The sequence below is a fragment of the Sphingobium xanthum genome (genome assembly GCF_019737615.1).
Classification (GTDB): domain Bacteria; phylum Pseudomonadota; class Alphaproteobacteria; order Sphingomonadales; family Sphingomonadaceae; genus Sphingobium; species Sphingobium xanthum.
This window is the reverse complement of record NZ_JAHKKS010000004.1, coordinates 224,994-280,744: the sequence shown is the minus strand read 5'-3', so window position 1 is coordinate 280,744 and position 55,751 is coordinate 224,994. Positions and strand designations below refer to the sequence as shown.

The 55,751-nt window shown below is 64.1% G+C and carries 53 protein-coding genes and 3 tRNA genes (1 of these 56 only partly in view); 27 read left to right on the top strand and 29 right to left on the bottom strand.

The window, feature by feature from the left end; translation table 11 throughout:
• Nucleotides 1-119 precede the first annotated feature (119 nt).
• Nucleotides 120-5,450 carry a choice-of-anchor D domain-containing protein gene (locus KM135_RS09795; protein ID WP_221713809.1) on the top strand — a complete coding sequence of 1,777 codons (5,331 nt, stop codon included), beginning with the start codon at nt 120-122 and terminating at the stop codon, nt 5,448-5,450.
• 144 nt (nt 5,451-5,594) lie between these two features.
• On the opposite strand, the gene KM135_RS09790 is transcribed toward KM135_RS09795, so the two are convergent.
• Nucleotides 5,595-5,999, bottom strand: coding sequence for a nuclear transport factor 2 family protein (locus KM135_RS09790; RefSeq protein WP_221713808.1), 405 nt, complete (start codon nt 5,997-5,999; stop codon nt 5,595-5,597).
• Nucleotides 6,000-6,126: 127 nt separating this feature from the next.
• Here KM135_RS09790 and KM135_RS09785 point away from each other — a divergent pair, with 127 nt between their 5' ends.
• Complete coding sequence (locus KM135_RS09785) at nt 6,127-7,026, top strand: LysR family transcriptional regulator (RefSeq protein ID WP_221713807.1); 900 nt, start codon at nt 6,127-6,129, stop codon at nt 7,024-7,026.
• A gap of 45 nt (nt 7,027-7,071) precedes the next feature.
• Here KM135_RS09785 and KM135_RS09780 read toward each other — a convergent pair.
• A tRNA-Ser gene (locus tag KM135_RS09780) sits at nt 7,072-7,161 on the bottom strand.
• A gap of 145 nt (nt 7,162-7,306) precedes the next feature.
• On the opposite strand from KM135_RS09780, the gene hspQ reads away from it, so the two are divergent.
• Nucleotides 7,307-7,705 carry a heat shock protein HspQ gene (gene hspQ, locus KM135_RS09775; protein ID WP_221713806.1) on the top strand — a complete coding sequence of 133 codons (399 nt, stop codon included), beginning with the start codon at nt 7,307-7,309 and terminating at the stop codon, nt 7,703-7,705.
• A gap of 21 nt (nt 7,706-7,726) precedes the next feature.
• Here the strand turns inward: hspQ and KM135_RS09770 are convergent, their stop codons facing one another.
• Nucleotides 7,727-8,569, bottom strand: coding sequence for an ABC transporter permease (locus KM135_RS09770; RefSeq protein WP_246605875.1), 843 nt, complete (start codon nt 8,567-8,569; stop codon nt 7,727-7,729).
• A 168-nt stretch (nt 8,570-8,737) separates the two neighbouring features.
• On the opposite strand from KM135_RS09770, the gene KM135_RS09765 reads away from it, so the two are divergent.
• From KM135_RS09765 to KM135_RS09755, 3 genes are all read left to right on the top strand, one after another.
• Nucleotides 8,738-9,439 (top strand): GcrA family cell cycle regulator, encoded by a 702-nt coding sequence (locus tag KM135_RS09765; protein ID WP_221713805.1) that lies wholly within the window; start codon nt 8,738-8,740, stop codon nt 9,437-9,439.
• A 122-nt stretch (nt 9,440-9,561) separates the two neighbouring features.
• Nucleotides 9,562-11,541: a DNA topoisomerase IV subunit B gene (gene parE / locus KM135_RS09760; protein WP_221713804.1), complete on the top strand. Its 1,980-nt coding sequence runs from the start codon at nt 9,562-9,564 to the stop codon at nt 11,539-11,541.
• Between the two features lie 134 nt (nt 11,542-11,675).
• On the top strand, nt 11,676-12,266 hold the full coding sequence (locus KM135_RS09755) for a PEPxxWA-CTERM sorting domain-containing protein (protein WP_221713803.1): 591 nt from the start codon (nt 11,676-11,678) through the stop codon (nt 12,264-12,266).
• A gap of 57 nt (nt 12,267-12,323) precedes the next feature.
• Here the strand turns inward: KM135_RS09755 and KM135_RS09750 are convergent, their stop codons facing one another.
• Nucleotides 12,324-13,772 carry a sigma-54-dependent transcriptional regulator gene (locus KM135_RS09750; protein WP_221713802.1) on the bottom strand — a complete coding sequence of 483 codons (1,449 nt, stop codon included), beginning with the start codon at nt 13,770-13,772 and terminating at the stop codon, nt 12,324-12,326.
• Nucleotides 13,773-13,921: 149 nt separating this feature from the next.
• Here KM135_RS09750 and KM135_RS09745 point away from each other — a divergent pair, with 149 nt between their 5' ends.
• The 6 genes from KM135_RS09745 to KM135_RS09720 all read left to right on the top strand — a co-directional run bounded on the left by KM135_RS09745 (nt 13,922) and on the right by KM135_RS09720 (nt 18,152).
• Nucleotides 13,922-14,044, top strand: coding sequence for an aa3-type cytochrome c oxidase subunit IV (locus KM135_RS09745; protein WP_221713801.1), 123 nt, complete (start codon nt 13,922-13,924; stop codon nt 14,042-14,044).
• Between the two features lie 28 nt (nt 14,045-14,072).
• Entirely contained in the window at nt 14,073-15,200 is a 1,128-nt protein-coding gene (locus KM135_RS09740; protein ID WP_221713800.1) for a Re/Si-specific NAD(P)(+) transhydrogenase subunit alpha, read from the top strand.
• Nucleotides 15,197-15,655, top strand: coding sequence for a hypothetical protein (locus KM135_RS09735; RefSeq protein WP_221713799.1), 459 nt, complete (start codon nt 15,197-15,199; stop codon nt 15,653-15,655). The genes KM135_RS09740 and KM135_RS09735 overlap by 4 nt, the downstream gene beginning before the upstream one ends.
• Before the next feature lie 13 nt (nt 15,656-15,668).
• Complete coding sequence (locus KM135_RS09730) at nt 15,669-15,953, top strand: NAD(P) transhydrogenase subunit alpha part 2 (RefSeq protein WP_221713798.1); 285 nt, start codon at nt 15,669-15,671, stop codon at nt 15,951-15,953.
• Complete coding sequence (locus KM135_RS09725; RefSeq protein ID WP_221713844.1) at nt 15,953-17,371, top strand: NAD(P)(+) transhydrogenase (Re/Si-specific) subunit beta; 1,419 nt, start codon at nt 15,953-15,955, stop codon at nt 17,369-17,371. The genes KM135_RS09730 and KM135_RS09725 overlap by 1 nt, the downstream gene beginning before the upstream one ends.
• 88 nt (nt 17,372-17,459) lie before the next feature.
• Nucleotides 17,460-18,152, top strand: a complete 693-nt coding sequence (locus KM135_RS09720; RefSeq protein ID WP_221713797.1) for an aspartate/glutamate racemase family protein — start codon at nt 17,460-17,462, stop codon at nt 18,150-18,152.
• A 263-nt stretch (nt 18,153-18,415) separates the two neighbouring features.
• Here the strand turns inward: KM135_RS09720 and KM135_RS09715 are convergent, their stop codons facing one another.
• Nucleotides 18,416-19,165 (bottom strand): queuosine precursor transporter, encoded by a 750-nt coding sequence (locus KM135_RS09715; protein ID WP_221713796.1) that lies wholly within the window; start codon nt 19,163-19,165, stop codon nt 18,416-18,418.
• Between the two features lie 93 nt (nt 19,166-19,258).
• Here KM135_RS09715 and KM135_RS09710 point away from each other — a divergent pair.
• Nucleotides 19,259-19,335 (top strand) — tRNA-Arg (locus tag KM135_RS09710).
• A 10-nt stretch (nt 19,336-19,345) separates the two neighbouring features.
• Here KM135_RS09710 and KM135_RS09705 read toward each other — a convergent pair.
• Both KM135_RS09705 and KM135_RS09700 read right to left on the bottom strand, forming a co-directional pair.
• Nucleotides 19,346-20,401, bottom strand: a complete 1,056-nt coding sequence (locus tag KM135_RS09705) for a TauD/TfdA family dioxygenase (protein ID WP_221713795.1) — start codon at nt 20,399-20,401, stop codon at nt 19,346-19,348.
• A gap of 24 nt (nt 20,402-20,425) precedes the next feature.
• The gene (locus tag KM135_RS09700; protein ID WP_221713794.1) at nt 20,426-21,907 is read right to left on the bottom strand and encodes an FAD-dependent oxidoreductase; all 1,482 of its coding nucleotides are present in this window, start codon (nt 21,905-21,907) and stop codon (nt 20,426-20,428) included.
• Nucleotides 21,908-22,071: 164 nt separating this feature from the next.
• On the opposite strand from KM135_RS09700, the gene KM135_RS09695 reads away from it, so the two are divergent.
• The 3 genes from KM135_RS09695 (at nt 22,072) to KM135_RS09685 (ending at nt 24,925) form a co-directional block, all read left to right on the top strand.
• Nucleotides 22,072-23,445 (top strand): MFS transporter, encoded by a 1,374-nt coding sequence (locus KM135_RS09695; RefSeq protein WP_221713793.1) that lies wholly within the window; start codon nt 22,072-22,074, stop codon nt 23,443-23,445.
• An 84-nt stretch (nt 23,446-23,529) separates the two neighbouring features.
• Nucleotides 23,530-23,606: transfer RNA gene (locus KM135_RS09690), tRNA-Met, on the top strand.
• Nucleotides 23,607-23,692: 86 nt separating this feature from the next.
• A complete protein-coding gene (locus KM135_RS09685) occupies nt 23,693-24,925 on the top strand; it encodes an NAD(P)/FAD-dependent oxidoreductase (protein ID WP_221713792.1) in 1,233 nt (410 codons plus the stop codon).
• 262 nt (nt 24,926-25,187) lie between these two features.
• On the opposite strand, the gene KM135_RS09680 is transcribed toward KM135_RS09685, so the two are convergent.
• The gene (locus KM135_RS09680) at nt 25,188-25,697 is read right to left on the bottom strand and encodes a 2'-5' RNA ligase family protein (protein ID WP_221713791.1); all 510 of its coding nucleotides are present in this window, start codon (nt 25,695-25,697) and stop codon (nt 25,188-25,190) included.
• Between the two features lie 38 nt (nt 25,698-25,735).
• On the opposite strand from KM135_RS09680, the gene KM135_RS09675 reads away from it, so the two are divergent.
• The gene (locus KM135_RS09675; RefSeq protein WP_425517023.1) at nt 25,736-26,233 is read left to right on the top strand and encodes a sugar transporter; all 498 of its coding nucleotides are present in this window, start codon (nt 25,736-25,738) and stop codon (nt 26,231-26,233) included.
• A gap of 32 nt (nt 26,234-26,265) precedes the next feature.
• On the opposite strand, the gene mltG is transcribed toward KM135_RS09675, so the two are convergent.
• The 8 genes from mltG to KM135_RS09635 form a co-directional block, all read right to left on the bottom strand.
• The gene (gene mltG, locus KM135_RS09670; protein ID WP_221713790.1) at nt 26,266-27,237 is read right to left on the bottom strand and encodes an endolytic transglycosylase MltG; all 972 of its coding nucleotides are present in this window, start codon (nt 27,235-27,237) and stop codon (nt 26,266-26,268) included.
• Nucleotides 27,238-27,248: 11 nt separating this feature from the next.
• Entirely contained in the window at nt 27,249-28,508 is a 1,260-nt protein-coding gene (gene fabF, locus KM135_RS09665; protein WP_221713789.1) for a beta-ketoacyl-ACP synthase II, read from the bottom strand.
• A 160-nt stretch (nt 28,509-28,668) separates the two neighbouring features.
• Entirely contained in the window at nt 28,669-28,902 is a 234-nt protein-coding gene (locus KM135_RS09660; protein ID WP_014076445.1) for an acyl carrier protein, read from the bottom strand.
• 96 nt (nt 28,903-28,998) lie between these two features.
• Nucleotides 28,999-29,559 (bottom strand): hypothetical protein, encoded by a 561-nt coding sequence (locus tag KM135_RS09655; protein WP_221713788.1) that lies wholly within the window; start codon nt 29,557-29,559, stop codon nt 28,999-29,001.
• A gap of 34 nt (nt 29,560-29,593) precedes the next feature.
• Complete coding sequence (fabG, locus tag KM135_RS09650) at nt 29,594-30,334, bottom strand: 3-oxoacyl-[acyl-carrier-protein] reductase (RefSeq protein WP_221713787.1); 741 nt, start codon at nt 30,332-30,334, stop codon at nt 29,594-29,596.
• A gap of 2 nt (nt 30,335-30,336) precedes the next feature.
• Nucleotides 30,337-30,765, bottom strand: a complete 429-nt coding sequence (locus KM135_RS09645; protein WP_221713786.1) for a GxxExxY protein — start codon at nt 30,763-30,765, stop codon at nt 30,337-30,339.
• 35 nt (nt 30,766-30,800) lie between these two features.
• The gene (fabD, locus tag KM135_RS09640) at nt 30,801-31,736 is read right to left on the bottom strand and encodes an ACP S-malonyltransferase (protein ID WP_221713785.1); all 936 of its coding nucleotides are present in this window, start codon (nt 31,734-31,736) and stop codon (nt 30,801-30,803) included.
• 66 nt (nt 31,737-31,802) lie between these two features.
• Complete coding sequence (locus KM135_RS09635; protein WP_221713784.1) at nt 31,803-32,633, bottom strand: LD-carboxypeptidase; 831 nt, start codon at nt 32,631-32,633, stop codon at nt 31,803-31,805.
• A gap of 62 nt (nt 32,634-32,695) precedes the next feature.
• Between KM135_RS09635 and KM135_RS09630 the strand changes: the two genes are divergently transcribed.
• The 6 genes from KM135_RS09630 to rplI all read left to right on the top strand — a co-directional run bounded on the left by KM135_RS09630 (nt 32,696) and on the right by rplI (nt 36,737).
• Complete coding sequence (locus tag KM135_RS09630) at nt 32,696-34,081, top strand: Mur ligase family protein (RefSeq protein ID WP_221713783.1); 1,386 nt, start codon at nt 32,696-32,698, stop codon at nt 34,079-34,081.
• Nucleotides 34,082-34,248: 167 nt separating this feature from the next.
• Complete coding sequence (locus tag KM135_RS09625) at nt 34,249-34,617, top strand: EF-hand domain-containing protein (RefSeq protein WP_221713782.1); 369 nt, start codon at nt 34,249-34,251, stop codon at nt 34,615-34,617.
• Between the two features lie 140 nt (nt 34,618-34,757).
• Nucleotides 34,758-35,264: a cytochrome c gene (locus KM135_RS09620; RefSeq protein ID WP_221713781.1), complete on the top strand. Its 507-nt coding sequence runs from the start codon at nt 34,758-34,760 to the stop codon at nt 35,262-35,264.
• Nucleotides 35,265-35,447: 183 nt separating this feature from the next.
• Complete coding sequence (rpsF, locus tag KM135_RS09615) at nt 35,448-35,882, top strand: 30S ribosomal protein S6 (protein ID WP_221713780.1); 435 nt, start codon at nt 35,448-35,450, stop codon at nt 35,880-35,882.
• A 14-nt stretch (nt 35,883-35,896) separates the two neighbouring features.
• A complete protein-coding gene (gene rpsR / locus KM135_RS09610; RefSeq protein ID WP_221713779.1) occupies nt 35,897-36,121 on the top strand; it encodes a 30S ribosomal protein S18 in 225 nt (74 codons plus the stop codon).
• 13 nt (nt 36,122-36,134) lie between these two features.
• A complete protein-coding gene (rplI, locus tag KM135_RS09605) occupies nt 36,135-36,737 on the top strand; it encodes a 50S ribosomal protein L9 (RefSeq protein ID WP_221713778.1) in 603 nt (200 codons plus the stop codon).
• A gap of 106 nt (nt 36,738-36,843) precedes the next feature.
• Here the strand turns inward: rplI and KM135_RS09600 are convergent, their stop codons facing one another.
• Both KM135_RS09600 and folE read right to left on the bottom strand, forming a co-directional pair.
• Entirely contained in the window at nt 36,844-37,614 is a 771-nt protein-coding gene (locus KM135_RS09600; protein ID WP_221713777.1) for an SDR family oxidoreductase, read from the bottom strand.
• On the bottom strand, nt 37,611-38,207 hold the full coding sequence (folE, locus tag KM135_RS09595) for a GTP cyclohydrolase I FolE (protein WP_221713776.1): 597 nt from the start codon (nt 38,205-38,207) through the stop codon (nt 37,611-37,613). The genes KM135_RS09600 and folE overlap by 4 nt, the downstream gene beginning before the upstream one ends.
• Before the next feature lie 370 nt (nt 38,208-38,577).
• On the opposite strand from folE, the gene KM135_RS09590 reads away from it, so the two are divergent.
• Both KM135_RS09590 and KM135_RS09585 read left to right on the top strand, forming a co-directional pair.
• On the top strand, nt 38,578-39,786 hold the full coding sequence (locus tag KM135_RS09590; RefSeq protein WP_221713775.1) for an acetyl-CoA C-acetyltransferase: 1,209 nt from the start codon (nt 38,578-38,580) through the stop codon (nt 39,784-39,786).
• Between the two features lie 14 nt (nt 39,787-39,800).
• Nucleotides 39,801-41,984, top strand: coding sequence for a 3-hydroxyacyl-CoA dehydrogenase NAD-binding domain-containing protein (locus tag KM135_RS09585; protein ID WP_221713774.1), 2,184 nt, complete (start codon nt 39,801-39,803; stop codon nt 41,982-41,984).
• Between the two features lie 48 nt (nt 41,985-42,032).
• On the opposite strand, the gene KM135_RS09580 is transcribed toward KM135_RS09585, so the two are convergent.
• Nucleotides 42,033-42,434 (bottom strand): hypothetical protein, encoded by a 402-nt coding sequence (locus KM135_RS09580; protein WP_221713773.1) that lies wholly within the window; start codon nt 42,432-42,434, stop codon nt 42,033-42,035.
• Between the two features lie 96 nt (nt 42,435-42,530).
• Between KM135_RS09580 and KM135_RS09575 the strand changes: the two genes are divergently transcribed.
• The gene (locus KM135_RS09575; protein ID WP_221713772.1) at nt 42,531-43,127 is read left to right on the top strand and encodes a glutathione S-transferase family protein; all 597 of its coding nucleotides are present in this window, start codon (nt 42,531-42,533) and stop codon (nt 43,125-43,127) included.
• Nucleotides 43,128-43,162: 35 nt separating this feature from the next.
• Here the strand turns inward: KM135_RS09575 and KM135_RS09570 are convergent, their stop codons facing one another.
• From KM135_RS09570 to KM135_RS09555, 4 genes are all read right to left on the bottom strand, one after another.
• Nucleotides 43,163-44,566, bottom strand: a complete 1,404-nt coding sequence (locus KM135_RS09570) for a sensor histidine kinase (protein ID WP_221713771.1) — start codon at nt 44,564-44,566, stop codon at nt 43,163-43,165.
• Nucleotides 44,563-45,636: a hypothetical protein gene (locus KM135_RS09565; RefSeq protein ID WP_221713770.1), complete on the bottom strand. Its 1,074-nt coding sequence runs from the start codon at nt 45,634-45,636 to the stop codon at nt 44,563-44,565. The genes KM135_RS09570 and KM135_RS09565 overlap by 4 nt, the downstream gene beginning before the upstream one ends.
• Nucleotides 45,637-45,669: 33 nt before the next feature.
• Nucleotides 45,670-46,884, bottom strand: coding sequence for a hypothetical protein (locus KM135_RS09560; RefSeq protein ID WP_221713769.1), 1,215 nt, complete (start codon nt 46,882-46,884; stop codon nt 45,670-45,672).
• 93 nt (nt 46,885-46,977) lie between these two features.
• A complete protein-coding gene (locus KM135_RS09555) occupies nt 46,978-47,289 on the bottom strand; it encodes an Hpt domain-containing protein (RefSeq protein ID WP_221713768.1) in 312 nt (103 codons plus the stop codon).
• 317 nt (nt 47,290-47,606) lie between these two features.
• Here KM135_RS09555 and KM135_RS09550 point away from each other — a divergent pair, with 317 nt between their 5' ends.
• Nucleotides 47,607-49,763 (top strand): hypothetical protein, encoded by a 2,157-nt coding sequence (locus KM135_RS09550; protein ID WP_221713767.1) that lies wholly within the window; start codon nt 47,607-47,609, stop codon nt 49,761-49,763.
• Nucleotides 49,764-49,773: 10 nt separating this feature from the next.
• On the opposite strand, the gene KM135_RS09545 is transcribed toward KM135_RS09550, so the two are convergent.
• The 6 genes in view from KM135_RS09545 to KM135_RS09520 are tightly spaced (at most 32 nt apart) and all read right to left on the bottom strand, a layout consistent with a single transcriptional unit that may run on beyond the window.
• Nucleotides 49,774-50,055: a DUF1467 family protein gene (locus KM135_RS09545; RefSeq protein WP_221713766.1), complete on the bottom strand. Its 282-nt coding sequence runs from the start codon at nt 50,053-50,055 to the stop codon at nt 49,774-49,776.
• A 15-nt stretch (nt 50,056-50,070) separates the two neighbouring features.
• Nucleotides 50,071-51,717 carry a ribonuclease J gene (locus tag KM135_RS09540; protein ID WP_221713765.1) on the bottom strand — a complete coding sequence of 549 codons (1,647 nt, stop codon included), beginning with the start codon at nt 51,715-51,717 and terminating at the stop codon, nt 50,071-50,073.
• A 16-nt stretch (nt 51,718-51,733) separates the two neighbouring features.
• Nucleotides 51,734-52,522 carry a type III pantothenate kinase gene (locus KM135_RS09535; protein ID WP_221713764.1) on the bottom strand — a complete coding sequence of 263 codons (789 nt, stop codon included), beginning with the start codon at nt 52,520-52,522 and terminating at the stop codon, nt 51,734-51,736.
• Nucleotides 52,523-52,554: 32 nt separating this feature from the next.
• Entirely contained in the window at nt 52,555-53,262 is a 708-nt protein-coding gene (locus KM135_RS09530) for a biotin--[acetyl-CoA-carboxylase] ligase (RefSeq protein WP_221713842.1), read from the bottom strand.
• An 8-nt stretch (nt 53,263-53,270) separates the two neighbouring features.
• Nucleotides 53,271-54,710, bottom strand: a complete 1,440-nt coding sequence (gene nuoN, locus KM135_RS09525) for an NADH-quinone oxidoreductase subunit NuoN (protein ID WP_221713763.1) — start codon at nt 54,708-54,710, stop codon at nt 53,271-53,273.
• Nucleotides 54,710-55,751 carry the 3' portion of an NADH-quinone oxidoreductase subunit M gene (locus KM135_RS09520; RefSeq protein ID WP_221713762.1) on the bottom strand. 524 nt of this gene lie beyond the right edge of the window, so the window shows 1,042 of its 1,566 coding nt (coding positions 525-1,566); its start codon lies beyond the right edge, outside the window — the gene reads right to left on this strand; its stop codon occupies nt 54,710-54,712. The genes nuoN and KM135_RS09520 overlap by 1 nt, the downstream gene beginning before the upstream one ends.

The window sequence follows — 55,751 nt, the reverse complement described above, 5'->3', positions numbered from 1 at the left end:
TCTTGGCCCGCCGTGGCCCGGTCCGCTCTCCCTTTGCGCTTTCACTCACAGAAGCCGTCTTCCGCCTACTCGGGCAGGGCCGGTTCGAAGAGGAAAGCGACCGAAGTGGGAGTGGTCCAATGCGTGCGTTCGACAAGAAGTTCAATCTGACCCTTGGTATCTCGGCGATCGCCATCGCCTGCGGCACGATGTCCGCGCCCGCCGTCTCGGCCGATTGCGCCTGGAACGCAGGCGCCGGGGTCTGGAACAGTGCCGGTAACTGGACCTGCGGCTTCGTGCCCGGTGGCGGCGACAATGTCTCCATCATCAATGTCGGCGGCATCGTCAGCATGTCCGGGATCAACGCCTTTGCCGGCACACTGACCCTCGGCGCGACCAACGCGCTCAATGTCTCGGCCTCAAACCTGTTCATCCAGAACCAGTCGATCACCAACAATGGCATCATCACGCTCGCCAATGCGGGCGACCTGCGCAGCAACAACGGCGTCGTCACGGTCGGCGGCACCGGCACCTTCGTTCTGGACGACACGCTGGGCGCTGCCCGCATCTTCAGCGGCGGCTTCATCTTCGGCAGCGGCCAGACCGTTCGCGGCTCGGGCAATGTCGGCCTCAATCAGACGGTCATTTCCAACGCCGGCCTGTTCTCGGCCAATGTGAACGGTCGCACGCTGTCGCTCGATGCGTCGGGCGGAAATGGCGGCGTGGGCGCCGGCAACGGCTTCGGTACGAACGGCAATGCCGGCTTCTACAATAGCGACATCCTCGAAGCGACCGGCGGCGGCACGCTGTCATTCGAAGGTGGCCTCTATGAGAATGGTCCCGGCGGCCTCATTCGCGCGCTCAACGGCTCGGTCGTCCGCCTGGGCAATGACAGCCGCATTGTCGGCGGCACGCTGAGCTCGACCGGAACCGGGGTAGTCAGCGCCAATGGCGTGAATGCCTATCTGACGAACACGACGCTCTCGGCGGCCAGCACGATCGACGTGGTCAGCGCCAATCTGCGACTGAACGGCAGCTTCGTGAACAACGGAACGCTGAACGCCAGCGTCAATAGCGACATCATCGCGGAAGGACCGCTCTCGATCAGCGGCACCGGGTCGATCCAGCTCGACAACAGCAGTGGCAATGCGCGGCTATACGCCAGCAGCATTACCTTCGCGAGCAACCACGCGATCAACGGCTCGGGCAATGTCGGCATCAACCAGACCATTCTCACCAACAACGGTACGCTGAGCTTCGGGGGAGGCGGTGGCATCTCTCTGGATGTCTCGGGCGGCAATGGCGGCGTGGGCGCGGGCAATGGCGTCGGCACCAATGGCAATTCCGGCATGCTGAACAGCGGCATCATGAGCGTCATCGGTGGCAGCACGCTGTATTTCGAGGGCGGCCTCTACGAAGGCGGCATCTTCCGCGCACTGGGCGGGTCCACCATCGCGCTGCGCAACGACGCGCGCATGTTCAGCACGACCCTGACCAGCGACGGCACGAGCATCATCAACGCGCATGGTGCCAACCAGTATCTCCAGAATGTGATCCTGTCGGGCGGCAGCCGCCTCGACATCGACGCCAGCAATCTGCGGCTCAATACTTTGTTCACCAACAACGGCACGGTAACGGCCGGTCACAATGCCGACATCATCAACGAAGGCGGCTTGCTGACGATTGCCGGATCCGGCACCATCGTCATGGACAACAGCGCCGGCAATGCCCGCATGTACGGCGGCACGATCACCTTCGGCGCCGGCCAGACCCTGCAGGGCTCGGGCCAGCTTGGCCTCAATCAGACGATCCTGGTCATCAACAACGTCTTCTCCGCCAATGCAGGCACGACCCTGTCGATCGACGCCTCGGGCGGCAATGGCGGCGTGGGTGTCGGCAATGGCGTCGGCGTGAACCAGAATTCCGGCCTGCTCAACAACAGCATCATCGAATCGACGGGCGGCAGTGTCCTCTCTTTCGAGGGCGGGCGGTACGAGAACAACGCTGGAGGCATCTTCCGCGCGCTCACCGGCTCGTCGATCAATCTCAACAATGATGTCCGTATCGTCGGCGGAGCGCTGACCACGGTCGGCACCGGCGTCATCAAGGCCCATGGAGCCAACCAGTATCTGCAGGAGGTGACCCTTTCTTCCGGCAGCCATCTCGACATCGACAGCGACAATCTGCGCCTCAACACCAGCTTCGTGAACAACGGCCTCATGACCATCGGCCATAACGCCGACGTGATCAACGAAGGCGGCCTGCTCACGCTAAGCGGCAACGGCGTGTTCCAGCTCGACAATTCGACCGGCTATGCCCGCATCTATGGCGGCCACATCATGTTCGGCAGCAATCTGTCGCTCACCGGCTCGGGACAGCTCGGCCTCAACCAGACGATCCTCACCAACAACGGCATCTTCTCGATCAGCAATGGCGGCAATCTCTCCATCGATGCCGCCGGTGGCAATGGCGGCGTGGGAGTCGGCAACGGCGTGGGCACGAACGCGAACTCGGGCATGCTCAACAACGGCGTCGTCGAGGCCGGCAATGCCAGCAGCGTCTCCTTCGAGGGCGGTCTCTACGAGGGCGGCATCTTCCGTGCGTTGGGCGGCTCTTCGATCAACCTCAACAATGACGCCCGGCTGCTCAACGTCACACTGGTGACGGACGCCGGCAGCCTCATCAAGGCATTCAATGCCAACCAATATCTTCAGAACGTCACGCTGAGCGCAGGGAGCAATCTCGCTGTCGACAGCGACAATCTGCGGCTCAACACGCTCTTCACCAACAACGGCACGACGACTATCGGCCACAATGCCGACCTGATCACCGAGGGCGCCGCCGTGACCATCGCCGGCAGCGGCAGCATCGTGCTCGACAACAGTACGGGCCATGCCCGCATCTACAGCGGCAAGGTGACCGTCGGCTCCGGGCAGGCGATCCGCGGTTCCGGTCAGTTCGGCCTCAACCAGACGCTGATCGTCAATGAAGGCCTGATCAGTGGCGATGTTGTCGGCGGCGGCATCAGCATCGATGTTTCCGGCGGCAATGGCGGCGTCGGAGCCGGCAACGGCGTTGGCCCCAGCACCAATGCCGGCCTTTACAACACCGGTACTATCCGCGCTTTCGGTGGCAGCACGCTCGCGCTCGAAGGCGGCCGTTATGACAATGACGCAGCCGGCACGTTGGCCGCGATCGGCGCTGGCAGCACGTTCGTCATGAACGGCGACTCCAACCTCACCAATCTGCTCGGCGGCAATGTGCTGAGCCTCGGCACCTACATCTCCTCGACGACGGGCGCGGCAAGCACGCTCAACCTGCGCGGCACCGGCGCCGCCAGCATAGCGACCATCGGCACCGGCGTTGCCGGCACCGACACGATCGTGAGGCTCTCAGGCATCGCCTCGGTGCTAAACGTCACGAACTTCGGCAGCGGCGTGAACACAGCGCTTGACAGTTCGCTCACCGGCATCGCCCAGTCCGGCCGCCTGGAACTGCGCGACGGACGCTCAATGAGCATCGTCGCGGGCGGCGGCGCCTTCTCTAACGCAGGCGTGCTCCAGCTCAGCGGCGGCATCTTCGGTGCATCGAGCTTCACCAATAGCGGCCTCACCACCGGCTTCGGCACCATCTCGCTGGCGATCGCCAACAGCGGCATCGTCGAGGCGGTCGGCGGCACGCTGGCCACCCGTGCGATCACCGGCACGACCGGCACGATCCGCTCGCTCTCCGGCGCGACGCTCGACCTGTCGGCCGCGGCTGGCAACTCGACGGCGGGCTTCCTGACGAACGGCGGATCACTCGACATCGGCACGCGCAACGTCACGGTGACAAGCGACTATCAGAATGCCTCCTTCGGCTCGGGCAATGCGTTCGACGCCCATGGCGGCGTGGCGGGCTCCGGCCTGCTGTTCGCGTCCAGTGCAACGATGGACCTTTCCGGCCCGGCGCTTTCGGGCGGCGTGCTGAATGTGGGCGACGTGCGTACCGGCGGCTCCAGCTCGACGATCCTCACCATCACCAACAACGGCCTCGAGACCATCCTGCGCGGCGCCGTCCAGAACGACAATGCACCGAGCATCCAGCTCTCCAGCCAGAATTGGGTACTGAACCCCAATGGTGGATCGACGGACATCACGATCAGCTACACGGGCGACCACGCCGGCACGCTGAACGGTCAGACGATCGACGTGGTCAACAATTTCGACAATGTCGCTGATCAGACGCTCCAGATCGAGGGCAATATCTATCAGGTCGCGCAGGCCGGCAGCCTGCCCGCGACCATCGCGCTTCAGGCCCGCCGCGTCGGGGGAGCGAGCGCGAGCAGCCTGTTCGACATCAGCAATGTCGCCCCGGTCACGCCGGGCTTCAACGAGGCGCTGCTCGCCGAAGCCAGTGTCGGCGGCCCGTTCCGCATGAACGGCCTCTCCGCGCTCAGCACGACGGTCGAGGCGGGCAACAGCACGCCGGTGACCCTCTCGCTGGGCACGGGCGCGGCCGGTGCCTTCGCCAATGTAATCAGCATCGCCAATACCTCGCTGGCGGTTGCGGGCAGCACACTCGACGACCTCGCGCTGGCTGGCCAGACGATCAACGTCACCGGTAATGTCTATGCGGCGGCGGTGGCTGGCCTCAGCGGCAATTCAGTGAACTTCGGCACGGTTCGCCAGGGCAGCGCCGATCCGAGCCTGGGCCTCAATGTGACGAACAATGCGGTTGGCGCACTGACGGACCAGCTCCTCACCACGGCCGGCGCCATACCCGCCGGTGTCTCTGCCTCCACACCCGGCGCACTCAATGCCGGTCAGTCGAACCAGGCCATCTTCACACTGGATACGGCGGTTGCGGGCGTCGTCTCCGGCGCCGGATCGCTGAACTTCGCCTCGCACAATGCCGAGATGAGCGACCTCTCGCTCGGCGCGCAGACGGTCACATTCTCCGGCACGGTGACCGAACTGGCCACCGCCTCGCTGTTCAAGAATGGCGGCGACGGGGCGTTTGGCGGCAGCGGCAGCGCCTATACGCTGAACTTCGGCACGCTCACCAGCGACAGCGGCTTCTTCACGGTCGATCTGGGCGTGCTGAACGGCAATAGCGGCGCCCTCTTCTCGGAAGTGCTGGGCGGCGCCTTCGCGCTCGCCGGCAGCAATCCCTTCAGCTTCGCGGGCAATATCTTCAGCGATGTGGCGGGCGGCGCGAGCAATGTCGGCAACTTCCTGCGGATCAACACCGCGGGCCTCGGCGCCGGCACCTACAGCACGACGCTGACCTTCAACGGCTACAGCCGCTATCCGGGCCTCTCTGACCTGGCGTTGACGCCGATCAAGGTGACGATCAACGCGCAGATCCAAGGTGGCGGTGGTGGCGCCGGCGCGGTCCCGGAACCGTCAACCTGGGCAATGATGATCCTGGGCTTCGGCGTGGTCGGCACGCTGGCCCGCCGCCGCAAGGTCGCGATCCGGTTCAGCTAGGTTTCTCCGCGTGGGGCGGAAGAAGACGGTCGGCGCATCGGGCACAAGCCTGATGCACCGACACCGATTGCGGAATCCCGGCTTCTGACGAAGCTGACCGGCGATCGCCGGAAATCGGGACCCCGCAGTCAGTCACGTTTCCGGTCAACCGAAGATGTTCTTCGTGAGCTCCGTGTCCATATACTCGCGAATCTCCACGATCTTGCCGTCCTTCATCCTGAGAACGATGCCGTAGAGATTGTTGTAGTCGAGCCCGTCCGTTGTGCGGGATTCACCCTGCGCTTCAACGAAGACCTGATCCCCCTCCGCGATCGCGTTCGTCACCGTGATCTTGATCGGGCCTTCAAGCCGATCAAGCAAAGGCGGAATGAAGTTCTCCATAATGTCCGACTTGCCGGCAAATGTGCGCGAGAAACGGTGACTGCCGAAGTAGGTGACCGTCACTTCCTCCGCCATCGCATTGAAGTAGCTCGGCACGTCGCCGGCCTTCAGTGCGGCGTAAGCATCGAGCGCGATCTGCTTGTTCATTTCGCTGACATTGGTCGTCATGATCATTCTCCCGTGAGGCCATGGCGACCATCGCCTGACTACCTCTGGATGCACCATTGGCATTCTTGAAATCGATCCACTAGCTCTGCTAGATGCGCCTTCGTGTTGCAATTTGAGGAACGCATGGATGTTCGACCTTGATGACCTGCGTATCTTTCTCGAGGTCGCCGATACCGGCGGGGTCACGCCCGCCGCGCGCCGTCTGGGGATTTCCAAATCGATGGTGAGCCGATGCGTGGCGCGGCTGGAACAGGAACTTGGCGCGCAGCTCCTGTCTCGCTCGACGCGAGGTGCCTCGCTCACGGAAGAAGGTTCGACTTTCCGCGAACATGCGTTGCGCATTACCGGGGAGCTGGAAGCGGCACGCGATGCGATATCGCCCGATGGGGATGTGCGCGGCCGCCTGCGTATTTCCGCCCCCTTGTCGCTCGGACCGATGTATCTGGGACCTGTCCTGGCCGAATTGGCGCGCCGACACCCTCGTTTGCACGTTCACACTGTCTACACGGATCGCATCGTCGATCTCGTCACCGAGGGTTTCGATGTGGCCATTCGAGCAGGCTATCTCTCCGATTCAAGCTTGGTTGCCCGGCGGATCGCGACAATATCTGGAAAGTTCGTCGCAAGCCCGGGCTACATCGAAGAGCATGGCGCGCCGCAGAGGCCGGAAGACCTCGTGAATCACGAAGCGCTGATGGAAGGGAACGAACCGTGGCGATTTATGAGGGACGGCAAACCGACAAGCATGAGCGTGCATGGCCGCTTCAAAGGCAATAGTGGCGAAGCGCTGATTGCGGCCGCATTAGCCGGCATAGGCATAGGCATGGAGCCCGATTATCTGACAGACCCCCACATTGCGTCCGGCGCTTTGGTGCCTGTGCTGACCGACTATCCGCCCCCGGAGGCTGGCCTGTTCGTGCTCCGTCCTCCTGGCAGACTGCCACCGCGAAAGGTGCGGACGCTGATCGAGATACTGATCGAGAAATTCAGTCCAGCCACAACCGCGAAGGCGGCACATGCCAGCTAAGGTCGCGATCCTGAGAGATCAGGTGGCCTCGTCCAGAAAGGGAAGTGGCGGAGAGGGTGGGATTCGAACCCACGGTACCCGCGAGGGCACGCCGCATTTCGAGTGCGGTGCTTTCGACCACTCAGCCACCTCTCCGCAGAGGCATTCGGTGCGTTCGTCGGCCTTAAAGGCCAAGTCTTGCGAAATGCTGAGCGCGCGCTGTTAGCGGATGATCCCGGCTTTGCCAAGCGCTTCAAAGTCGAATCTTGCACTTGCCCAAACGCACACTAAATCTTGTGTCATGGATCAGCCGAGAAACCGCAAAACCACAAGTCCTTCCACCGGATTGGCCGCGCTTCCGGTCGTCGCGCCGCGCGTGGCGCATGCGCGCTTCCGCATCGGGGACATGGTGCGACACAGGATGTTCGGCTTTCGGGGCCTGATCTTCGATATCGATCCGGTTTTCGCCAATAGCGAGGAATGGTACGAAGCGATTCCGGCCGCCATGCGGCCTGCGCGCGACCAGCCGTTCTACCATCTCTTCGCGGACAACGGCGAATCGAGCTATGTCGCCTATGTCAGCCAGCAGAACCTGATTGGCGACGAGACCGGCGATCCGATCGATCATCCGGCGATCGAGGCGCTGTTCGAGCAGCAGGCCGATGGCCGCTACGCGCTCGATCCCCAGCGCTGGCACTGACTCTGCGCCGGAGCACGGCGGTCAGGCCTTGATCTTCCAGCCCTGTTTGAGCGCTACGTAGCAGACGCCGGCAAGCGCCACGTTCAGCCCGATCATGACCAAAATGCCGATGAGGATCGGCGAATCGGCCTCTGCCAGAAATCCGTACCGGAAGCCGGAAATGGCATAAAAGAACGGATTGGCATGGCTGATCGCCCGGAAGATCGGCGAAACGTGGTCCATCGAATAGAAAGTGCCCGAGAGCAACGAGAGCGGCGCCACGAGGAAATTGCCGACAGCCGCCGCATGGTCGAACTTTTCCGCCCAGATGGCGGTGAGGATGCCGAGCGACGCCAGCATCGCGGAGCCCGCCAGCCCGAAGAAGATCACCGCCCAGAGATGATGCGGCATGACATGCACGCCCGGCCAGAACAGCATGGCACCCCAGATGGCGGCGCCCACGAAGACAGAGCGTGTGACCGACGAGGCGATGAGCGCCAACAGCAGTTCGCCGGATGAGAGCGGCGGCATCAGATAATCGACGATCGTGCCGCCGACCTTGGCTGCCAGCAGTGCGCTGGTCGAGTTCTGGAAGCTGTTCTGGATCATGCCCATGATGATGAGGCCCGGCGCCACGAAATCGGCGAACGGAACGCCCATCACCTCCAGCCCGCCACGGCCCAGCGCCACCGTGAAGATCACCAGGAACAGCAAGGTGGTGAGTGCGGGCGCCCAGACCGTCTGGAGTTGCACCTTCATGAAGCGCCGCACTTCCTTCATGTAGAGAGCATACATGCCGGCCCAGTTGATGTTGCGGATCACGGGGACGCCCGGCTCATGCCGGATGAGGCTGGAATCGGTGCTCTGCATGTTGGTCTGGGTCATGGATGATCGCCCCCTGTCGCGTGCCTCGCGCCCTATAGCGTCGCGTGCCGAGCATCAATGGCTCTCAGCCAAGCGAATATGGCCCGAAAGGGTCGCAAAACACGCACTGCTCATTTGACCTTTCCGAGTCGCATGCCCATATGGCGCCCATCACACGAAGGAATCCCGATGTCCTGGACAGACGAACGCATCGAGCAATTGAGGCAGATGTGGGAACGCGGCATGACCGCGAGCCAGATCGCCGACGAACTGGGCGGCGTCAGCCGCAACGCCGTGATCGGCAAGGCGCATCGCCTCGGCCTGCAGGCGCGCCCTTCCCCGGTCAAGGCGACCGAAGCCAGCGCCAAGCCTGCCGCCACCCCCGCCGCGCGCAAGACGCCGGCGCCGGCCAAGCCTGACAACAGCGCGAGCGACGAACCGCGCATCGCCAAGCCGCAGCCAAAGCCTGCCGCTGCGCCCGCGGAGCCGCGCCCCGCGCCGGCTCCGCAGACCGCCTCATCCAGCACGGAGAGCGCCGCGCCCGCCGCGCCGCAGCCGCGCATCGTCTCGGTCGGTCCCGGCGGCTTTCTGCGTCAGGGTCCGGGCGAGATGCAGCAGCCGATCCCGCCTGCCCCGCCGCGCCGCCTCGTGCCGGCCAAGCCGAGCGCCGAGATTGCCGGCAAGACCAGCCTGCTCGATCTCAACGAGAAGATCTGCAAATGGCCGCTCGGCCATCCTGGCGAACCCGATTTCCACTTCTGCGGCGAGAAGGTGAATCCCGGCTTTCCCTATTGCGTCGAGCATTGCGGCCGCGCCTATCAAGCCCAGCTCCCGCGCGGCACCCGCCGTCCGCCTCCGCCGCTGCCTTATGGCGGCCCACGGGTCCGCTGAGGTCGAAATTTCAGAGGAAGGCCGCCTCCGGGCGGCTTTCTTTTGCCTTGCACGGTCGGCGCGAACAAAGCGCGCACGGTCTCCACTTGCGCGGCTGACTCCCCTGCCCGTATAGCTTGTCCATGTCAGACGATCTTTTCCAGAATACCGGCAGCCGCACCACCGATACCTACGACGCCTCCTCGATCGAGGTCCTGGAAGGGCTGGAACCCGTTCGGCGCCGTCCCGGCATGTATATCGGCGGCACCGATGAGCGGGCGCTGCATCATCTCGCCTCCGAAGTGCTCGACAATGCGATGGACGAGGCCGTGGCAGGCCATGCGACCCGCATCGAAGTCACGCTCTCGGCGGGCAATCGGCTGACGATCGTGGACAATGGCCGCGGCATCCCGGTCGATCCGCATCCGAAATTCCCCGGCAAGTCGGCGCTGGAAGTCATCTTCACGACGCTGCACTCGGGCGGCAAATTCTCCGGCAAGGCCTATGAGACGTCGGGTGGTCTGCACGGCGTCGGCATCAGCGTGGTCAATGCCCTCTCGATCGATACCGAGGTCGAGATCGCGCTGAACCGCGAGCTTTATCGCCAGCGCTTCTCGCAAGGCCATGCCCTCGGCCCGCTCGAAAAGGTCGGCGCGGCGCCGAACCGGCGCGGCACGACCGTCAGCTTCACGCCCGACAGCGAGATCTTCCACGAACTGAAGTTCAAGCCCGCGCGCCTGCACCGGCTTGCGCGCTCCAAGGCCTATCTCTTTGCCGGTGTCGAGATCCGCTGGAAATGCGATCCCGAGGTCATCACGGACGACACGCCGGCCGAAGCCGTCTTCCAGTTCCCGGGCGGCCTCTCCGATCATCTGCGCGAACAGCTCGGCACCCGCGAATGCGCCACGGCCGAGTTCTTCCGCGGCACGCAGGACTTCCCGGACGGCGCCGGCCGGGTCGAATGGGCCGTCGCCTGGCCGCTCTGGTCGGACGGCTCGACGAGCTGGTATTGCAACACCATCCCCACGCCCGACGGCGGTACGCATGAAGCGGGGCTTCGGGCTGCGCTCACCAAGGGCATCCGCGCGTTCGGCGATCTGGTCGGTCAGAAAAAGGCCAAGGACATCCAGACGGACGACATCATGTCCGGCTGCGAGCTGATGCTCAGCGTCTTCATCCGCGAACCGCAATTCCAGAGCCAGACCAAGGATCGCCTGACTTCTCCGGAAGCCGCACGTCTGGTCGAAGCGGCCATGCGCGACCATTTCGACCATTTCCTCGCCGACAATATGGATCGCGGCAAAGCGTTGCTCGGCCATGTGCTTGAGCGGATGGACGAGCGCCTGCGCCGCAAGCAGGAGAAGGAAATCAAGCGCAAGACGGCGACGTCAGGCCGCAAGCTGCGTCTGCCCGGCAAGCTCACGGACTGCTCGGCCGACGATCCGGACGGCACGGAGCTGTTCATCGTCGAGGGCGACAGCGCCGGCGGCAGCGCCAAGCAGGCGCGCGACCGCAAGACGCAGGCCATCCTGCCGATCCGCGGCAAGATCCTCAACGTGGCCTCCGCGACCAGCGCCAAGATCCTCGCCAATCAGGAAATCGCCGATCTGATCCTCGCGATCGGTTGCGGCACCCGCAAGGACTGCAATCCGGACAATCTGCGCTACGAACGCATCGTCATCATGACCGATGCCGACGTCGACGGCGCGCACATCGCGACCTTGCTCATGACCTTCTTCTTCCAGGAAATGCCCGACCTTGTCCGGCGCGGGCATCTCTACCTCGCGCAGCCGCCGCTCTATCGCCTCGTGTCGGGTGGCAAGAGCGTCTATGCTGCCAATGACGAGATGCGCGAGGCGCTGCTCGCCAGCGAGTTCAAGGGCAAGAAGGTCGAGGTCAGCCGCTTCAAGGGCCTCGGCGAGATGAACCCGCAGCAGCTGCGCGAAACCACCATGGACCCGGCCAAGCGCGCGATGATCCGCATCACCTTGCCGCAGGAATATGAGGAGCGTGCCGGCGTCAAGGATCTGGTCGATCGGCTGATGGGCACCAACCCAGCCCACCGCTTTGCCTTCATTCAGGAGAATGCGGCGCAGGTGGACGAAGAGGTGATCGACGCCTGATGCCTATGAGGCGCGACGGCGTCCCTTTTCGGCACATGGACTTTGGTTAACTTTCTGCATAAGATCATCATCGCCCGCGCGAGGGAATCGTAACGTCATCTCGGCGCGGACGTGGGAAAATCGTGGGAGTTCTTATGCGCTATCTCAAGCTTGCGGCCGTTGCCGCCTCGTCACTGGTTGCTCTGGCCTCGGCCACCTCGGCGAGCGCCGTGGTCATCGACTTCGAGGACCTCGCTTTCGGCGTCCAGCCGGCTGGCCCCGTCGTTTATCCGGAAGCGACCTTCACGTCGTCCTCGGGCCTCCTCTATGTCGGCGGCGCCGGCATCGGCAAGGATCTTTGCACCTACACGGGCAGCTGCGACGCGGATCTGACCGTCGATTTCTCTTCGCCGGTTTCGAACCTGTCCTTCCAGGCTGCCGGTGACGACGCCGCGAGCACGATCTTCTACACCGTGTTCTTCGGCGGCGGCGGCAGCGTCGGCGGCACGTTCGCGCTCAACGGCACCTTCAGCACGCTGAAGACGTACAGCTTCGGCGCGCTGAGCGACATCGTCAAAATCGAGTTCTCGGACGATGACGGCGCGGGCATCGTCTACGACAACTTCACGTTCGATGTGGGCGCCGGTGCGGTTCCGGAGCCGGCCAGCTGGGCGATGATGATCGGCGGCATGGCGGTGGTCGGCGCTGCGATGCGCCGTCGGCGGACGCAGGTCAGCTTCGCCTGATCAGCACATAGTAGCAAAGTGAATTCGGGGCGGCACCTTGTGTCGCCCCTTTTCGTGTCAGGCCGCGGTGTCGATGCCCAGCTCGGCGAGCTTGCGGTACAAAGTCGAGCGCCCGATGCCGAGCCGCCGCGCCACTTCGGTCATGCGGCCACGATAATGGCCGATCGCGAGGCGAATGACGTCCGCTTCGATGTCGGAGAGCGAGCGCAGATGGCCGCTCGCTTCGTAGAGCGTCACACCGATCCCGTTTTCCTGCGCATTGCGGACCATCGGCGTCATGCCCTTGGACTGCGCGGGACGTTCGCCCGAGAGGATCTGGCCGGACAGCTGGGGGAAATCCGCTGCCGTCAGCGCGTCGCCCTCGCAGAGCACGGCGGCACGGAAAAGCGTGTTATGGAGCTGGCGGACATTGCCCGGCCAATCATGCCGCGTGAGCAGGTTGATCGCCTCATTGGTGATGCCGAGGCTGTGCAGGCCGGGCTGCGAGGCAATACGATCGAGCAGGTGGCGCGCCAGCGCCGGAATATCGCCGACGCGCTCGCGCAGCGGCGGGATCGTGAGCTGCACGACGTTCAGGCGATAATAGAGGTCCTCACGGAAACGGCCGGCCTCGACCTCGTCGATCAGGCGCTTGTTCGTCGCGGCGATGACACGCACGTCGACCTGACTCGGCATGCGGGCACCGACTGGCTGGATCTCGCCGTCCTGGAGCACGCGCAGGAGCTTGACCTGGGCTTCCAGCGGCAATTCGCTGATTTCGTCGAGGAAGATGGTGCCGCCATTGGCGGTCATGAACTTGCCGATGTGCCGATCGAACGCACCGGTGAACGCGCCGCGCTCATGGCCGAACAGGTCCGATTCGACGAGATTGGCGGGAATCGCGCCGCAGTTGACCGTGAGCATTGGCAGCCGCGAGCGCGGACTCGCGGCGTGGATGGCATGGGCAATCACTTCCTTCCCGACGCCGCTCTCGCCCTCGATGAGGATCGGCACCCGCGCCCGCGCCGCTTTTGCGGCAATGGCGAGCGCAGCGCGGAAGGTCGGCGAGGAGCCGACAATCTCCTCGAAGCCGAGCGGCGCGCGGATTTTCTCGGTGAGCGGTCGCAATTCGCCGGATGCTCCGGGATTGCGGAGCACAGTCTGCAGGGCGGCAAGGAAACTATCTGGCGCGATCGGCTTGATGAGGAAGTCATGCGCGCCCGCGCGCATCGCCTCGACGGCCTTTGCGGCCGATCCGTTCGCGGTCAGCACCAGCACGGGCAGGTTCGGGCGGCGCTCGCGAATGTCGCTGATCAGTGCGGTCGCTTCGAGGCCCTGCGTCCAGTCGTCCACGACGACGGCGGACAGGCGCATGCCTTCGCGCGTACCGAGTACGGAAAGCGCTTCGTCCGCGCTGCTCGCGCAGATCGTCCGCCACCCGGCCCGGTTGGCCATGGCGATGTTCAGACGGCGCTGAGCCGGTTCATCGTCCACCAGCAGAAGAAGTGGATTTTCCGCATCGCTCATTATCGAATTCCCGCACGTCCCCGGTCGATGTGATAAAGGAGGCGGGTAAAGACCCGATTAAGCGCATCGAAGATCGTGCCAATCGGCTTGAGAGCAGCAAATCTTGTCGCTAAGACGGATGCATTCTTAGGAAACAGGGGTCTGACTATATGGCAGAGCATCAGGATATGACGCAGGCGAACAACACTTACAGCGCGTTCCACGGGCTGATGAAGTGGGGCACGATCGTCAGCGCCATCGTGGCGGCCATCGTCGTCCTGATCATCTCCTGATCCGCCCCGGATCGGATCTCATAAAACCGTGAAAATCGCGGTCCTGCGCGAGACGGCAGCCGGCGAGAAACGCGTTTCGGCTTCCCCCGAAACTGTCCGCAAGTTCATCGCGCTCGGCGCCGATGTCGTCGTCGAAAGCGGCGCCGGCGTCTCGGCTTCCCTCGCCGATGCCGATTATGCGGCGGCCGGCGCGACCGTCGCCGAGCGCGCCGCCGCCCTCAACGGCGCCGGGCTTATCCTGTGCATACAGGGACCGGACCCCGCGACGCTCACCGGCGCCTCGCCCGGCGCCTTGCTGGTCGGCGGGCTCAATCCCTTTGGCGAGCGCGCGCGGGTCGATGCCTATGCCGCCGCCGGACTCGAAGCGCTCGCCATGGAGTTCATGCCGCGCATCACGCGCGCGCAGTCGATGGACATCCTCTCCTCACAATCCAATCTGTCCGGCTACAAGGCGGTGCTCGATGCCGCCGCCGAATATGGCAGAGCCTTCCCGATGATGATGACGGCGGCCGGCACGGTGTCCGCCGCGCGCGTCTTCGTCATGGGTGTCGGCGTCGCGGGTTTGCAGGCGATCGCCACGGCACGGCGCCTCGGCGCCCAGGTCAGCGCCACGGACGTGCGCGCCGCCACGAAGGAACAGATCGAATCGCTCGGCGCCAAGCCCATCTTCGTCGAGGCCGTGAAAGGCATCGAGGGTGAAGGCACTGGCGGCTATGCAACAGAAATGTCCGAAGAATATCAGAAGGCGCAGGCCGAGCTGGTGTCGAGCCACATCGCCAAGCAGGACATCGTGATCACGACTGCGCTGATCCCCGGCCGCCCTGCCCCGCGCCTCATCTCGGACGCGCAGATCGCCAGCATGAAGCCCGGCAGCGTCATTGTCGATCTTGCGGTCGAGCAGGGCGGCAATGTCGAGGGAGCCGTGGCGGGCGAGATCGTCGAGAAGCACGGCGTGAAGATCGTCGGGCATCGCAACGTGCCATCCCGCCTCGCCGCCGACACGTCCGCGTTGTTCGCGCGCAATCTCTACAATTTTCTCTCGGCCTATTGGGACAAGGACAGCCATGCGCCTGTCCTGCCCGATGATGACGAGATCGTGAAAGGCATCCGCCTCACGAAGGATGGCCAGGTCGTCAACGAGAGGCTGTCGGGATGATTGCGAAGGGGAAGCGTATCGACGTTTCGTCTCGAGACGACTTCATCATGCAGACTTACCAAATTCTCTGTGCGAAAAACGACAAGTCGCAGGATCACCGCTGGAGCTTTATGCAGCTCTCCTTGCTTGGGATATTTGCATTTTACGCGGGGTTGTTCAGCGACAAGCTTGCGGTCAGCCCGATGAACAGAAATATCCTGTTGTTTTTTCCTGCAGTTCTCAGTGCGTTGGGGCTTTTGCAAGCTTGGGGCTTGCGCCTCGGCAACCATCACCGCGGACAATTGATGAGGCGGATAGAACAGCACTTTGATTTCGCAGGAATCCAGCTCGATCGGGATGATCGCCAGAAATTCTACCGAAATCCGTTGACTTACGCGACTTACGCCTTCTGGAGCCTAATGCTCGCTTCCACATTGGCCATCGCCTTGTTCGTCGTGTTCAAGAATAAGTTCTGAAGGAGCGACGCTCATGGACTTCATCGCGATCCTCTCAATCTTCGTGCTGGCCTGTTTCGTCGGCTATTATGTCGTCTGGTCGGTGACGCCCGCTCTGCACACGCCGCTCATGGCGGTCACCAACGCCATTTCCTCCGTCATCATCGTCGGCGCCCTCATCGCGACGACGGAGGCACAGAGCGAAAGCGCGCAATGGCTGGGCTTTGCCGGCGTGGTCCTCGCGTCGATCAACATTTTCGGCGGCTTCGCTGTCACCGAGCGCATGCTCGCCATGTACAAGAAGAAAGAGCGCAAATGATGATCCCCGGCTCGGCCCTCGCGCCGCTGGTCGCGCTCGCCTATCTGATCTCGGGCGTCCTCTTCATCCTCGCCTTGCGCGGCCTTTCCAGCCCGGAAAGCAGCCAGCGCGGCAATCGCTTCGGCATGCTCGGCATGTTCATCGCGGTCGGCACCACCATTGCCACGCATGACGCCGTCGCCTTACCGAAGCTCGGGCTTGCCATCGTCATCGGCGGCGTGATCGGTTTCGTCATCGCGCGCAAGATCGCCATGACGGCCATGCCGCAGCTGGTCGCGGCGTTCCACAGCCTCGTTGGCCTCGCAGCCGTCGTCGTCGGCGTCGCCGCTTTTCTAAACCCGGCCTCTTTCGGGATCATCGACGAGCTCACCGGCGCGATCCACGGCGCAAGCCGGGTCGAGATGGCGCTCGGCGTAGCGATCGGCGCGATCACCTTCTCCGGTTCGGTCATCGCGTTCCTCAAGCTCAACGGCAACATGTCCGGCAAGCCGATCCTTCTGCCTGCCCGTCACGTCATCAATCTCGCCGCGCTCGCCGCGATCCTCTTCTTCACCTTCGGCTTCTGGCACTCGCAGGCTCCGATGGACTTCTGGATCGTCGTCGCCCTGTCCTTCGTCATCGGCTTCCTGCTCATCATCCCGATCGGCGGGGCGGATATGCCGGTCGTCGTCTCGATGCTGAACAGCTATTCCGGCTGGGCGGCCGCGGCTATGGGCTTCACGCTCGAGAACACGGCGATGATCATCACCGGCGCACTGGTCGGCTCCTCGGGCGCGATCCTGAGCTACATCATGTGCCGGGCGATGAACCGCAGCTTCCTCTCGGTCATTGCCGGCGGTTTCGGTGCCGAAGCAGCGTCGGGCGACGGCGAGGCCCGGGAACAGCGCCCGTGGAAACGCGGCAGCGCAGAGGATGCGGCATTCCTCATGAAACAGGCGGACAGCGTCATCATCGTGCCCGGCTATGGCATGGCGGTTTCGCAAGCCCAGCATGCGCTCCGCGAAATGGGGGACATGCTCAAGAAGGAAGGGGTCAGCGTCAAATACGCCATCCATCCGGTCGCAGGCCGCATGCCCGGCCATATGAACGTGCTGCTGGCCGAAGCCAACGTGCCCTATGACGAGGTGTTCGAGCTGGAGGACATCAACAGCGAGTTCGCCCAGACCGACGTCGCCTTCGTCATCGGCGCCAACGATGTCACCAATCCGGCCGCCAAGACCGACAAGACGTCACCCATCTACGGCATGCCGATCCTCGACGTCGCCAACGCCAAGACAGTGCTGTTCGTGAAGCGCTCCATGGGCGGCGTCGGCTATGCGGGCGTCGATAATGATGTCTTCTACATGGACAACACGATGATGCTCCTCGCCGACGCGAAGAAGATGGTTGAGGATATCGTCAAGTCGCTGGGGCATTAACAAGAAAAGCCTCTCCTCCAAAAGAGGAGGGGGTTTTGAGTACCCTCACGCCTTGCCCTCGCCCCCTGCATCGGCCAGAAGAGCCCCCATGAAGAAACTCGGATTGATCGGCGGCCTCTCCTGGTCCTCCACCGCGCGTTATTATGAGCTCATCAACCGGGCCGTGCAGCGCCAGCTCGGCGGCCTGCACAGCGCCACTTTGCTCATCGACAGCCTCGATTTCGCCGATGTCGCCCGCTGCACCTCATCCAACGACTGGGACTGCGCGGCCGGCCATATGATCGGCGCGGCAAAGCGGCTTGAAGCAGGCGGCGCCGAGGGTCTGCTCATCTGCGCCAATTCGCTGCACAAGGTCATCCCCCAGGTGGAAAGCTCGGTGGGTATTCCGATCATCAACATCATCGACGAGATCGGCGCCAAGCTGAAGGCCGACAAGGTCAAGTCAGTGGCGCTCGTCGGCACCAGCAACGTGATGACGGATCGCGACTATCGGCAGAAGCTGGTCAGCACGAGCGGCGCCTCGCTCCTGCCCGCCGATGCCGAGCTTGCAGGGCGGATCGACCGCATGGTCTATGAGGAACTGGCCGCCGGCAAGGTGACGCGCGACGCCGAGCGCTATATGAAGTCCGAGCTGACCGACATCGCCAAGGAAGACGTCAAGGCCGTCGTCCTGGCCTGCACGGAGCTTGCGCTGGTCGTCGATGTCCACGCCAATGTGCTGCCGATCTACGACAGCACGATCATCCACGCAGAGGCCGGCGCGCGCTTCGTCCTGAGCTGAGCGCTTTCGCGACGCATCGACAATCGCGTCAAACAGGCCTTTGATTGGACCGTCGGCAAAGTCCGGGAAGTCGATCCGAGCCATCGCCGGCCGAAAGAAAAGCCTGTCCTACAGAAGATGATCGCTGGCAGTCCGGGATCATGCGTCCCGATGAGCCGATGTCCGAGTCACACGATCACCGAGCCGATTATTTTTGGCCCGACCCCCGAACTTTCCGAACTTTCGCAAGAATATTACGCCGGTCCGCCGATCGGACGGACCTCTCAGACGCCTGTCTTGAACGGCGTGAAGTCGGTCTTTTCGTCATAGACGTCCAGCCCCTCGCCGCGCTTGAAGAAGCCGACGACGGCATAGGTCACGGGCGTCAGCATGACCTCCCAACCGACCTTGAGCGCCCAGTTGGTGACCATCACCATCAGCACCTGCTCGTTGGACCAGATGCCGAAGAAGGCCAAAGGATAGAAAATCAGGCTGTCTACGCCCTGCCCGATGATCGTCGAGCCGATGGTGCGCGACCAGAGCGCCTTTCCCTGCGTCAGCACCTTCATCTTGGCGAGGACGAAGCTGTTGGCGAATTCACCTGCCCAGAAGGCCACGATCGAGGCAAACACGATTCGCGGCACCTGGCCGAACACGGAGTCGTATGCGCCCTGCCCTTCCCAGCCCGCAGCCGGCGGCAGCGAGACGACGACCCAGCTCATGAACGCCATGAACAGCATCGCCGCGAAACCTGCCCAGATGCAGCGGCGCGCCCGCGCATAGCCATAGACCTCGGTCAGCACGTCGCCGATCACATAGCCGAGCGGGAAGAACAGGATTCCGGCGCCGAAAGTGAAGCCCCAGAGCGTCGCCAGCTTGGCCGCACCGATGATGTTCGAGAGCAGCAGGATCGCGACGAACGCCGCCATCACGAAGTCATAATAGCGCAGCGACTGCCCCTTGAGGACGCTTGCGTCGACATGAACGGGATGCTGGGCGGAAGCGCCGTTCGGCGCAGTCGGTTGGGCGGCCATGATCCCTTCTATGCCGCGTCTTGGTTCCCGCGGCAATTGGCGCGAAAGGCGCTTTCCGTTCGCGCTGCAAATGCTCTAAGGCGAGCGCGGGACGCGCCCGTAGCTCAGCTGGATAGAGCACTCGCCTTCTAAGCGAGTGGTCGCAGGTTCGAATCCTGCCGGGCGCGCCAGATTTTCCGGTCAGCCCCGCATCAGCTCATAGGCCCCCTTCAGCAGTTCCTCGGTATTGCTGACCACGGAAAAGCCCTGCGCATGCTGCTCGTCGAGAATGTCGGACATCTCATAGAAGCCCTTGGCGAGCGGGAAATAGTCTCGCGGATGCAGCCAGAGGCGCAGCAGCAGCCGCTCGCGGCCCGGCGTGTTGCGGAAGCTTGTGCGCGAGTGCATCACACGGAAATTCTGCCAATAGGCGATCTCGCCCGGCTGCATAGTGAAGGAAACCATCAGCTCCGGCCGGCGGCACACAGAGTTCATGAAGCGCAGGCCCTCGACGAACCTGGCCGGCAGTTCCTCGCCGCGAATCGTCGCCGCCCGGACGAGGAAAAGCACATAGGCATAGACGCCGATATGCCCATCCACGACGGAGAAGGTCGGGATCTTGTAATCGGTGGTCGTATCGAGACCTGTCGGATAATAATAGCCCTCGGTCAGCGCCTCGAGCAGGTCCGGCCGCTCCTGCTTGATGACGTCATACACCGCCGCCGCGCTGACGAAGCCGCTGACGCCGCCTTCGATCGACGTCACGACCGAAGCGAGGCTCAAAATGCCGTGATAGTCGGTGTGCGGGCCAAGTTCGGTATCGCTGAGATAGCCGCGCTTCTCCGGATTCGGTTCCTTGCGCACATAACCGATGCGGTCATGCCGCTCGCTTTGTTCCGCCGCCCTGCCGAGATGCGTGCCGAGGCCGAAATGGATGCGCGCGAACTGCTCGACGCTGTAGCGGCTGATGTCGATGCCGGAGAGCAACACGGCACCGCGACCGGCCACGATGTCATAGCGCGAAGCGTCCATGAGGGCGACGATCTCTCCGGCACCGAAATCGTCGCGTGTAATCGACGTCGGATCGCGCCCTTCCGTTGCAAGGACGGCAGCATCGATCGCGTCGAGCTGCGCCGGGCTCAGCCGCCGCGTGATACCTTCCGCGCCACCGGTCGTTTCCGATGTCCACGCGCCGGATTGCCCGCCCAAAGTCGAACGCTGGCTCCGAATTTCCGACGCTGCATCAATATCTGCCATATCACCCTCTCGAAAACCGAGGCCTCAACCGCCCGTCGCGTGTGCCGTGCTCAGCGCCACATTCTGCTCGGCCGGATCGTTCAGGAAAACGCCCTGACGGCGAAGCTCCTTCTGCAAGTCCGCAATGTTCACCCCACGCGGCTGAACGCCCGCATTGACTGCCAGCGCAGCCGCAGCGCCGGCTGCCTGGCCGGTCAGCCAGCATTGCGGAATTTCGCGCATGAAGCCGTGCGAGTTCGCATCGCAGGAAATATGCCGGCCACCTGCGAGCAGGCCGTCCAGCTTGCGCGGAACGAGCGCGCCATAGGGAACCGAGATCACCGGATATTTGAGCGAAACCGAGGGGCTGACGCCGACCTCGTCGGGCAACGCGATACCGTCCGCCCACTGGCTGCGCAGCACTTTGCCGACGCCGCCCAGACGGCGCGTGTGGCGGACGCCAAGCTGCGGTGCGCTCTCCAGCATGTAGGCGCCCTCGAAGCCCGGTGCTTCGGCAAGGAAGAAGTCGCAATGGCTCTGCATGAAGCGGTGCGAACGGATCTCCAGCTCGGTCATGTCATCGACATCGAGCGCCGAGAGGCCGGACTGACGCGGGCCGAGGAACAGGGCGATGTCGTTGCGCCACGAGACATAAGGCGGCTGGAAGAAACCGAGACGCTCACGGCCAAGCGCGGCGAACTGGGCATATTGCTCCGGTTCATTGGCGCGGAAGGCGAGCCAGCGATCCATGTCGACGCCGCCGAGCATGAAGGCCGTGTTGGCGCTGTGGTGGACGTCGCCTTCCTCGATGTCCGTATCGAACTCGGCACCGGCGCGGGCGAAAATGTCGCCATCGCCCGTCGTGTCGACCACGACCTTGGCCATCAGCGCCTGACGACCGGCCTTGGATTCGAACACGACGCCTTGCACGGCGCCATCGGCCACGATCGGAACAGCCGCCCAGCTGTGGAAGACGAGGCGCACGCCCTTCTCAAGCAGCATTTCCTGGCTGATGAGCTTCAGCCGCTCGGGATCAAGCGTCGGAGACCAGTTGACGACGCCGTGAAAGGCGGCGGTGCGCTGGCCCCAGTAACTGGCCTTCTTCGGATCCTTCGAGCCCCAGTCGGCGCGCGGCGGCCCGGCAAGGCCCGCTGCCGGCATGCGATCCAGCACATCGACGGCGAAGCCCTGAATGACCTGCCGGCCGGTCCAGTCGGTCATGCGGTCGATCCAGATGACAAGGCCGCCGGTCGAAAGACCGCCGAGATGATTGTAGCGTTCCATCAGCACCACGTCCGCACCGGTCTGCGCTGCCGCCCAGGCAGCCGCAGTGCCGGCAGGGCCGCCGCCGACGATCAGAACATCGCACTTGTGATAGACCGGAATTTCGCGCGCAGGCTCGACATAGGTGCCCGTGCCGTTGCGCCGGGGCAGCGTATGGCGCCCGCTCTCGAACACGTCGGATGCCAGAAAACGGTCTTCCGACTGGCGGACCTCGCGGATTTTCGGGGTCTGTTCATCTGCCATCGCGCACCCTCTCGATCATTCGAATCGCACTTAAGTTACATCTTTATAGAAAGCTTGCTAATCATTAGAGCAAGTGTAGCTATTCCTGTAGCCAAAAGCACCACCCGCATTTATCCTCCGCACCGCGTGGAGCAACCCGCATGGAGAGGGAGTTTTCGAAGGCCATGACAAGACCGGCTCGCACGATCGACCTGGCCGGCCTGCTCGAAGGCAGGAAGCTCACCCCATTCAATTATCTTTTGATCGGCCTCTCCTGGCTCGTCACGATGTTCGACGGCCTCGACATGATGATGGTCTCGTTCACCGCGCCCTATATGCAGGACGAACTGCGCCTGACCGACATGCAGTTGAGCGGCGCGTTCTCGGCCGGCACGCTGGGCATGATCATCGGCGGCCTCATCTTCACCTATATCGGCGACCGGATCGGGCGGAGGCCGACGATCATCATGTGTACGCTCGCCTTCGGCGTATTCACCTTCCTCACCGGTTTCGCGACCTGGTACCCTGCGCTGCTGGCGTTGCGCTTCCTCGACGGCCTCGCCATCGGCGGCGCCCTGCCGCTGGCCTGGGCGCTCAATGTCGAGTTCATTCCAAGCAAGCTTCGCGCGACCGTCGTCGCCTTCATCATGATGGGCTTCAGCATCGGCAGCTCGCTCGCCGCGCCGCTCACCAACTGGATCGCACCGACCTACGGCTGGGAAGGCGTCTATTTCGCGGGCGGCATTGGATCGGTGCTCTGCGCCATCCTGATCGCGATCTTCCTGCCCGAATCGCCGCGCTTCCTCATCAGCAAAGGCGTGAAACCAGAGCTTGTTCACACGACGCTCAAGCGCCTCGATCCCGCGCTGGACGTTCAGGCCGAGGATCGCTTCATCCTGGCGGACGAAAGCAAGCGCGAGAGCGGCTTTCAGCTCGGCCAGCTCTTCGAAGGCCGTTTGCGGTTGCTGACGCCGATCATCTGGATCGGCTATTTCGCCAGCGCGCTCGGTATCTTCTTCAAGTCCGCCTTCGGGCCGACCATTCTCGAGCGCATGCAGATCGCCCGCGAGGTTGCGGCCAACGTGTCAGCCATCGGCGGCCTGCTCGGCGCCATCGCGGGCGTCGTGATCATGCGCCTCTCGGCCCGCTTCGGCCTCGGCTTCGCGGCGACCTGCACATTGCTGATCGTCCCTATGGCCGTCGCCATCGGCATGGAGTGGGTGCCGGCCTGGCTGCTGCTGCCGATCCTCGTCGTGCAAAGCATGCTCGTCGGCGGCTGCCACACGGCTATCATCAGCCAGCTCGCGCTCTATTATCCGACCGGCATTCGTGCCAGCGCAGGCGGCGTGGCGTCGGCCATCGGCAAGATGGGCGGATTTATCGGCCCGTTCATCGGCGCCGCCATCCTGACCGCAGGTGTGCCCGCAGTACGGACCTATGCCATCGCCGCGATCTGCCCCTTCATCCTGTTCCTCTCCATCGTGGCGATCTCAGCGCTTCTGCGGCGCCCGGAGCCGGCCGCGAACGGGAATGGCCGGGTGGCCGTTCCGGCGGAATAGGCGGCACAAACGGCCATTGACCGGTTCGGTCGGCCTGCGTATAGCGCGCCGACCGGCCGCCGGAAGGCGGACATGGCCCTTTGGGGCGGAGTAGCTCAGCCGGTTAGAGCAGCGGAATCATAATCCGCGTGTCGGGGGTTCGAGTCCCTCCTCCGCTACCACAAGCCCTCAGTTCAGCTGGCCTCATCGATTGCGGCGCTGTCCTTTCTCTGGCAAGGCCACGCCCGTGTGAACATGGGGAGTGGATGTGGCGCATTTCGATTGCCTTATCGTCGGCGGCGGGCACGCCGGAGCGCAGGCCGCTATCTTGCTGCGCCAGCTCAAGTTTGAGGGCTCGATCGGCATCATCAGCGACGAGGCGGACCCGCCCTATGAGCGCCCGCCGCTGTCCAAGGATTATCTGGCGAGCGAGAAAGCATTCGACCGGATCCTGCTGCGCCCGGCGCACTTCTGGGAAGAGCAGAAGATCGACCTGATCCTGCGCAAGCGGGTGAAGGCGATCAACCCGGCCGAGCATAGCATCGTCACCGCAAGCGATACCGAATATAGCTATGGCAAGCTGATCTGGGCCGGCGGCGGCGCGGCGCGGCGCCTCTCCTGCCCCGGCAGCACGGCCAAGGGCCTGCACACGGTCCGCACCCGCGCCGATGTCGACGCGATCATGGCGAGCCTTGCCGATACGCAGCGCTTCGTCATCATCGGCGGCGGCTATATCGGCCTCGAAGCGGCAGCCGTGCTGAGCAAGCTCGGCAAGCGGGTGACTTTGATCGAGGCGCTCGACCGCGTGCTGGCGCGCGTCGCGGGGCCGGAGCTGTCTGCCTTCTTCGAGAACGAGCATCGCGCGCATGGCGTCGATGTGCGCCTCTCCGCCGCGGTGGAAGCCATCGAGGCAAACGATGCGGGCGTCGTGACCGGCGTCGTGCTGGCGGACGGCACCGTCGTCACTGCCGATGCCGTCATCGTGGGCATCGGGATCGTACCCGAGACCGGCCCGCTGATCATGGCGGGCGCGAGCGGCGGCAATGGCGTCGATGTCGACGAATATTGCCAGACGTCGCTGCCGGACATCTACGCGATCGGCGACTGTGCCGCGCATGAAAACCGCTTCGCGGCCGGCCGACGGATGCGCGTGGAATCGGTGCAGAACGCCAATGATCAGGCGCGGACCGCCGTGCAGCATATGCTCGGCAATCCCGCGCCTTATGAGGCAGTGCCGTGGTTCTGGTCCAACCAATATGACCTGCGCCTTCAGACGGTCGGACTTTCGGTTGCCTATGACGAAACCGTCGTGCGTGGTGACGTAGAGAGCCGCAGCTTCTCGGTCGTCTATCTGCGCCAGGGCCAGGTCATCGCGCTCGACTGCGTGAACCGGACCAAGGACTATGTGCAGGGCCGTGCGCTGGTGGTGGATGGCGCGCGAATCGGGCGCGATCAGCTCGCCAATGGCGATGTGCCGCTGAAAGAGCTGACGTCGGCCTGAGGTCTACGCGCTGGCTTCCCCCAAATGCCGTGTTTGAGTGGTTTGCCGCTTCCGACAGGCTGTTGGAAAGCGCGCATTTCTGCGGGTTTGCGGGCTTATCTTCTCTAACTTCCGTCACAGGAGGCATGGTGAGCGCGCAAAAGTCTTGCGCGAGGCGCGTTAAGCCTCTGATTTTGATGGATGATTTACGGGATCAAAGAGCGCGGCTGGATGCCGCCTGATATGATCTTATGACATCATATCGGGTCTGTAGGACAGGCCGCTATCCGCGAAAAGCGTAGCGCGCGATCGGCGACCAGGGTCCATCCTCATAGTGCCAGAGATTGAGGGCCGCGATGACGGTCGGGCGCAGCGCGACGCTCTCCTTCAGGATCGCAAGGGTATCCGCGGCGACGGCCGGTGTGACCTTGTTCTGAATGGTGATGTGCAGGCGTGGCGTGTGGCGGTCCTGCGGGATCAGGTGAGGCGCGAACCGGTCCGCGATCTCTGCGCGAAGCTCCAGCAAAGCCGGGCAGGCAATGTCGATCGCGACGCCGCGCCCGAGGGATCGGACGCCCTCGATCCGGGCTGCCGGTTTCGGCGCTTTTGCTGCTTCGGCCAGCAGCGCCCGCAGCTCCGGCTCCAGCGACGGCGGCAGATGGTGAAACAGGCTGATATGCGCGGGCACCTTGTTGCGATCCGGCGGGAAATGGGCGCGGCGCAGAGCCTCTGCCCAGCTCTGGTCGGCCCGATCCAGCTCGGCCGTCACGATCATGGGAGCACTATTGCGCATGGTGAACCGCCGGCATTGCAATGTCGCGAATTTGCGCCATGCTCACGCTTCTAACAGAAGGAGGGGAAATCATGGCAACCAGTCCCGACCAAGCCCGCGCATCGATGTGGCCGGCGATCATCTTCCTCTTGTGGACATTGATAGGCGTCGCGGCATTCGTGATGCAGTCCTCCGCCGATCTGGAAACGCTGGCCAAGACCGATCCCCATCAGGCCAGGATCTGGGCGGAAATGCCGGCCTGGGCCTGGGCCGCCTATGGTCTCGCGGTCGGTGCCGGTCTGGCCGGTGCGCTGGCGCTGATCCTGCGGCGCGGCTCGGCGGTGTGGCTCTCGGCCCTCTGCCTGATCGCGGTGATCGTGCAGTTCTGCTACACCTTCTTCCTGACCGACCTGCTGGCGGTGCGAGGCTGGAGCACAATGTTGTTTCCAGCGTTCATCATCGTCATGGCGCTGGCACAGACGCTTTATGCGCGGTCGCTGCAGGCGAAGGGGGCTTTGCGGCAACATCCTCCGTCATTCCCGCGTTCGCGGAAATGACGGAGAAGAGGGCGTGAGCGCTCGCCCCTACCCTACATCTCGCCGCGCTGGCGGCGGATTTCGAACCACTTGCGGACATTCTCGTTATGCTGCTCAAGCGTATCCGCGAAGATGTGGCCGCCCTTGCCGTCCGCGACAAAATAGAGCGCCTTGGTCGGGACCGGGCGCAGCACGGCCTCGATCGACGTGCGGCCGGGATTGGCGATCGGCCCCTTGGGCAGGCCGGTCATCGAGTAAGTGTTGTAGTCGTTGACCTGCGCGATCTCGGACTTGCGGATGCGGCGGCCCAGCGGCTTGCCCTTGGTGATCGGATAGATGATCGTCGGATCGGCCTGCAGCATCATGCCGGTGCGCAGACGATTGCCATAGACGCCCGCGACCAGCGGCCGCTCGCCGGGGATCGAGGTTTCCTTCTCGACGATGCTGGCGAGCGTGATCGCTTCGGCCGGGGTCTTCACCACGGCATTGCCGTTGCGCTGCTCCCATTGCTCGGCAAGAAAGCTCTTCATCGCCGCCTGCATCCGGTCGAGCACGGCCTGGCGCGTCTCGCCCTTCTGATAGGCATAGCTGTCCGGCATGACCGAGCCTTCCTCGGGCACGGCGACGTCGCCGGTAAGGTCCTTATTGGCCATCAGCCGTTCCTGAACGAGGATCGACGGCATGCCTTCAGGCACGGTCAGCAGATAATTGATCGTCTTACCGCCCTGCAGGATCGACAGGATCTGCGCGGCGCTGGCGCCCTTGGGCAGCGTATATTCACCCGCCTTGATGACGGCGCTGCCGCCCAGGAAGCGGGCGCGCGTGCGGAACGCACTGGCCGATCCAATCGCGCCTTCCTGCTCCAGCTTGGTCGCGATGCTGCCGACGCTCGCGCCGTCCGGCACGACGAAGCTGATCTCATGATCGAGGGGACCGGAGCGCGTCCAGCCACCAACGAAATTATACGCCAGCAGCGCCAGTCCCAGCGCCAGAACGATCAGGATGACGATGCCGGCGCGACGCATGGTCGGGTGTCTCAGACCCCCGTCAGCACGAGGCTGGCATTGGTGCCGCCAAAGCCGAAGCTGTTGTTCAGCACGGCACTGATCTGCCGCTGCTTGGCAACATGCGGCACGAGATCGACGCCCGCGCAGCTCTCGCTCGGATTGTCGAGGTTGAGAGTCGGCGGGGCGATCTGATCGCGCAAGGCGAGAATGCAGAAGATCGTCTCGACCGCGCCGGCGCCGCCGAGCAGATGGCCGATCGCCGATTTCGTGGAGGACATGGAGAGCCCGCCGAGCGCGCCGCCGAACAGCCGCCGCACCGCGCCCAGCTCCAGCTCGTCCCCGAGCGGCGTGGAGGTGCCGTGAGCATTGATATAGTCGATGTCCTCCAGCGCGAGGCCGGACTTCTTCATGGCCATCGCCATCGCGCGATAGGCGCCGGAGCCCTCCGGATGCGGTGCGGTCACATGATAGGCATCGCCCGAGAGGCCATAGCCAATCACTTCGGCATAGATCTTGGCGCCGCGCGCCTTGGCACGCTCATATTCCTCTAGCACGACGACACCCGCGCCCTCGCCCATGACGAAGCCGTCACGATCGACGTCATAGGGGCGGCTGCCTCGCGTCGGATCGTCGCGGAAGCCGGTCGACAGCGCACGGGCCTGACCGAAACCGGCAATGCCGATCGGGCAGATGGCGCTCTCCGCGCCGCCCGCCAGCATGATGTCGGCGTCGTCCATCGCGATCATCCGCGCCGCGTCGCCGATCGAATGGACGCCGGTGGCGCAGGCGGTCACGACCGCGTGGTTCGGCCCCATCAGACCATATTTGATCGAGACCTGGCCCGAGATGAGATTGATCAGGCGGCCATGGACGAAGTGAGGCGAAACGCGCTTCGGGCCTTTCTCGGCCAGCACCAGCGATTCACTCTCGATGCCCGGCAGACCGCCAATGCCCGAGCCGATCGAGCAACCGGCGCGCAAGCGCTCTTCCTCGCTCATGTCGGTGAGGCCGGCATCCTCAAGGGCCTGCCCCGCCGCATCGATGCCGAACACGATGAACGGATCGACCTGGCGCTGGACCTTGTGATCGACGCGCTTGTTGGGATCGAAGCCGAATTCATGATCCGGCGCCTTCACCTCGCAGGCGTAATTGGTGTGATAGTCCGTGGCATCGAAGCGGGTGATGACGGCAGCACCCGATTTCGCGGCAATGATGTTCGCCCAGCTCGTCCCCACATCGGCCCCAAGCGGGGAAACCATGCCCAGACCGGTCACGACGACACGACGCATCTTACTCTCCTGCTGCGATGAGCGGACTGCCTTCGCGTCTCGCAGTCCTCAAATAGAAACGGCCCTCCAGCGAGCAAGCCCGCGACCGGAGAGCCGTCTCATTGTTGCATGCAATGGCCATGGGTGCCCGCGGTTCCCGCAGGGCGTTCCCACGTCTTGCTTATTGCTTGCCCTCGATGAAGTCGATCGCGTCCTTGACGGTGGCGATCTTCTCGGCGGCATCGTCGGGAATCTCGACGCCGAACTCTTCTTCGAATGCCATGACGAGCTCAACAATATCGAGGCTGTCCGCGCCGAGATCGTCGATGAAGCTCGCGTCTTCGGTCACCTTGTCCGCCTCGACGCCGAGGTGCTCGACGACGATCTTCTTCACGCGATCCGCGGTCTCACTCATGGGTGGTCCTTTGCTTTGGTTTAATCTTCAATACGGATGCTGCCCTAGTGCCTACGAAAGAACGTGACAAGAGGCTAGCGGGCTTCCGCACGCGGTTCACTGACGCGCAAACGCCGCGCGGAAATAGATCACATTGGCTCTGGCGGCCGCATATTCGCCGATCATGCGGCCGACATCGTCATCTTGTATCTCAAGCGGCGACACCGCGCCATCGGCAAGGACGAACTGGATGAGCTGCGCGACGGCATCGTCCGACGTCTCGCCATCCGCGAATTTGCGGATTTCGTCCTCCGGAATGGCGCCGAAATAGCGGTCCGTCGCCTTCATCAGCAGATCGAACGAGACTTTGCGCTTTCCGGTGAACTCCCGGACGAGCCCATCTTCCAGCACGCCACCGAAAAGATAGCGCATGGCGCTCTCCAGTGCCTCCTCCGACCAGTCATGCATCAACATGCAGGCGGCGATCTTCTTGCCGATGAGGCCGTTCGCCTTCTCGCCAATATCCTCGTTGGCGCGATAGGCCTTGTAGATATCGGCCCGGACCTGCTCGGTGAGGAGCGCCGAGGCGCACGTCAGATTGTCTGCTGCCATCGCGGACTGCGGGGCGCAGAACGCCACGGCCAGCCCGATCAGACAGCGTTGCCAGGATGCGCGCATGCATTCTCCCCCTTCGATACCGCAAGGCGCGGCATCAGATCATCGCCATGCCGCCATTCACATGCAAGGTCTGACCGGTGACATAGCCCGCTTCGCGGCTGGCAAGATAGACGATTGCCGCGCCGATGTCCGCGCCTTCGCCGAGCGCGCCGGCAGGGATGCGGCTCAGGATCGCGTCCTTCTGCGCATCGTTGAGCGCATCGGTCATCGCCGAGCGGATGAAGCCCGGCGCGACGCAATTGACGGTGATGCCGCGGCTCGCCAGTTCCTGCGCGAGGCTCTTGCTCATGCCGATCAGGCCCGCCTTGGACGCGGCATAATTGGCCTGACCCGGATTGCCGGTGACGCCGACGACGCTGGTGACCGAGATGATGCGGCCGAAGCGCGCCTTCATCATCGGGCGGGCGGCGGCGCGAATGAGGCGGAAGGCCGCTTCGAGATTGATCCGCTGGACCGTCTCCCACTCCTCGTCCTTCATCCGCATGATGAGATTGTCGCGGGTGACGCCGGCATTGTTGATCAGGATATCGAGCGTGCCGCCGAGCGCCTCGACCGCGGCCGGGACCAGCCCATCGACCGAAGCGGCATCGCCCAGATCGCACGGGACGCAGACATGATCGCCGCCAAGCTCCGCCGCGAAGGCTTCCAGCTTGGCGACATTGCTGCCGGAAAGCGCGAGCTTCGCGCCCTGCCCGGCCAGCGCCTTCGCAATCTCCGAACCGATCCCGCCACTCGCGCCGGTGACAAGGGCGGTCATTCCATTGAGGTCGAACATAGTTATGCTCCTGTTTGCCGGTTCACGCGGAGACGCGAAGACGCGGAGGATTGATGGTCGTTTACGACACGGCGGATGCCTTCCTTGAGCGTCGCGCCGCTAAAATTGATCAGCAGCCCGACGGGCTGCTGCAGAAGTCGCAAATATGTTAGAAGCTGCTTGCCGTGCGCCTTGGTCAGCAATTCTGCGGACTTGATTTCGACGACGAGTCTTTCGTCGATCAAAAGATCGACGCGAAAGGCGCCCGGGAAATGAAGCCCGTCGAACTCGATATCGACTGCCTTCTGCCGTTCGACGAGGTACCCTTTATTCGCGAGCTTTGCGGCCAGAACCATTTCATAGACACTTTCGAGCAATCCCGGCCCAAGATCGCGATGGATGGCAAGCGCCACATCGACAACGTCGCCGCTAATCTCGTCAATGTCTCTCATCTTCTCCGCGTCTCTGCGTCTCCGCGTGCCGAATATCAAATCCGGCCAACCAGCGCCTCGATATCGTCCATGGTGATCACGCTCGTGACCGTCGCGTCCGGGGCGATGCGCTTGACCATGGGGGCGAGCACCTTGCCGCCGAACTCGACGAAATCGGTGATGCCCGCGTCGAACATGGCGGCGATGCTTTCCCGCCAGCGCACGCGGCCGGTGACCTGCTCGACCAGCAATTGCCGGATCGTCTCGGCGTCCGAGACCGGCGCGGCGGTGACATTGGCATAGACCGGCAGGAAGGCGCCGGGCGACGCGGTGGCGGCCAGCGCCTGCGCCATCGCGTCCGCAGCGGGCTGCATCAGCGGGCAATGGAACGGCGCGGAGACCGGCAGGAGGATACCGCGTTTGATACCATGATCCTTGACCAGCTCGATGGCACGCTCGATCGCGCCCCGGTGGCCGGAAATGACGACCTGGCCCGGATCGTTGTCATTGGCGACGGTGCAGACCTCGCCTTGCGCGGCGGCGGTGGCGAGCGCTTCGGCCTTCTCGATGTCGGCGCCGAGCAGAGCTGCCATGGCGCCCTCGCCCACCGGCACGGCGGCCTGCATCGATTGGCCGCGCAGCTTCAGCAGGCGGGCGGTAGTCGCGACGTCGAAGGCGCCGACGGCGCTGAGCGCGCTATATTCGCCGAGGCTGTGGCCCGCGACGGCATCGGCCTTGGCGGCGATGGCGATATTGCCTTCCTTCTCGAGCACGCGCAGTGTCGCCAGGGCATTGGCCATGATCGCGGGCTGGGCATTTTCGGTGAGGGTGAGATCGGCCTCGGGGCCTTCGCTCATCAAGCGGAAGAGATGCTGGCCGAGCGCCTCGTCGACTTCCTCGAAGACCTGACGAGCGAAGGGCGACGCGGCGGCGAGCGCGGCGCCCATGCCGACCGCCTGGCTACCCTGCCCCGGAAAGATGAATGCGCGCATTTGCTGTTCCTTAAAATCCGTGCGGGCGCCCCTATGGCGAGCGGTCCTGCGATGCAAGCCCGCTCGCTAGCGGGAGAAGCGGCCGAAGGGTACGATCCGGTTGGCGGCATCATGGCCGATATCCGCCCGGCCAAGATAGGCTATGCCGGCCCGCGAGCACCAGTGCCGGACGATCGCCTCATGATCGTGGCCGAACGGGCGGTCATTCTCGACGACCTCGCTCACCCGACCAAGGCGCAGACCGGCCAGCCCCGCGCCGGACAGCGCATTGGTGACATGGAACATCGCGCGATCGAAGGCATAGTCATATTCGCTGACTTCCTCGACGAGGAGGATATGACCGGCGAGGTCCGGCATCAGGCTGGTACCGATCAGCATGGAGAGCGTCATCAGATTGAAGGCAGCGTAGGACCGGCCTTCCTCCAGTGAGGGCTCGACAGACTCCGAAGCCTGCTCGGCGAACCAGAGGAGCGACCGGATGACCGCGGTCTCGCCGCCACTGCGCCTGATATCCGTCGGCATCGGGCCGTGGAACGGTCGGCCCAGCCCCTTTCGGTACAGACCGGCGAGCAGCACGCCGCCGTCGCTATAGCCCATGTAGATCTTTCGCGCGGCCGGCGCTTCCAGCAATGCAATCGCATCCTCGGCCATGCGCGCCGCGCCATAGCCGCCGCGCACGAACCAGACCGCGTCGAGCGCCGGATCATTGGCCATGGCGACGAAGGCATCGCGGCGCAGGCTGTCGGGACCGGCGAAATGCCCCTCGACCACGAAGCATTGATCGGAAAAGATCAGTTCCAGCGACGGGGCATGCTCCACAGCCAGCGCCGTCACCCGCGCCGCATCCTCTCGCGTGAAGGCCGTCGAAGGGGCGCAGATGCCGATCCTGCGGGTCATGTCAGCGCCGCCCTTCCTTTTCCTTTGCCTCCGGCCCGCTGCCCCGATAGCGAGCGGACCCCATGAACCAAAACCAATATTTCTTCTGCGGCATCGGCGGTTCGGGCATGATGCCTCTGGCGCTCATCGTCAAGGCGCGCGGCGCAAAGGTCCGCGGATCGGACCGTGCGCTCGATCAGGGCCGGATCGCGGCGAAATTCGATTGGCTGGCGGCGCAGGGCATTGAGGTGTTTCCGCAGGACGGCAGCGGGCTCGTCTCGCCCGAGCAGATTCTCGTCGCTTCGGCGGCTATCGAGGACACGGTGCCGGACATCATCCGCGGCAAGGAACTGGGTTGCCCTCGCAAGACCCGCGCCGATCTGCTGTCAGACCTGTTCAACGCCAGCGCCCTGCCCATTGCCGTAGGCGGAACCAGCGGCAAGTCGACCGTCACCGGTATGATCGGCTGGATCCTCGCCAGCGCCGGGCGCGACCCGACGATCATGAACGGCGCGGTGATGAAGGACTTCATCGATGCCTCGACGCCCTTCGCCACGGCCCGCACCGGTCGCGGCGATGCCTTCGTCAGCGAAGTCGATGAAAGCGACGGATCGATCGCACTCTACCGGCCCGGCATTGCGGTGCTCACCAATGTGAGCGAGGACCATAAAGCTATGGACGAGCTGCGCCGCTTGTTCGCGGACTTTGCGCGCGTGTCCGGCAAGGTCGTCTGGAATGCCGACGATGCCGAGACGTGCGCGATCATCGAGACCCTCGACCACGGCAATTTCCTCTCTTTCGGCTTCTCGACGGGGGCGGATTTTCGCGCGACCGATCTGGCGCCCGAACCGACGGCCATCGGCTTCACGTTGCTGAGCGAGAGCGGCGCTCACCAGATGCGCCTGAAAGTGCCGGGCAGGCACAATGTGGCAAACGCCCTCGCCGCGATTGCCGCGGCACGGGCGGCGGGCGTCACCATCGAAGAGTGCGTCGCCGCGATCGAGCGCTTTTCCGGCCTCGCCCGGCGGTTCGACATTGTCGGCACGGCCAGGGACGTGACCGTTATCGACGATTTCGGTCATAATCCCGACAAGGTCGCCGCCACGCTCGCCGCGCTCAAGCAGTTCCCCGGCCGAATCCTTGCCTTCTTCCAGCCCCATGGCTTCGGCCCGCTGCGCAAGATGGGCGTCGAACTGGCGGCGACATTCGCCTCCCGGCTCGATGGCGACGACCGGCTGATCGTCTGCGATCCCGCCTATTTCGGCGGGACGGTCGATCGCAGTATGGGCAGCGAAGTGCTGCTGGCCGGCCTCGCTGGCCGGGCCGAGCATATCGCGAACCGCGCCGATTGCGGTGCGCGCCTTGTCGAACTCGCACAGCCCGGTGACCGGATCGTCATCATGGGCGCGCGCGACGACAGCCTCACGACGTTCGCACGGGATATTCTCGCAAAGATCGACGCTCGCTAGGCGTATCCGAAAGCGCAGAATTTCAAGAAATTCCAGCTCGCAGCGAAGCTGTGGAGCGGATTGGCCCGATGCGAGGGCGCTTCAGCCTCCCCGGCGCATCGTCGTGCGAGAACGCACGTTCCCTCTCCAGAGCGGAAAAAGCCCCGTTCAAACAGAAGGAGAGTGCCATGAAACGGACCATCATCGTGATCGCAGCGAGCTTCACCCTCGGCAGCGCGGCTCTGGCCGGCGGCTGGAAGGAGAGTGACGCAAATGGCGACGGTCAGATCAGCAAAGCTGAGCACGACGCCTCCGTGACCGCGTCCTGGGCCAAGATGGACAAGGACGGCAACGGGCAGATCAGTGCGACCGAAGCCGGCGCCAAAGCGGCCGCCTGGAAGGACTCGGACAGCAATAGCGACGGCCAAATTTCGCAGGCCGAATTCGTCGCGAAGAAGACCGCCTGGTGGCAGCAAGCGGATGCGGACGGCAATGGATCGATCTCGCAGACCGAATATGCCGCCGCCGATGCGAAGCACGCGAAGCACAAAGGCTGAATATCGCCATTCGCTTTGACCGCTGAGTTTTCCTCTTCGCATTCAACAGCGCGTGGGAGGACTCAGCGGTGTCCTTGCTCCAGATCAAGGCCGCAAGGATTTCCCGATTGCATGGTCCACCCAAAATGATGGGAGGATGCATGAAGCTGTTCATGGCAGGGCTGACGCTGTTCATGGCAACCGCTGCCGTCCGGGCGGCCGAGGACCCGCCACTCATCCTGCAGACGCTGATGACGCAGAGGATCGCGCCCGGCGCCGACACGCTCTGGGCCGTGGGCAATCGCGCCATGACCGACGAGGGCGATGTGGACGCTACCCGCCTCGGGCCGACCGACTGGGCCGAGCTGCGCGAGGCCGCGACCGACATGAAAGCCGCAGCACTGGCGATGGGCGCGGCCCCGCGCATCGAAATCGTTCCAGCAGGAACGTCGCTGCCGGATGGCGGTGCGACCGCGAGCGAGATCCGCGCCCTCATCGACCGCGACCCTGCAGCCTTCTCCTCCGCGTCTCGCGATCTCGCCGAAGTCTCGGAGCAGTTTATCGCGGCGGTGGGCACCAGGGACAGTGCCGCGCTTAGCGAGGCATCGACACGGCTCAACGCGGTTTGCGAAGCGTGCCATGCCAAATTCTGGTATCCGGAGAGCTGACGGCGGCGACCTCTGGCCATTGCGGCGTCCAGCGCTTGCAATTCCCGGCGTTTTCGGTCATAGGCCGCGCCTTCGCGGGGCGAGGCCTGCTTTGCCGCGCGATTTTTTATTGAGACGATAGCCGGAGGGGTGTCCGCATGGTGCGGCCATCAGCAATCGGCCAAAAGACAGGACGCATGAACCATGCCGCTTTATGAGCATGTTTTCCTTGCGCGTCAGGATCTGGCTCAGGCCCAGGTCGATGCGCTGGCGGAAAATGCCACCAAGATCGTCGAGGCCCAGGAGGGCAAGGTGACCAAGGTGGAAAACTGGGGTCTCCGCAACCTCGCCTACAAGATCGCGAAGAACCGCAAGGCGCATTATGTGCTGCTCAACATCGACGCGCCTGCCGGCACCGTCGCCGAGCTGGAGCGCCAGACGCAGATCAACGAAGACGTGATCCGTTACATGACGATCCGCGTCGATGAGCTGGAGGCTGGTCCTTCGGTGATGATGCGCAAGAGCGATCGTGACCGCGAGCGTGGCGACCGCGGCGATCGTGGTGACCGTGGCCCGCGCGGCGATCGTGGCGATCGTGGCCCGCGTCGCGACCGCGACGAAGCGTCCGACGGCGAATAAGGAGAACCTGAACCATGGCACGCCCATTTTTCCGCCGCCGCAAGACCTGCCCCTTCTCCGCGAAGGACGCACCGCGCATCGATTTCAAGGATGTCCGCCTGCTGCAGGGTTTTGTCTCCGAGCGCGGCAAGATCGTCCCCTCGCGCATCACCGCCGTCTCGGCGAAGAAGCAGCGCGAGCTTTCCCAGGCAATCAAGCGCGCCCGTCATCTGGGCCTGCTGCCTTACATCGTGAAGTGAGGGAGTAGAACCAATGGAAATCATTCTGCTCGAGCGCATCGAGAAGCTGGGCGCGATCGGTGACGTGGTGACCGTCAAGGACGGTTACGCACGCAACTATCTGCTGCCCAACAAGAAGGCACTCCGCTCGAACAACGCCAACAAGAAGGTGTTCGAGGCCAACCGCGCCAAGATCGAGGCTGACAATGCGGCCCGTCGCGGCGATGCCGAAAAGTCGGCCGAAAGCGTCAACGGCGTTCAGGTCGTCTTGATCCGCCAGTCGTCGAACAGCGGCCAGCTTTACGGCTCGGTTTCGGTTCGCGACATCGTCGAGGCCCTGCACGAAGCCGGTCACACGGTCGTCTCCAAGGCGATGATCGTCCTGGAGCGCCCGATCAAGACGCTCGGCCTGTTCGACGTGCGCGTGTCGCTTCACCCGGAAGTCGCCGTGACGATCCAGGTGAACGTTGCCCGTTCGCCGGAAGAAGCCGACCTGCAGAAGGACGGCGTCGACGTCATGGCCTCCATGTTCGAAAAGGACGAGGCTGGCTTCACCGAGGATTACGATCCGAATGCGGAGCCCGGCGAGATCGTGGCCGAAGCGGCCGACGAGCCCGCGGAGAGCGACGAAGCCTGAGGCTTCCCGCTGCCAAGATAGAGAAAGCCCCGCCGGAGCGATCCTGCGGGGCTTTTTCTTTGTCTTTGGTTCGTTGCAACGATCTCAAGCGGTAGCGGCGGCGCCCCTACCCCTCCAGATACATGAAATCCCGCGCGAAGCTGCGCATATGGGCGCCGCCATCGACAAAGATCGTCTGGCCGGTCACCGCATCCGCCTGTGCAAGATAGAGAACCGCCTCGGCAATATCGTCCGTGCCCGGCAGGGCCTTGAGCGGCATCGCGGCGGCAAGCCGGTCCACCTGCGCCTCGGCATAATCTTCCGTTATCAGCGTGAGGCCCGGCGCCACGGCATTGACGCGGACATGCGGCGCAAGCGTGCGCGCGGCGATCCGGGTGAAGCCTTCCAGCGCATATTTGCTCATCGTATAGGCGAGCTGATCGCTATGTGGCTGGACAAGGCGCTGATCGAGCAGATTGACGATCGCCGCCTGCGCACCCGGCGTTCGCTCGGCGGCCGCGAAGGCCTGCGTCAGCAGCGCCGGCGCGCTGGCATTGACCGCGAAATGCTGGGCGAGATCGGCCTCTGTCACCGTATCGAGGCGATCATGGCCGAACAGCGACGCGCTGTTCACCAGCAGGTCCGGTGCGCGCCCGAAATGCGCGATGACAGCGGGGAGCAGGTCCTGAACGGCGCCCGGCTCCAGAAAATCGGCGACGAAGCCTGCCCATGGCACGCCTGTCTCGGCCAGAACGTCGGCCAGGAAGGGATGCGGCTCCGCATCGTGGCGCCCATGGACCGCCAGCGCATAGCCGGCGCGGGCGAGCCGCATGGCGATGCGGGCACCCAGGCGCCTATGGCCGCCGGTCACCAGAGCGAGCGGCGGCGCCTCGCTCATTGCACGCCCATGAGGCGCAGCACTTCCTCGCGGCTCTTCTCGTCGCGCTTGAACACGCCCATCATGCGGCTGGTCAGCATGTCCGTGCCATGGGTGCGCACGCCGCGACCGGTCATGCAGCCATGGGTCGCCTTGACGACAACGGCAACGCCGAGGGGCTTCAGATTCTCCCAGATGCAGTCGGCGACCTGCGCGGTGAGCCGCTCCTGCACTTGCAAGCGGCGGGCGAAGGCTTCCAACACGCGGGCCAGCTTGGAGATGCCGACCACATAGTCCCCGGGCAGATAGGCGATATGCGCCTTGCCGATGATCGGCGCCATATGATGCTCGCAATGCGACTGAAACGGAATGTCCTTCAGCAGCACGATCTCGTCGTAGCCGCCGACCTCGTGGAAGATGCGCGAGAGATGGAAGGCCGGGTCCTCGTCATAGCCCTCGCAATATTCCTTCCAGGCGCGCGCGACGCGCTTGGGCGTCTCGACGAGACCCTCGCGGGTTGGATCATCGCCTGACCAGCGAATGATCGTCCGGATCGCTTCCTGGACGTCCTCCGGCACCTCGACCTTGTAATTGGCTTCGGACTGATTGGACATGCTTCACTCCTGCACGAAAGGAGACACGCGGGAAGAGCATGCCGAACGGTGCGTTGCGGCGAGATAGGCCGTTGGGCACTGCGATTCAACTCCGGCGCGCCCGAGTCGCGAAAGGCATAGCCCGTGAAGCCCTGTTTCGGGATTGAAAAGGCGCATTAAATCCTCTTCCAGAGCAACTGGTTTCACTTTCCGTTTACGTTAGGGTAAGGCCGAAATCAGACATTCGCGACAGCCGCTCCCGCGCTATGGCGGCTGGCGTTCCGCGCGGAAATTCCAGCTTTTTCTTGCAGAAACCCGCCCGATTGCCGATATTGTTGCAGAAGTAGTCGGGACGGTTTTCCGCCCGCATCGGTCCACAGGAGAGCAAGCCATGGAAGCCTTCATCTACGATGCGGTCCGCACGCCGCGCGGGCGAGGAAAGCCGGATGGCTCGCTCCATGAAGTGACGCCCGTGCAGCTCGCGGTGCAGGTGCTGCAGGCCGTGCGCGAGCGCAACGCCATCGACACGGCCGATGTCGATGACGTCATCCTTGGCTGCGTCGCGCCGGTTGGCGAACAGGGCACGGACATTGCGCGTCTCGCCGTGCTCACCGCCGGCTTCGCCGAAACGGTGCCGGGCGTCCAGATCAACCGCTTTTGCGCATCGGGCCTCGAAGCCAGCAACATGGCGCTGGCCAAGGTGATCAGCGGCGAGGCAGAACTGGCGATCGGCGGCGGCGTCGAGAGCATGAGCCGCGTGCCGATGGGCGCGGACGGCGGCGCCTGGGCATCTGATCCCAATGTCGCTTACTCGACCTATTTCGCGCCGCAGGGCATCGGCGCCGACGTGATCGCGACCAAATTCGGTTTCTCGCGCGACGATGTCGACGCTTATGCCGTCGAAAGCCAGAAGCGCGCGGCCCATGCCTGGTCGGAAGGCCGCTTCAGGAAGTCGATCGTGCCGGTGAAGGACGTGATCGGGCAGACCTTGCTCGATCATGACGAGCATATGCGACCCGAGACGACGATGCAGAGCCTCGCCAGCCTCAAGGCCAGCTTCACGGCGATGGGCGAGGAGATGCCAGGCTTCGATACGATCGCGCTGCTGCGCTATCCCGATTTGGAGAAGGTCAATCACGTCCATCATGCCGGCAACAGCTCCGGCATCGTCGATGGCGCCGCGGCCGTGCTGGTCGGCAACAAGGCGATGGGCGAGAAATATGGCCTGAAGCCCCGCGCCCGGATGAAGGCGATGGCGTCGGTCGGCTCGGAGCCGATGATCATGCTGACCGGCCCGGAGAGCATTGCCGACAAGCTGCTCAAGAAGGCCGGCATGAGCAAAGGCGACATCGACCTCTGGGAACTCAACGAGGCGTTCGCGTCCGTGGTGCTGCGCTACATGCAGGCGATGAACCTCGACCACAGCCAGATCAACGTGAATGGCGGCGCGATCGCCATGGGGCATCCGCTCGGCGCGACCGGCGCGATGGTGCTCGGCACCGCGCTCGACGAGCTGGAGCGCTCCGGCAAGGGCACGGCGCTCATCAATCTGTGCGTCGGCGCCGGCATGGGCACCGGCATCATCATCGAGCGCGTTTGAGAGGAGCCGAGATCATGGCCACGACCATCACGACCCAGATCGACGCCGACGGCATCGCGCTCTTCACCATCGACGTGCCGAACCAGTCGATGAACGTCATCACGCCGGAATTCCTGACCGACTTCGCCGAGGCGATCGCGACGCTCGCGAGCGACGAGGCGATCAAGGGCGCGGTCTTCGCGTCCGGCAAGGCCAGCGGCTTCATGGCCGGCATGGACCTCAAATATCTGAACGCCATGCTGCGCGATGCAACGGCGGGTGGCGGCAGCACCGATATGAGCGCGCTGTTCGACAAGGTCTTCGTGCTCAACGACCTGTTCCGGAAGATGGAGACCTGCGGCAAGCCGGTCACCGTTGCCATCGAGGGCACGTGCATGGGCGGCGGACTGGAGCTCGCCCTGGCCTGCCATCACCGCGTGCTGACGAGCGATCCGCGCGTGACCATCGGGCTTCCGGAGATCCTCGTCGGCCTCTTCCCCGGCGGCGGCGGTTCGCAGCGCCTGCCGCGCCTCGTCGGCATCCAGGGCGCGCTCATGTACATGTTGCAGGGTAAGAACTGGCGGCCTGCCGAAGCGCTCGGCATGAAGGTGGTCGATGAGCTGGCCGAGCCGGGCAAGGCGATCGAGGTCGCCAAGGCCTGGGTGAAGGCCAATCCTGACGCGAAGACGCAGCCGTGGGACGTCAAGGGCTTCAAGGTGCCGGGCGGATCGGGCCAGTTCAATCCCGGCTTCATCCAGACGATGATGGCCGCGACGGTCATGACGACCAAGCAGACCCAGCGGAACATCCACGCGCCGCACGCGCTGCTTAGCGCCGTCTATGAGGGCATCCAGCTCCCGATGGACAAGGCGATCCGCGTCGAGAGCAAATATTTCGCCAAAGTCGTGTCCGATCCGCAGGCGATGAACATGGTCCGCACGCTCTTCGTCTCCAAGCAGGCGGCCGAGCGTGGCGCGCGGCGTCCCGCTGGTGTCGAGAAGGCGCCGACGAAGAAGCTCGCCATGCTGGGTGCGGGCATGATGGGCGCCGGCATCGCCAATGTCGCGGCGCAGGCCGGGATCGAGGTGGTCCTGCTCGATCGCGATCAAGCTGCTGCTGACAAGGGCAAGGCGCATGCCGAGGAGCAGATGAAGAAACGCATCGGCCGCGGCATGACGCCCGAGAAGATGGCGCAGACGCTAGGTCGGATCACACCCGTCACCGATGTCGAGGCGCTCAAGGGCTGCGACTTCGTGATCGAGGCCGTGTTCGAGGACGCGGCGATCAAGGCGGAGATGACGAATAAGGTCGAGGCCGTGCTCGGCCCGGATGTGATCTTCGGCTCCAACACCTCGACGCTCCCGATCACGGGGCTCGCCGCCGCCTGGTCGAAGCCGGAGAATTTCATCGGCGTGCATTTCTTCTCGCCGGTCGAGCGGATGCCGCTGGTCGAGATCATTCTTGGCAAGCAGACTGGCGAGGCTGCCATCGCCAAGGCGCTCGATTTCGTCGCGCAGATCCGCAAAACGCCGATCGTCGTTAATGACTCGCGCGGTTTCTACACGTCGCGCTGCTTCGGCACCTATGTGATGGAAGGCACGCAGATGCTGGCCGAGGGCGTTGGCCCCGCGCTTATCGAGAATATGGGCAAGCAGCTCGGCATGCCGGTCGGGCCGCTTGCGGTCTCGGATGAAGTCTCGATCGAGCTCGGCCACAAGGTGACGCTGGCGACCAGGAAGGCGCTCGGCGATGCCTATGTCGCCAGCCTGGCCGACGATGTGGCGGCGCATATGGTCGAGATCGGCCGGCTCGGGCGCAAGAACGGCAAGGGCTATTACGATTATCCCGCCGATGGGAAAAAGGCGCTCTGGCCCGGTCTCGGTCAGGACTATCCGCTTGCGCTTGCCCAGCCCACGCCTGAGGCTGTGCGTGAGCGGCTGCTCTATCGCCAGCTGGTGGAATGTGCGCGCTGCTTCGCTGAGGGTGTGCTGGTGACGCCGGAAGATGGCGATCTCGGCGCGATCTTCGGCTGGGGTTTTGCGCCCTATACCGGCGGGCCATTTTCGGCGATCGACACGATCGGGCCGAAGACGGTGGTAGAAACGCTCGATCGCCTGGCCGCCGAGCATGGGGACCGGTTCGCGCCGCCGCAACAGCTTCGCGACATGGCCGCGAGCGGAGCGACCTATTACGGAAGCAAGATCGTGAAGGCCGCCTGACGCCGCCCGCTCAAAGCCGATGAAAGTCGCCGCTCAGGCGGCGAGATCCTAGCGCCCAATGAGCAACGGATAAATGATGGTACGCTCCTGCTCGATGCGCTCGCGCATGGATACCCGAAGTGCGTGGGACGCGGCACAATAGTCGCGCCAATGTGCTCCGATCTCGCTCAGCGTCCATCGACCGATATGCGCGCCCGAAGCGATGAGCGACTGTTTGCCGCTGCTGCGCAACGCCTCGACCTTGCTCAGATCAGCGGCCGATGCGCTTTCCAGCAGGCGAGGATAAATGGCCGTCTCGAGGAGCGTCGTGCGCCGGCGACTGACGCGCGTGAGTTTAAGGCGAGCGTTCGCCACCACGTCGAGGCGCGGCACTTCCTCGCCAGTCAGCGCTTCAAGCTCTGCGATCAAGCGCTCTATCTCGTCGTGCAATGTGCTGAGTTCCGTCAACATCGTTCGCAACTCCGGCCTTCCCTGCTACTACGCACGGCGTAAACAAACGGTGTCGCGCGGACGCCACTTTTAGGCGACCACTGGAGCTCAGCGATCATGCTCACACTCTATCTGGCGCCCGGCTCCAGCTCGATGGCGCCGCATATTGCGCTGCACGAGATCGGTGCGCCATTCGACATCCGGCCACTCTCCTTCGCCAGGGAGGAGCAGCGGGCGCCGGAATATCTCGCGATCAACCCCGAAGGGAAGGTGCCGACCCTGATCGTCGACGGCGAGCCCCTGACCGAAGTAGCGGCCATTCTCTACTATCTGGCTTTGCGCTTTCCCGAAGCGGGACTGCTGCCGGACGGGATCGCGCAACAGGCGCAGGTCATCTCGTGGATGTCGTTCATCGCGGCGACAATCCATCCCGCGCGGCGAGCCGGCACTGAGGAGGTGCAAGCCGTGCTTGGGCAGGCCGAGCAACGGCTCGGCGCAAATGACTGGGCCGTCGGCGGCCGTATGACGATTGCGGACATCCATCTGTTCCGCCTGTTCTGGCGTCTTCGCAATGCGTTCGGACTGGATGCCGATCACTTCCCGGCGCTTGTCGCCCATCACGACCGGATGATGGCGCGCCCGGCCGTCGCGCGGACCTGCGCGGTGGAAGCGGCGATCGGCTATGAATTGCCGGGCTGGAAGCCGGCGGCATAGCCAATCCGTTCCAGCTGGATTGCGGAGCTTGTGTTTCAGCCGCCTCGCCAGGCGGGCAGGTTCAGCATGAAACGGGCCCCTTGCCCCAGGGCGCTATCGACGACGATGTCGCCGTCCATCGCGCGCGCGAGCCTGCGCGATATATAGAGGCCAAGGCCGCTCCCCTCGCCGCCGCTGAGGCCGAGGCGCTCGAACCGCTCGAAGATGCGCTCATGGTCCTCGGGCGCAATGCCGCCACCCTGATCGGCGACTACGGCAATGGCACGGCCATCTTCCTCATCGACCCGAACCCAGATGGTGCTGCCCTCGGGCGAGTGACGCACCGCATTTCCGATGAGATTGACGAGGATCTGGAGGACACGGCGATATTCCGCGCGGGCCGGCGCCGTCTCGCCGAGCGGCGGCGTCTGGATTCGCACGCGCGCAGCATTGGCCTTGACGTTCAGCAGGCCGGCGGCGCGACGCGCCATGTCGGCCAGATCAACCTCTTCCTTCGCCGTCGTGAAACCGGGGCGCTCGATGGCCTGAAGATCCGCGAGATCATCGACCAGTTCGAGCAGATGGCGGCCGGCGAGCGCGATGTCGGCAGCATAGTTGGCATAGTCCTGACGCAGCGGCCCTTCGAGCTGGCCGCTGATCGTGCTGGCATTGGCGATGATACGGCCCAGCGGCTGACGCAGAGCCTGATCGAGTCGACGGCCAAGGTCAGGGCCGAACATGTTGATGACTCCGGCCTGCGCTGTCTCGGGTTCCGGGGCGGCGCTGGCTGCGGATGTCGCGTCCATGCGCACGGCGTTCCCGCGATAGCCCATGAGGCCGCCGCTCGTGTCGAACAGGGGCTCGCCGGAAAGATGATAGACGATCGCCGGATCAGCGCGCAGGCGCGCGGATTGATCGCGGAACGGAGCACGCAGCGCAAGCGCCTCGACAAGCGGCATGGGCGCTCCGTCACCATTCGCCGCGTCGAGCAGGAAATATGCGGTCAGCGGATCGCCGGCGCGAGGCGACTCATGGCCAAGCGCATCGACGGCGGGACCGGCCTGCCGAAAGCGCAGATGCGCATCGACCTGCCAGGCCCAGCCCGCTTCCGAGTCAGCATTGGCTTGCGGACGGAGCGCCGTCACGTCGCTCGGCAGATCGCGCGGCGTGCGGGTCTGCCAGTCAGCGATGGCGAGCGCATAGCCCTCGCCGTCTGGACGGAGCTGGACCCACATGCTGATGTCCGCCTCGCCCTGTGCTACTTCAACGGAGCGCGAAATCGGAATGCGCAGGCGCTGAACGAGCCGGACGAGCGCGGCCAGCGCCGGAATGGCAAGAGGCCCGCGCGGATCGCCGCCGGCATTGGCCTGAAGGGTGAGCAGCGCCTCATCGGCGTGCAGGATACGGCCCTCCGCATCGAGCCGCGCCTGGACCGGCGTGGCGGCAAGAACGGCGTTCATCGCGGGCGCTCCATGAGCGCGAGCTTGTCGGTCAGGGCGCGCGGACTGGAGGCTCGGGCAAGCCAAAGCTCGGCATGGGCATGCTCGACGCGGCGATAGGCCTCGACGAAGGCGACGAGCGCTGCGTCGCCGCCGGCCGCCATGCCGGTCAGCGGCGCGAGCAGTTCGGCAGCGCGAAATGCCACGGCGTCATCAACGCGCAGCAGACGGAAGATCGCATGACGCGCCTCGTCGCTTTCCCCGATCAACGCATCGAGCACCTCATCGATGGGGAGGCCAGTCTCGCTCTCCGCCAGGGCAGCGAAAAGCAGAAGGCGGGCATCCGCAAGGGCTGCGGACGCCAGCGCGAAGCGAGTATCGTTCGGCAGGCTGCGCGCGCAACGCTGGGCGAGTGCGAAGGCGCCCTGCCCTTCGTCATGACGGCCGATCAGTCGCTCAGTAGCCTGCGCAATGGCCTTGACGAGCGCAGGGCCGCCGCCGGACGCGCGCTCGCAGCCGCGAATGAGCAAAGCCGCGACAGTCCAGGCGAGATCGTGGAAATGCTCGGCGGGCAAGTCCGGGCGCATCGGCGCATCGAGGAACATCGGCGCGCACCAGCGGCGCTCGGCAATCCCTAGCGCGGCCAGCGCATCGAGATAGCGTTCATTGCCGGCTTTGCCGGTCATCGCGGCAAGGCTGGCGGGCGTGCCGGCATTGGCCTCTTGCCGAAGCAACAGCGCAACGGCAGCACGGCGACGCAAATGGCCAAGCAATTCGGGGGAAAGCAGGCTCAGTTCCTGCTCGATCGCGTGGCGGCAATAGCCGTTGCCGAGATCTCCGATCAGGGTCTCGACGCGCGGATCACTGATATGCAGACCGAGGGCGAGCTCGATCGCATTCATCATGCCGGAGAGATGGAAACGGGTCTCGGCCAGGAGCGCATCGGTCCAGCGGCGCGGCGCGGCATCGGCCAACTGGACGAGATCGGCACCATGGCGGACATCCTCGAACAGCCGAGCCGTCAGGCGCGCGCTCGCGCGCCCGCCCGCGCCAAAGGGGCGCTCCTGGCCTTGGTCGTTGCCCACACTCATGCCTCGTCCATAGCGGAACGGGCTTAATAGGCCCTAAACCCTGAGCTGACGGATCGGCAGAATACGCACGGCAGACACGATCGCGACGAGCGCTCCGAGCAGGGCAAAGGCCGGCCCGACCATGCCGAGGAGCAGGCCGAGCAGGATGAGTATGACAGCGCTCGGCACAGTGAGTCGCACCCATCGGGCCCACAAACCAGCAGGTGGGTCCAGATCCTCCGCCAACGCAAGCACGCCAATGAAAAAGAGTGGCAGCCAGGCGCCGCTTAGCGCCAGCAATTGCCCTGCCGACAGATGGAAACCGAGGATCGCGAGGATAAGGATCCCGGCCGCCTGAACCAGCCTGTTTCGCCAGGGCGAGCCAGGCGCGCGGAGCGTCACGATCGCGGCCTGATGCGCCAGATCGGCCGCGCCCAGCGCAAGAAGCACGAGGATCAGCGCCGGGATCATCCAGGCGCTGATGGCCAGCGCCACCGCACCGGCGGCGACCAGCAAGGCCGTCAAAGCGAGACTCTTCGGTTCGATCTGGCGCCGCACGATTTCCCGCACGATCGAGCGAGAAACCGGCGCGAACAGGCTGGCGAGGCCTGCTCTGCGCTCTGCGAGTGTCGCCTGGCTGTTGTCGCTGAGCGCCTGCAAGGCAATGTCGGAACTCGCCTGGTCTCGGATCAGCGCCAGTCGCCCGTCCATGACCAGTTCGGGGGAGAGCGCGACGCGGCGCACGCTCTCCTGGACGGCACGGCGCAGCAGGGTAAGGCCCAGGTCCCAGTCGCCGAGCATGTCGAGCGTCGCCAGCACGCTGGTTCCCGGCAGGCATAGCGCGCCTGCCCAGTTCGCTTCGCTGTCGATGCGTTCGAATGCCGAGGTGGCCGGGACCGACGGCAGCGCCAGCAGCCCCGCTGGCCCGGCAACCAGCAGCGAGGCCAGAGCCTCGGATGGGAGGATGAGATTTTCCGCCAGAAGCAGGATACGATCTTCCGGCATGAGGCTGCGCGACAGCGAGGTCATGTCCTGCACGAGTGCCACGTCGCGCTGATAGCCGGCCGCCAGACGATCGACGAGCTGCGCGAGATCGGGCGCTGCGGCCTCGACATGGATGAGGATGCGCTCCGCACCGGCATTGACCGCAAGACGCGCCTGATATTCGACCAGCGGCTGCCCGCCAAAGTCGATCAGCGCCGCAGCCCGGTCGGGCGCTGCGCGATCACGCGCACCATCGCGCGCGCTCAGCAGAGCAACAAGCGCCATGGAGCAAACCTAGTTTCGGGCTTTCGACACGCATCATGTCTGGCAACCGCCAGAGACGATTGCAAGCCGGTCGCATCGCAATGTTCTGAAAGGTCAGCCCTGAGCGTCGGTCTCTATCGCCGCGATCGCACGGCTGATCTTGCGCAGGATCACCGGATCGCCCGGCGCGCTCTCCAGCGCCTCATCGGCGAGGTTCATGACGTTGTTGACGCCGAAACTGGCACAAAGCCCCTTCAGCCGGAGCGCGGCCATCGTCCAGTTGGCGTCGCAACGGGCACGCGACAGAAGATCGATCTGACGCTCCGCACTTTCGAGGAAGGCGCGGCGCAATTCGGCAATCAGCGCAAGGTCGGAACCGACTGCCGCAGAGAGCGCCGCTTCGAGTGTACCGGGATCATATGCCATGGCATTTGGATAGCCTCGCAAATGTAAACAGATCGTAAAATTGCCGTTCCACGCCAGAGCGAACATGTTAAGGACGGACCATGTCCGGATCCCGAAAAGAGACAAATCCGTCCCAGAGCGGGACGCAGGGGCCAGAGTCCGGACCATCGGGGGACGCAGAGAATATGAGCCAGGCATGGTTGGCGCGGTTGCGCGAAACGGATTCAGGCTGGAATGAACCCGCGTTTCCGGATCGCTTTTCAGGCCGCGACAGAAGCCGTGCCGCAGCGGCCGAAGCAGGCTCGGATTCTCCTCTCGACGATGTCACGCAAAACCCTATGAACAGCAACCTCCGCCTCGCGCTCGTGACTCTGCTTGGCCTGGTCGCCCTTGCGTGGATCGCTATCGTGGTCGCCAGCGGCGTCAGCGTCGATGCCGCGATCCGGTTTGCGCCGATCATCAATCTTATCGCCGTCCTGACGGCGCCCCTGGTACTCATCGGAGGCCTTTGCGCGCTCCTCCTGCGTCGGCCCGCCGGCGGCTTCGGCCGGTCAGCTCGCCGCAACGCGGCCGAGGCGCAGAACATTGCCGAACAAGCCAATCAGGCCTCGGCGCGGCTGGGTGAGGCGCATAACCAGCTCATGACGCAGACGCGGGACTTCACCGCTGTTGCCGACCAGTCTTCGGCGGCGATCCTGAGCGCCATCCATGCCATGACGACCCAGACCGGCCAACTCGAGCAAAGCACCGGTTCCTCGATCGCCACGCTGACGGCGCTCGGCGACAAGATCGTCGCCATGACTGACGCGCTGCCGCGCCTGGAGGATCGGCTCGCGACCCTCGGCGAAACTCTGGCCCGCGTTGGAACCGACCTCGGCCAGCGCCATGACAGCATGGACCAGCAGCTCCAGTCGACTGCCCTCGTCGCGGAGGAAGCGCGGCTGCAATTGCAGAGCGCGGCGCAGGTTCTGGCCGAGCAGCTCGGCGGCCTGCGTGACGGCACGCGCCTCGCTGGCGAAGAGTTGGCTGGTCTTTCCGAGCTTTCCTCGGCACGGCTCGATCTCACGCTCGATCGGGTCAAGGCAGTGCTGGACGGCTCCGAGCAGCGCATCGAGGACCAGATGGCCGCGCTTGCCGGCCTCGTCGAACAGAGCCGCACTGCCATCGACGGTGCGTCCGGTCAGTCGCTCAGCCGCTTTGCCGAGCATTGCCGGAAGATCGAGACCATTCTCGACGCGCTGGATCAACGCATCGTTGGTCAGGCCGAGAAGAGCAATGCCTGGCTCGAAGGCACGGCAAAAGGCGTCACGGCGCTCGCGGGCGAATTCAACCTGCTGGAACAATCCGCCATCGCGCGCACCGAGACGCTCTCGGCCACGATGATGCAGCTGTCGGGCGATACCAAGCGTCTGATGGATGCCGTAGAGAGCGGCCATGGCAGCTCCGAGCAGCTCATCAAGAAAGCCGAGGCGCTGCTCGTCGCGCTCGATTCCGGCGTGCGGGAACTCGACGAGAGCATCCCTTCGGCGATCGGGCGCGTGGAAGTGCAGATCAGCGCGATGCAGGAGCGCATCCGCTCGGCAAATCCCGCGATCGAAGCCGTCGAGGCGGTGGCAAAGGGCGTCGTCAGCCAGATGCACGAGTCCGATCAGCTTGCAAAATCGCATGTCGTCGCGCTGACCGATGCCTTGCAGAAGTCGCAGGGCGCACTCGTCGCGCAGAAGCAGCAGATCGACGCATTGGCGAGCGCCGTCAGTCAGGCCAGCGACGGCATGGCGCGTTTCGGCGAGACGGTTGGCCCCCAGATGGTCGAAGCACTTGTGCGCGTGCGTGAGACGGCGGATGCCGCCGCTGCGCGTGCTCGCGCGGCGATCGGCGCGGTCATCCCGGAAGCGGCGGCTGAGCTTCACAAGGCAAGCGGCGCTGCCGTGCAGGAGGCGGTCACCAGGTCCGTCTCCGAGCAGCTCGACCGGCTATCGATCGTCGCCGACGATGCCGTCAAGGCGGCGCACCGCGCGACCGACAAGCTCACCCGACAGATGCTGAGCCTGACCGATGCGAGTCAGGAACTCGAACGCACGCTGGCCGGCAATGCCGAGCGGATCGAGGGCCAGGATCGCGATCTGATGGCGCATCGCTCCGCCCAGCTCATTGCTTCGCTCAACGAGCGGGCCATCGACGTCAACAAGTGGCTCGACAAGGACGTGTCCGAGGCCGACTGGACGTCTTATCTAAAGGGCGATCAGGGCTTGTTCGCGCGCCGCGCGACCCGGCTGGTGACGGGCGCCGAAGCGAAGCATGTTCATGCGCTCTACAATGAGGACACGGATTTTCGCGAACATGTGAACCGTTATGTCCACGACTTCGAAGCCTTGCTGAAGACCGTCATGGCCGCGAAGGATGGCAGCACACTGGCGCTGACCATGATCTCATCCGATATCGGCAAGCTCTACGTGGCGCTGGCGCAGGCGATCGAGCGGCTGCGCTCGCACTGAGCGGGAGAGCTCAGTTCTTCAGGTCCGGCGGATCGAACAGGAAGTCGAACGTCTCGGCGGTCACCCAGCCATTGACGTAGTTCAGGTAAAACATAGCGAAGAACGCAGCCGCGACCAGAGAGGTCCGCGTGATGATGCGTAGCGGTTTGAATTCGGCCGGCGCGCTGTCCGCCTGCCCAGGCACTTTTTCCACGCCGGCTTCTTCCGACGTGCGAGCACTGAACGGCAAGACAAGGAAAAGGCTGAGGAACCAGAACAGGAAATAAATGGCGAGGAACGACGTGAAACGCATGGGCTCTCTATACCTTCAGCCGAGCTGAACGATCGTCACATCGACGATGGGCTTCTTGCCGGTCCATTCAGTCGCAACGCGGCGCACGGCGATACGCACGGTTTCGCGCAGTGCTTCCAGCTCCGAACGCCGACCGTGCGACTTGACCGTGGCGATCAGCGCCTCGGCGGCTTCCTCCAGAAAGGCTTCGCGATCTTCCTCGATCGGCACGCCCTGCAGGCGAATGTCCGGCTTTCCAGCGAGATTCCCGGAACCACCGATGGCAAAGCCGACGCTGATATGACCATGGAGCATCAGCTTGCGTCGCTCGTTCATTGTCATGCCGTCGGCCGGCAGGATGACGTCGCCATCGAGGACAAGGCGCCCCGCGCGCACTTCGCTCAGCTTTTCCGGCCCATCTGGCGCAAGGCGAATGACATCGCCATTGGTCTGGAGGATCGTCCGATCGATGCCGCATTCCAAGCCAAGGCGCCCCTGCTCGGCCATATGGCGAAGCTCGCCATGGACCGGCAAAAGGATTTCCGGCCGGATCCAGCGATACATGGCGGCCAGTTCGGGGCGACCGGGATGACCGGAGACATGCACATGAGCCTGGCTCTCGGTGATCATGATGACATCCTTTTGCGCCAGGGCATTCTGGATGCGGCCAATCGCCATCTCGTTTCCGGGAATCTTGCGAGACGAGAAGATGACCGTGTCGCCCGCTTCCAGCTTTACCGGATGCTGGTCGAACGCCATGCGGGCCAGCGCCGCGCGTGTCTCGCCCTGCCCGCCGGTCGCGATGATCATCGCTTCGCGCGGAGGCAGCGCCATGATCCCGTCAAAATCGACCAGCGCAGGGAAATCAGCGAGATAGCCGCAGGACTTCGCGACGGAGGTGATCCGCTCCAGCGACCGACCGGCAATGCACAGCGAGCGGCCGGTCTCTCGCGCGACCTCACCCAATGTCTGCAATCGCGCGGCATTGCTGGCGAAAGTGGTCACGACCACCCGGCCCCGAGCGTCTCCCACGGACTGAAGCAGATCCTCCTTCACAGAGGCTTCGGAACCACTGGCTTCGGCATTGAACACATTGGTGCTGTCGCAAACGAGCGCCAGAACGCCCGCATCGCCGATCTCGCTCAGTTCCGTTTCGGTCGCCGGGACACCGATCAGCGGCTTCTCGTCGAGCTTCCAGTCTCCCGTATGGAAAATCCGGCCAAAAGGCGTCTCGATCAACAGCGCGTTGCCTTCGGGAATACTGTGGGCAAGCGGCACGTAGCGCAGGGTGAACTCACCCAGCGTGAACGGCACTTCCACCTCGATAACGTTGAGCTCGACCTGCTCTTCCAGATTCTCCTCGGCGAGTTTCCCGCGCAACAGGCCGGCGGTGAAGGGCGTCGCGTAGAGCGGGACGCCGAGATCAGCCGCGAGATAAGGCACTGCGCCGATATGGTCCTCATGACCATGCGTGAGGACGATGCCGAGGAGATCCTTCTGCCGCTCCTCGATGAAGGCCGTATCGGGCATGATCAGCTCGACGCCGGGGCTTGCCGGATCGGCGAAGGTCACGCCCAGGTCGATCATCAGCCATTTGCCGCGGCAGCCATAGAGATTGAGATTCATGCCGATCTCGCCCGAGCCGCCAAGGGCCAGGAACAGCAGCTCTTCGCCAGGCGTCATCGTGTGGGTTCCATCATCATGCCGCTATCCGGCTCCGTTCATAGAGGAGCGCCAGGCCAGTCAGAGTCAGATCCGGCACGATCGCATCAAACAAGTCGGTCTTCATATCGAACAGCACGGCGAGCCCCCCGGTCGCGATCACGCGCGCCGGTCGGCCGATTTCCTTGCGCATACGGGCGACAAGGCCTTCCATCATCGCCACATAGCCCCAGAAGACGCCGATCAGCATCTGATCCTCGGTCGTCCGTCCGATCACCGATCCGTTGCCTTCCGGCACTTCGATGGCGATGCGGGGCAGCTTGGCGGCGTTGTTCACCAGCGCATCGAGCGAGAGGTTGATGCCCGGCGCAATGATACCGCCCTTATAGGCCCCGCTATAGTCGATATGATCGAAGGTCGTGGCGGTGCCGAAATCGATGATGATGAGATCGCCTTCATAGGCAGCATGGCCGGCAATGGCGTTCAGCGCGCGGTCGGCACCGAGTTGCTCGGGCAAGGGCACATCGACATTGATATGCCACTGCGCCGGGGTCTCGCCCGCGATGAGCGGCGTCACCTTGAAATATTTCTGGGCCAGCACTTCCAGATTGTGGAGCGCGCGCGGCACGACCGTGGAGATGATGACGGCAGTCACGTCGCTCATCGCCATGCCGTCGAGCTGGAGAAGCTGGTGGATCCAGACGGCGTATTCGTCGCCCGTGCGGCGCGGGTCGGTCGCGATGCGCCAGCGCGCCTTGATCGTCCGTGCCTCGTCGAACACGGCGAAGACGACATTGGTGTTGCCGGCATCGATGGCGAGAAGCATGGCCAAGCCCTTTCAGGCGCTGCGGAGACGACTCAAGGCAGAACGCCTACGTCGCCACTGTGAATGACATGGCTCGTGCCGTCGTCGAGGCCGAGGATCAAGGCCCCATCCGCGTCGAGGCCCAGAAAGCGCCCTTGCTGTGGCAAATGGGTTGCCGTCGAGACCGACAGGCGCGTGCCGATCGGGTGCGCCCGCTGCAGCCAGGCGCCGACGATCGCTGCCGTGCCGCCCTCGCGCCATGTCGCGAGCCAATGATCGAAGGCGGGTACGAGCGCATTCAGCACATCATCCGCCGTCCAGCCCTGACCACCCTCGAGATCGGCCAAAGCGATCGTCTCCCGGTCGGGCAGTCGCGGCGCCTCGCGCACGTTCACACCAACGCCCATGACGACGCAGTCCCCTTCCCGCTCCAGCAACATGCCGGAGAGCTTGGCTGCGCCGAGCATGACGTCATTGGGCCATTTGAGCTGGAAGGCCGCGCTCGGCATCAGGCCGGCCAGCGCGGCATGGACCGCGACGCCGAGCATGAGCCCCAGGCCGCTCACCGCCGGATCGGTCGGGTGCAGGCGGATCAGCGTCGATGCTTGCAGATTGCCCTTGGGACTGGTCCAGTCCCGTCCGAGGCGCCCGCGTCCTGCCATCTGGCGTTCGGCCCGCAGCCACTGGCCTTCCGGCCAGCCCGATGCGGCAAGCGCCTTCAGATCGGCATTGGTTGAACCCGTCTCCGCGACGAGCCGGATGCGCTCGCTCAGAATAGGGACGCCGCCGCCGCTGCGCTTGCCCGACCCAGGACCGGGTTCAGGAAATAGCCGATAATGATCACGGTCGCGCACAGGGTGATGATGCCATAGTCGATCGGGCTGCGCTCCTCGGCAAAGCCCTCGGCCGGCTTGTCGAAGTAGATCGTCTTGATGACTTTCAGATAATAGAAAGCGCCGATCACCGAGGCGGCGATGCCGATGGCGGCGAGCGGCGTCAGGCCGGCAGCGACGGCCGCATCGAACACCAGGAACTTCGCCCAGAAGCCGAACAGCGGCGGAATGCCGGCAAGGCTGAACATGAAGATCGCGAAGGCGGCTGCGAGGCCCGGACGGGTCCGCGACAGACCCGACAAGCTCGCGATCGTCTCGACCGGACGGCCATCCTTGTCCTTCATCTGGAGGACGCAGACGAAGCTGCCGATCGTCATCACCACATAGATGGCGAGATAGCTCAGCACCGCCGCGACGCCTTCGGCCGTGCCGGCGGCAAGGCCGATCAGCGCGAAGCCGACATTGTTGATCGACGAGTAAGCGAGCAGCCGTTTGATGTTCGGCTGGTTGATCGCGGCGACGGCGCCCAGCACGATCGACGCGAGCGCCATGAAGATGATGATCTGCTGCCAGCTATGACCGCCCGGCCCGAACGCGGTAATCGCGATGCGCGTGGTGAGCGCGAGCGCCGCGACCTTGGGCGCGCTGGCGAAGAAGGCCGTGACCGGGGTCGGCGCGCCTTCATAGACGTCCGGCGTCCACATGTGGAACGGCACGGCGCTGATCTTGAAGGCAAGACCGGAGAGCACGAACACGAGGCCGAACAGTTCGCCCGTGCCGAGACCATCGCCGATCGCTTGCGCGACGCCCGCAAAATTGGTCGTGCCCGAGAAACCGTAGAGCAGTGACATGCCGTAAAGCAGGATGCCGCTCGCCAGTGCGCCGAGAACGAAATATTTGAGGCCGGCTTCGGCCGAGCGCTCGTCCCGACGCATGAAGCTCGCCAGCACGTATGCGGCGAGGCTGTTCAGCTCGAGGCCGACATAGAGCGTGATGAAGTCGCTGGCCGAGACCATCATCGCCATGCCGATGCAGGCGAAGAGGATCAGGATCGGATATTCGGCACGCTGGCCGCCTTCCCCGTCGAAGAAGCGCGGCGCCACGAGGATGCAGACTGCGGCAGCGACGAAGATCAGCGCCTTGGCAAAGGCCGCGAAAGCATCGGCGCGGTAGAGACCATCGAAGATCTCGCCGCCGGCATGGACGGCGAGCTGACCCAGCAGGACCGCCGCCAGCGCCAGCGAAGCGACCGACAGCCAGCTCACGAGCCGCGCGGAGCCATCGCCGGCATAGGCTGCGACGAGCATGAGGATGAGGCCGGCGATCGTCAGGACGATCTCAGGCAGGACGGACGCGAAGACGGCGAGGGTTTCCATTAGTGCGACTCCCCGCCATGCGCCGCGGCGCCGTGGGCTTCCGCCTGTTCTGCGGCGGGCTTGGGCTTGCCCATGGCAAGCTGCGCATCGCCCTCCGGCTTGGCGCGGTCCATCCGTACGACGAGGCTGGTGACGTTGCCGCGCATCGGCGCCAGGAAGCTTTCCGGATAGATACCCATCCACAGCACGGCGAGCGCGATCGGCACCAGCAGGAGCATCTCGCGCACCGAGAGGTCAGGCATCGCGCGGACATCGTCCTTCACCAGATCACCGAACACGACGCGGCGATAGAGATAGAGCATGTATGCCGCGCCCAGGATGATGCCGGTCGTGCAGACCAGAGCCACCCAGCTCGACGCTTCATAGACGCCCATCAGGCTCAGAAATTCGCCCACGAAGTTGGACGTGCCCGGCAGGCCGACCGACGCCATCGTGAAGAGCATGAAGAGCAGCGCATATTTCGGCATGTTGATGGCGAGGCCGCCGTACCGGTCGATCTCGCGCGTGTGCAGGCGGTCATAGATGACGCCGACGCACAGGAAGAGCGCGCCCGAGACCAGACCATGGCCAAGCATGACCATCATCGCGCCTTCGATACCCTGCTGGTTGAACGCGAACAGGCCGACCGTCACGATCGCCATATGCGCGACCGAGGAATAAGCGATCAACTTCTTCATGTCCTGCTGCACCAGCGCGACGAGGCTCGTGTAGACGACGGCCACCATCGACAGGCCGAAGACCAGCCAGGCGAAATGCGCCGAGGCTTCGGGGAACATCGGCAGCGAGAAGCGGATGAAACCATAACCGCCCATCTTGAGCAGCACGCCGGCCAGAATGACCGAACCGGCCGTCGGTGCCTGAACGTGCGCATCGGGCAGCCAGGTGTGGACCGGCCACATCGGCATCTTGACCGCGAAGCTCGCGAAGAAGGCCAGCCATAGCCAGTTTTGCGCCTCGACCGGGAAGTCATAGGCCATCAGCACCGGAATGCTGGTCGAGCCCGCCTCGCGCGTCATCCACAGCATCGCGATCAGCATCAGC

What these genes read in the sequence shown, in the direction of transcription:
- KM135_RS09765 (WP_221713805.1), top strand. Translation starts at nt 8,738, where the DNA reads ATGTCCTGGACAGACGAACGCATCGAGCAATTGAGGCAGATGTGGGAA.
- KM135_RS09590 (WP_221713775.1), top strand. Translation starts at nt 38,578, where the DNA reads ATGGAAGCCTTCATCTACGATGCGGTCCGCACGCCGCGCGGGCGAGGA.
- KM135_RS09675 (WP_425517023.1), top strand. Translation starts at nt 25,736, where the DNA reads ATGCTCACGCTTCTAACAGAAGGAGGGGAAATCATGGCAACCAGTCCC.
- KM135_RS09575 (WP_221713772.1), top strand. Translation starts at nt 42,531, where the DNA reads ATGCTCACACTCTATCTGGCGCCCGGCTCCAGCTCGATGGCGCCGCAT.
- KM135_RS09695 (WP_221713793.1), top strand. Translation starts at nt 22,072, where the DNA reads ATGACAAGACCGGCTCGCACGATCGACCTGGCCGGCCTGCTCGAAGGC.
- nuoN (WP_221713763.1), bottom strand. Translation starts at nt 54,710, where the DNA reads ATGGAAACCCTCGCCGTCTTCGCGTCCGTCCTGCCTGAGATCGTCCTG.
- KM135_RS09715 (WP_221713796.1), bottom strand. Translation starts at nt 19,165, where the DNA reads ATGGCCGCCCAACCGACTGCGCCGAACGGCGCTTCCGCCCAGCATCCC.
- KM135_RS09580 (WP_221713773.1), bottom strand. Translation starts at nt 42,434, where the DNA reads ATGTTGACGGAACTCAGCACATTGCACGACGAGATAGAGCGCTTGATC.
- KM135_RS09535 (WP_221713764.1), bottom strand. Translation starts at nt 52,522, where the DNA reads ATGCTTCTCGCCATCGATGCCGGCAACACCAATGTCGTCTTCGCCGTG.
- KM135_RS09555 (WP_221713768.1), bottom strand. Translation starts at nt 47,289, where the DNA reads ATGGCATATGATCCCGGTACACTCGAAGCGGCGCTCTCTGCGGCAGTC.
- KM135_RS09585 (WP_221713774.1), top strand. Translation starts at nt 39,801, where the DNA reads ATGGCCACGACCATCACGACCCAGATCGACGCCGACGGCATCGCGCTC.
- KM135_RS09570 (WP_221713771.1), bottom strand. Translation starts at nt 44,566, where the DNA reads ATGAACGCCGTTCTTGCCGCCACGCCGGTCCAGGCGCGGCTCGATGCG.
- KM135_RS09785 (WP_221713807.1), top strand. Translation starts at nt 6,127, where the DNA reads ATGTTCGACCTTGATGACCTGCGTATCTTTCTCGAGGTCGCCGATACC.
- fabF (WP_221713789.1), bottom strand. Translation starts at nt 28,508, where the DNA reads ATGCGTCGTGTCGTCGTGACCGGTCTGGGCATGGTTTCCCCGCTTGGG.
- rplI (WP_221713778.1), top strand. Translation starts at nt 36,135, where the DNA reads ATGGAAATCATTCTGCTCGAGCGCATCGAGAAGCTGGGCGCGATCGGT.
- hspQ (WP_221713806.1), top strand. Translation starts at nt 7,307, where the DNA reads ATGGATCAGCCGAGAAACCGCAAAACCACAAGTCCTTCCACCGGATTG.
- KM135_RS09750 (WP_221713802.1), bottom strand. Translation starts at nt 13,772, where the DNA reads ATGAGCGATGCGGAAAATCCACTTCTTCTGCTGGTGGACGATGAACCG.
- KM135_RS09680 (WP_221713791.1), bottom strand. Translation starts at nt 25,697, where the DNA reads ATGCGCAATAGTGCTCCCATGATCGTGACGGCCGAGCTGGATCGGGCC.
- rpsF (WP_221713780.1), top strand. Translation starts at nt 35,448, where the DNA reads ATGCCGCTTTATGAGCATGTTTTCCTTGCGCGTCAGGATCTGGCTCAG.
- KM135_RS09700 (WP_221713794.1), bottom strand. Translation starts at nt 21,907, where the DNA reads ATGGCAGATGAACAGACCCCGAAAATCCGCGAGGTCCGCCAGTCGGAA.
- KM135_RS09655 (WP_221713788.1), bottom strand. Translation starts at nt 29,559, where the DNA reads ATGCGCGCATCCTGGCAACGCTGTCTGATCGGGCTGGCCGTGGCGTTC.
- parE (WP_221713804.1), top strand. Translation starts at nt 9,562, where the DNA reads ATGTCAGACGATCTTTTCCAGAATACCGGCAGCCGCACCACCGATACC.
- mltG (WP_221713790.1), bottom strand. Translation starts at nt 27,237, where the DNA reads ATGCGTCGCGCCGGCATCGTCATCCTGATCGTTCTGGCGCTGGGACTG.
- KM135_RS09545 (WP_221713766.1), bottom strand. Translation starts at nt 50,055, where the DNA reads ATGCGTTTCACGTCGTTCCTCGCCATTTATTTCCTGTTCTGGTTCCTC.
- KM135_RS09625 (WP_221713782.1), top strand. Translation starts at nt 34,249, where the DNA reads ATGAAACGGACCATCATCGTGATCGCAGCGAGCTTCACCCTCGGCAGC.
- KM135_RS09790 (WP_221713808.1), bottom strand. Translation starts at nt 5,999, where the DNA reads ATGACGACCAATGTCAGCGAAATGAACAAGCAGATCGCGCTCGATGCT.
- KM135_RS09795 (WP_221713809.1), top strand. Translation starts at nt 120, where the DNA reads ATGCGTGCGTTCGACAAGAAGTTCAATCTGACCCTTGGTATCTCGGCG.
- KM135_RS09630 (WP_221713783.1), top strand. Translation starts at nt 32,696, where the DNA reads ATGAACCAAAACCAATATTTCTTCTGCGGCATCGGCGGTTCGGGCATG.
- fabD (WP_221713785.1), bottom strand. Translation starts at nt 31,736, where the DNA reads ATGCGCGCATTCATCTTTCCGGGGCAGGGTAGCCAGGCGGTCGGCATG.
- KM135_RS09600 (WP_221713777.1), bottom strand. Translation starts at nt 37,614, where the DNA reads ATGAGCGAGGCGCCGCCGCTCGCTCTGGTGACCGGCGGCCATAGGCGC.
- KM135_RS09560 (WP_221713769.1), bottom strand. Translation starts at nt 46,884, where the DNA reads ATGGCGCTTGTTGCTCTGCTGAGCGCGCGCGATGGTGCGCGTGATCGC.
- KM135_RS09565 (WP_221713770.1), bottom strand. Translation starts at nt 45,636, where the DNA reads ATGAGTGTGGGCAACGACCAAGGCCAGGAGCGCCCCTTTGGCGCGGGC.
- KM135_RS09725 (WP_221713844.1), top strand. Translation starts at nt 15,953, where the DNA reads ATGATCCCCGGCTCGGCCCTCGCGCCGCTGGTCGCGCTCGCCTATCTG.
- KM135_RS09735 (WP_221713799.1), top strand. Translation starts at nt 15,197, where the DNA reads ATGATTGCGAAGGGGAAGCGTATCGACGTTTCGTCTCGAGACGACTTC.
- KM135_RS09755 (WP_221713803.1), top strand. Translation starts at nt 11,676, where the DNA reads ATGCGCTATCTCAAGCTTGCGGCCGTTGCCGCCTCGTCACTGGTTGCT.
- fabG (WP_221713787.1), bottom strand. Translation starts at nt 30,334, where the DNA reads ATGTTCGACCTCAATGGAATGACCGCCCTTGTCACCGGCGCGAGTGGC.
- KM135_RS09720 (WP_221713797.1), top strand. Translation starts at nt 17,460, where the DNA reads ATGAAGAAACTCGGATTGATCGGCGGCCTCTCCTGGTCCTCCACCGCG.
- KM135_RS09705 (WP_221713795.1), bottom strand. Translation starts at nt 20,401, where the DNA reads ATGGCAGATATTGATGCAGCGTCGGAAATTCGGAGCCAGCGTTCGACT.
- KM135_RS09540 (WP_221713765.1), bottom strand. Translation starts at nt 51,717, where the DNA reads ATGACGCCTGGCGAAGAGCTGCTGTTCCTGGCCCTTGGCGGCTCGGGC.
- folE (WP_221713776.1), bottom strand. Translation starts at nt 38,207, where the DNA reads ATGTCCAATCAGTCCGAAGCCAATTACAAGGTCGAGGTGCCGGAGGAC.
- KM135_RS09550 (WP_221713767.1), top strand. Translation starts at nt 47,607, where the DNA reads ATGAACAGCAACCTCCGCCTCGCGCTCGTGACTCTGCTTGGCCTGGTC.
- KM135_RS09660 (WP_014076445.1), bottom strand. Translation starts at nt 28,902, where the DNA reads ATGAGTGAGACCGCGGATCGCGTGAAGAAGATCGTCGTCGAGCACCTC.
- KM135_RS09745 (WP_221713801.1), top strand. Translation starts at nt 13,922, where the DNA reads ATGGCAGAGCATCAGGATATGACGCAGGCGAACAACACTTACAGCGCG.
- KM135_RS09635 (WP_221713784.1), bottom strand. Translation starts at nt 32,633, where the DNA reads ATGACCCGCAGGATCGGCATCTGCGCCCCTTCGACGGCCTTCACGCGA.
- KM135_RS09730 (WP_221713798.1), top strand. Translation starts at nt 15,669, where the DNA reads ATGGACTTCATCGCGATCCTCTCAATCTTCGTGCTGGCCTGTTTCGTC.
- KM135_RS09770 (WP_246605875.1), bottom strand. Translation starts at nt 8,569, where the DNA reads ATGACCCAGACCAACATGCAGAGCACCGATTCCAGCCTCATCCGGCAT.
- KM135_RS09620 (WP_221713781.1), top strand. Translation starts at nt 34,758, where the DNA reads ATGAAGCTGTTCATGGCAGGGCTGACGCTGTTCATGGCAACCGCTGCC.
- rpsR (WP_221713779.1), top strand. Translation starts at nt 35,897, where the DNA reads ATGGCACGCCCATTTTTCCGCCGCCGCAAGACCTGCCCCTTCTCCGCG.
- KM135_RS09645 (WP_221713786.1), bottom strand. Translation starts at nt 30,765, where the DNA reads ATGAGAGACATTGACGAGATTAGCGGCGACGTTGTCGATGTGGCGCTT.